This is a genomic window from Alteromonas sp. 4NH20-0104, from assembly GCF_057547795.1.
Genome location: NZ_BAAJLP010000023.1, coordinates 1 through 57671 on the forward strand (window position 1 = coordinate 1; position 57671 = coordinate 57671).

The window sequence follows — 57671 nt, forward strand, 5'->3', positions numbered from 1 at the left end:
GAACCTGCCGAAGCGGGATGCGTATAATACGCTTTTGGTTTTCTGCGTCAACACTTTTTTGAAAATTTATTTTCGAAGCATTGTCGCTGTATACCGCTTCACATAAGGCTTTCACCATATGCCGGGTTAGCCTGTTTGGGCGTTCCCTGTTGAAGTGGGGCGCATTTTAGAGATTTATAATTAAAGGTCAATACCCATACCTAACATTTCTTGTAATTTTGTGATCGAACGGATACTTTGTAACCAATGTGACAATTTTGTCAGCTATTATTGAACTAAATTGAAAAGTGCTGTTCAAAATTTAGCTAAAAAGTCTCTTTACTACTAAAAGTAGGGTTTGAACATGAATCGTAGTTGTTGTTATATCCTTGGTTCGCTGATGTTGCTCACCGGCCACTGCGCTTTTGCTATTACAGACAGTGCCATTAAAGAAAATGAAAATAAGGTGCTGCAGGTTTTTATTAAGCGCCAGGTTAGTCAGTCTATGTCGGTGGGTCGGGCAGTTGGATCGATTACCAGTAATTATCCTAATGAAGTTGAAACCATTGTGGCAACAGCACTGGATTTATATCCGGATAATTATCAGGAAATCATCCACGCGGCGATTTCTTCGCAACCTACCGCTACTTCTAAAATTGTTAAGATTGCTATAGATAAAGAAGTAAGCAGCTGCCCTAACATTGTAGAGCTCGCCATTCAGGCTGACCCCAGCTATGTGGATTTCGTTGTAGGTGCCGCTGCCCATTCGAATCCGGAACAACTGAAAGATATAGTGCGCGTTGCCGTGCTTACTGAGCCGGACTCTGCCGATACCATTGTACAAACGCTGACTACTGAACATCCCAATGAGCTAGTGGACATTTTATCGAGTGCTATTCGTGCTGTGCCTCTGGTTGGTGAATATGTAGTCGATGCGTTACTGGCTGTATTTCCGGGCGAAGCTGAAGCAGTAGTGACTACGGCTGTTCGTGAATCAGGAGAGCAACGGGAACAGGTACGGAAGATTATCGAAGCAGCTCACCAGGCCGGTGTAGATGAAGAGTCACTTAAGCGCTTTGCTATTAATGGTGGTGCCAGCGAAGAAGAGTACAGCGCAGCAATGCAGCAGGATAATTAATTATCCTGCCTGGCTATTAAGTCATTCCACTCTTTTTGATCTTTAATCGAAAAGTTTTCCCGGCGCAGCGTGAGGTTTGGATTGTATGCCGGATCATGCTCAATCACTTCTGACCAATTAGCCTTTAAGTAGTCCAGTTCAGCATTAAACCTTGCCATTTTCTCTTTACTGACATCCAACCCGCGGGATACCGATTCATGGTGGTATAACTCCGCTTCGGCACAATAGAGGTTTCTTACGCCTAATGCTCTCACTCGTAAGCAAAAGTCCACATCGTTAAACGCCACCGTCAGGTCGGTTTCGTTTAAACCGCCAACTTGTTCAAACAAAGATTTTTTAATCAATAAACACGCTGCGGTCACGGCACTGTAGTTGTGCGAGGCAATGAGTCGGTTCATGTATCCGGGATGATAGCGCGGGAAGTACTTGTGTGCATGCCCTGCGCCACCGCCATAACCCAGTACCACTCCGGCATGCTGAATGCGGTCGTCGCCATACATTAACTTTGCGCCCACACAACCTATATCTGCTCTTAACGCATGACCAACCATATATTCCAGCCAGTCCGGGGTGATCACTTCGATATCATTATTGATCAAACCGATCACTTCGCCCCTGGCATGCTTTACTGCAAAGTTGTTGATCGCCGAGTAGTTAAAAGGATGCGGGTATTTTAGAACCCGGATCTTCTCGTGCTGATTGAGTTCCTCGAAATAAGCCAGGGATTCAGGCTCATCTGAATTATTATCCACCAGCAGTATCTCATAGTGCTGATAGGTACTTTTATTCAGGATCGACTCGATGCAATCTTTGACTAACTCTTTGGCGTTTTTAGTGGGGATGATGAGCGACACCAGTGGCGTATTGAATATTGGCCATTGGATAACGTTGACGAGTTTATCCGACACAAGCCGGGACCGAGCGTCGATAGTGTGAATGAGTTGGGTAATCTCTTTAAGCTGAGCACGCTTTTTGGCGTTACTGTCGGGGCGATGAACTAAAGCATAAGGAAAATGGTCCACTTTAATATCCGGCTTACTGAGCCACCACTCACTAACGAGACCCGCTATGAACCTGGCTGTTGTGGTGCTAAGCGCTTTTCGCCATTCAGCAGGCACTACGACGCCAGTCTCAATATAACCATAGGTTAACTGATAATCCGGGTTCCAGTCTGGCAGCATACGTGCGTTTTCAAAAGAGTTGCCCGAGGTTCTTTCATCAGTATCAACAAATAATAAAGTGGTAATGTGCTGACGAGCCAAGATCGCTAGCGTTGATGCCTGAAGTTCATCACCACATTCTAGTAGTAATAAGGGCACATCCTCTGACGTTACAGTTTCATCAGTCAGATGGTTAAACGCAGTAATATTTAACGCTTTCGTATTACTTTGTTGTTTGAACAACGTGCCCTGTACAAGCACGGTCTCGATATAGGCTGACTGCTGAGCTAATGAAGCAAGGGTTTTCGATATTCCAAGGGCATCATTACCAATAATGGCGACTGAGAATTTAGCCTGTTGCACCGGCAAATCAGCCAGTATGTGGTTAATATCGTTGGTTTGCTTAGCTAATGACTGGTTATAAAGCGCTTTCAGTTTTTTCTTAGTCGGAATACCGTAAAACAAACCCGACTTTTGAAGTGAGCGGCTATAAAAAGACGTTAACGCCGGATTCTTCTTAGCAAAGTTACGCACCGGCTTTGGTACCAGACCAATTCCCGCCTTAATCGCCATCATTGAGTATTTTTTAACAGACATGCGCGAAGATTTCACAATCCATGATTAGTTTTTATCCAGTCGCTCTTTTGGACTAGCTTCTGGCGGGCAGTATCCCGCAAAAAGCAGAAAGGGGCAAACAGCCCCTTTACATTTATTAGTTCAATAAGAGCCTGGCCTACACTTTACCCAGGCGCTCACCCTGATAACTGCCATCTAATACGGCTTGCCACCAGGTGGTGTTATTGAGATACCATTCCACGGTTTTCTTTATACCACTTTCGAAGGTTTCCTGCGGAGACCAACCCAGTTCACGCTCGATCTTACTCGCATCAATGGCATAGCGCATATCATGGCCGGGACGATCAGCTACGCTGGTGATGAGGTCACGGTAACTGCCTTCGGTCTTAGGTTTCACTTCATCGAGGATGTCACAAATAGTATGGACTACTTCGATGTTTTGCTTTTCATTGTGACCACCAATATTATAGGTTTCGCCAATTTCGCCCTGTGTGGCCACCACCACCAGCGCCCTGGCGTGATCTTCTACAAACAACCAGTCGCGAATCTGGTTGCCTTTACCATATACGGGCAGAGGTTTACCAGCTAACGCATTTAGGATCATCAGCGGAATGAGCTTTTCCGGGAAATGATAAGGGCCATAGTTGTTAGAACAGTTAGTCACCACTGTTGGTAATTTAAAAGTTCTTAGCCACGCGCGAACCAGATGATCGGAAGCAGCTTTAGATGCCGAATAAGGAGAGCTTGGTTCATAAGACGTTTCCTCGGTGAACAGAGGTAATTCTGTTCCCGCAGCCACTTCATCCGGATGCGGCAAGTCGCCGTACACTTCATCGGTGGAAATATGGTGGAAAAGGAACCCGGATTTTTTCTCATCGCTTAACTGAGCATAGTAAGCACGAGCTTGCTCAAGCAGTACATAAGTACCCACGACGTTAGTTTGAATGAATTCACCCGGGCCGTCGATGGAACGGTCAACATGACTTTCCGCAGCCAAGTGCATAATGATATCCGGTTGATACGTATCCAGAACACGTTTTACTTCAGTGCCATCACAAATATCGACTTTTTCAAAATGATAACGCTCACTTGAGTCCACTTCTTTCAGAGACTCCAGATTTCCCGCATAAGTCAGCTTATCGAGGTTTACCACTTTATGGTTGGTATCATTTATTAAATGGCGCACAACTGCAGAACCGATAAAGCCTGCGCCACCTGTTACAATAATTGTTTTCGCTACTGTCATCTTTTTTAATTCTCTGCTGCGCTTACACTAACTCGTCCATCATAGCGCTTAGCTGTTCGCGCCAGTGGTTAAGTGGTGAGGTAAAAATGTCACGCGTTACGGTTTTATCCAGTACGCTGTAATGGGGGCGTGTTGCCGGCGTTGGGTAAGCCGAGCTGGGAATTGGCTTTACAGGCACCGCCTGTTCCAGCAAGCCTTTTTCCAGTCCTAATTGCTGGATGGCGATGGCAAAATCATACCAACTGCATACGCCTTCGTCAGACCAGTGGAAGATACCTACTGTGCGTTGAGAAGCGGCTTCCACACATGCACGCGCCAGGCCTTTCGCCCAGGTAGGGCTGCCAATTTGATCGTCAATGACGCCTAGCTGAGGCTTCTCAGCCATAAGGCGAAGCATGGTTTTCACAAAATTATTGCCGTGGCTGGAATACACCCAGGATGTACGCAGAATGGCACTTGCTTCTGGAAGAACCGAAGTCACTTCAGCCTCACCCGCCGCCTTGGTTTTACCGTACATGCCCTGAGGCTCAATGGCATCATCTACCGTGTAGGGTGAGCCTTTTTCGCCGTTGAATACATAGTCGGTAGATACATGCACAAAAAACACGTTATGGCTTTTGCAATATTGCGCCAGGTTGGCTACCGCAGTTTGATTAAGCAAGTAAGCATTTTTTTCATCGGACTCGGCTTTATCCACCGCGGTATAGGCTGAGGCATTAATCACTGCATCAGGTTTAATATCATCCAGCTTTGCGGCAATATCTTCCTTTGAACCTATATCCATATCTTCCCGACCAAGGCACACTGCCTGTGGTACCAGGCGAGCAATTTCCCAGGCTAGCTGACCGCTTTTACCTATAACCACGAGTTTAGTCATGATTCTTCCTTAAAACGCAGGCGCGTCGACAAATGCCGTGCCGGCCTCATCTTTGCCTGATAAAGACGGCGCTTCGCCATTTACCAGCGGCCATTGAATACCAATAGTCGGATCATCGTATTTCACCGAGACTTCAGACTCAGGGTGGTAATAATCGGTACACTTATAAACGAACTCTGCCGATTCACTGGTAACATAAAAACCATGGGCAAATCCTGCAGGTACCCAAAGCTGACGCTTGTTTTCTGCAGAAAGGAATACGCCTACCCATTTGCCGTATGTTTCAGAATCTTTGCGCATATCCACTGCGACATCGAATACTTCGCCAGACACCACCCGAACCAGTTTGCCCTGGGTTTGCTCTAACTGATAATGCAAGCCGCGCAGAATACCCTGTTTAGATTTCGAGTGATTATCTTGTACGAATTCTACGTCAGCACATTCGGCTTTAAACCAGTCTGTACGGAAGGTTTCCATAAAAAAACCACGCTCATCACCAAACACGCGCGGTTCAATGATTTTGACATCCGGGATGTCTGTTTTAACTACGTTCATTGTTTAATAACCCTTTGGGGTGTTTTTCTCTGTATACGGACTGCTCAATGTTGACTCAGTTGACAAGGAAGTTCGAAGTTGAACTGCAAATTAAGACTTCCTGAAATCAGCAATTATTCGAGATCAACAGCTTTTACAAAGCCTGTGAGCTAAATACACTTCCGGCGTTAACTTGAAAATTATCAAAGAAAATATAAGTGTCTTTTGAAGGACTCCAAGATTGATCATTTCCACCGTAAAAGGAGTTATACATAAAATAATCAATTTTTGAATTCATATTTCCAGTTAAATTCAAATCCTGAATCTCTATCAATTTCTTACCATCAATTAGCAAACCAGCAGCGCCATCAGAGCTACCGACCGAGGAATTGAGTCTTATACCAATTGCGATCTTGTACCAAACCCCTTTTTCAAAAGTAAAACCTGTTGAGTCCGTTACATCATCTCCACAGCGGCTTTTTCTATCTTGGTCATAAATATACAACACTGGTTTGCCCTCTTGACGCCACATCAAACGAACTGACCAACCATTTGGATCGATACTTTTACATCCTGTGGTGGCTGTGCCGCCTCCCAAACCATGAAGCTTTCCTCCTTTGACAAACTCAAACTCAGAATCAAACTTCATATCAAATATAAGTGTTGCTTCCTTTACACTTTCTTTTAACCTAAAACGTTTTCCTACAAAAGGTGTACCTGTAGAAGATGGCTCATACTTCTGACGTAATAATAACTCATTTCTTTTATGTTCTTGGTTTCGCTGTAATAACAAGCTAGGACTAAACCAATGCTTATCAAGCGAAAGACCTTCAAAGTCTTGTAAATATAATGAATCTGCTTTTTCTTGTTTTCCTGGGAATAAATCCTGCAAAAAAACGAGTGCGGTTAAGCACAAAGCTAAGAGAATTAACTTAGTTAGCCTGGAAAACACATTTTGCATCCTCGTTATTTCGTTTTCTAAGTGTTTTACCCATGAAACTTAATTAAGCCTTTTGTCACTGTTACTTAACTCTATCATTAAGAACTTTTAGCAGGTAAGTGCCATAGCCACTTTTCAATAATGGAGCTGCCAATTTTTCAAGCTGTTCAGCATTGATATATCCCATGCGGAAAGCCACTTCTTCGGGACAACAGATTTTCAAACCCTGGCGTTTCTCTATAGCCGCCACGAAATTTGCGGCATCAAGCAGGCTGTCCAGAGTACCAGTATCCAGCCAAGCTGAACCCCGGCCCATCAATTCGACTTTGAGTGAGCCATCTTGAAGGTACATATTATTAAGGTCAGTGATTTCAAGCTCACCACGACGGGAAGGTTTAACCTCTTTAGCAAAATCTACAACGCGTTTGTCATAATAGTACAAGCCGGTTACTGCATAATTTGATTTAGCAATGGCTGGTTTTTCTTCAATGGATAACGCATTCCAGTTATCATCGAATTCAACAACGCCGTAACGCTCAGGATCGTTTACGTGGTAACCAAAAACGGTGGCCCCATCTGTTTGTTCGTTGGCGTTTTTTAGGGAATGCCGCAAATCATGACCGTAATAGATATTGTCCCCGAGTACCAAAGAACAACTGCTGTTGTCTATAAACTCTTCACCGATAATAAAAGCCTGAGCGAGGCCATCTGGTGAAGGCTGAACCGCAAAGTTCAGATTCAGTCCCCATAAACTGCCGTCTCCCAAGAGCTCAACAAACCTTGCTTGTTCTTCTGGAGTTGTAATAATCAAGATATCTCTTATCCCAGACATCATTAATGTAGACAACGGGTAGTAGATCATTGGTTTGTCATAAACCGGCATAAGCTGCTTGCTAACGACTTTAGTCAGCGGATGAAGCCTTGTTCCTGAACCGCCCGCTAAAATTATTCCTTTTCTCATATTTATTCCAAACCAAAAACGTTTTTAAAGAATTCTCCGAAACACTCTACTTAAATCATAGGTAAGATTCGACTAAATCATAATCATTCTTCAATAAACTTTTATATTTGAGAAGATCCGCAGGTAGGGCCGGTTGCTCGAGGTCACAGTTTAAGCCTGCAAACTGAAGCTTTACCCTTAGGATATTTTCAAGCTTTTTTATGTCCCTATCATAATTTGTTATCGAGCCAACAAAATCAAAACTATGGATCTTTGGCCCCAAACATTTCGAATAAATATCTCTCAAATTGATGAAGGCAGGGTCTTCCAACATTGCAACAAAGAGATACTTATCATTGACAATTTTCTTTGTTGCAGAAAGATTCATCAGCTCTTTAAATAAATTCTCAGGGAATTCACTTTGTAAGATAGAATGATAATGAATCCATAGTCTTTCTAACGGATCTCTAACCCAGCAAATACTTATCGCTCCAGGGTATTGACGATATACTTTACTTACTAACGTGGCGTGACCATGTATTATTTTTACATCTTTTGGCGCACCTCTTTGCATCAGGATGTTGTAATTATCTTTTTTACAAACGCAGAGGCGGTGCTGACCATACGTATGATGTAAGCTACTGACGAATTTTTGGCTTCCGACGCACGGTATGTCAAAAGATAGAATAAGGGATTCGTCCGACTGTCCTAAGGAGTTCCGGCCCCCTGCAGAATCCATTTTTTTCTGTTTCCCAGCACGGCCGAGTGTATTTAAAACTAGCTGGTGTGTCAGCTCTGAGACCTTTTTAGTAGCAGATCTATAAAACCGAGCAAGCTCAAGCTTCTTCACGGCCTTCTTATCAGCGCCGATTGAAAGAAGATGCTCTATCTCACGTAAACGTCGATTGTCTTGAGATGAGTGAGACTGTCCTTCATTCTTCTCTAAAAATTGTTGCAGAGTTTCTCTATTACTTGCATCAAATTCTAAGAATTGTTTCGTCAAACTTCTAAAACTATTTAACCCTATGTGCTGCATTCGAACTGTACACTGCTCAAATGCTTCAGCGTTTTCTATTAATGCCTTCTTATTGTGAACATTATGGTCTTTACAGAAAATTTTCAGTTCTCTTAAAAGCGACTTTCTCAAGCGCCAAAAATCAGAGCCGGAAAGAATCGAATATTCTAAATCAGCATCTCGCGCTTCACTTTGTAAAAACTTATCGAGCTGATTTTGTAGAAAGGAGGCATTCAAATTATTGAACCAACGTTTGTATTCCAGCCCCTCTAAAGAATAACCAGTATTGATTTTTTGAGGCTTTGAAATATCCTCTTCGTTCTTTAAGGAAATCGATAAAGCCGACATTAAATCAGACACGATATTGCCACCGTCAAAAGTCTCCTGACCATAAGCTCTGAGGTTAAATCGTGCTTCTCCATAACATTTAACGTACTGGCTGATTAACGCCAAAGATTTAGACTTTATAGTGTCAGGTACTTTGAGAGTATCTCCCATACCATGTCTTTTTACTGACTGATTATAACCCGACTCAAGAAGACTTAACTCAAAACGGATATAAGCAACAAACATTGCATCAGGAATAGCATCAGCCAAAATCGGAATTTGTTTGAAAAAGAACTCAGAAGACAAAAAAATAGTTTCAACACCAAGTGTTTCGGCCTGACACTTCAATTCATCAAACTTTTTCCTGGAAAAGGTTAACTCAGCTGATTCGCTTCTTTCAAATAAACTCAATAGGTTACCTGAACTCACCCCATTTTCATCAACATCGTGCTCTGGATACAAAACACCATTGGCAAGTAAAATATCCCTATGCTCCAGGCACCAACGCTGTATAGCTGAAGTGCCGGTCTTAGGAGGACCGACATGAATTTTAAATTTCATTCGACAAGCCAGTAATGCAATACTTTAAGGTTAAAGGAATATTCAAAATCTATTTATCAAAAATTGATTTCATAATCAGTCGAAAATTTGATTCGAAAGCCTTACTCGAAAACAATAGTTTAGCTCTTTCCCGAGCAGATTCAGCAAGCTTAACCAAATTTCCCTTATCTGTAGAGAGCGCCATGATATGTGCAGCTATAAGTTCCTTATTCTTGTAAGGAACTAGAAGGCCACCAGAATCACCTACAACTTCCCCTATCGCTCCCCAGTCATAACCAATTATGACTCGTCCATTTATCATCGCTTCTGCAGCAGTTCGTCCAAACGACTCTTGGAACCATGATAAAGACAGCACGATATCATTCTCTTGAATTGCAGACTCCGGTGATTGAACATACCCGCGCTTACTCACTTTGGCTCTGGTAAATTTTTTCTCCATTGCCATTACATCCGTTGTAACAGGACCAAAAAGGTTGAACTCAATATTAGTATGAGCACATTGCTCGGCTATGGAATAAAAATCTTCTATCCCTTTTTTCAGAGTATTACTGCTCAACATACATACCTTTAAAGGTGATGTTTTATCTATTGGAGAAAGATACTCCGGCTCTTCAACCTGATTATAAAGAATAAAGGTATTCTCTTTTTCTCCTAACCATTTGGCAGTAAATAATGAATTAGCCACAAAAAAATCAGACCAGGTACAAAGGCGCAATAATGTTTCATCAGCAGATTCATTCAATAATCCTCGCAGATGCTCATCTTGCTCCGGCAACTCTCTAACATGGGTAAGTACCTGAACCGAAGCTTGCTGCGCTGCAATATAGGGTTCTAATAGCATAATGGTGTTTATGTAAACTAGATGAACCCCATACTCAGTGAAATAACGAGTCAGAAAACTTACGATACGTTCCGAATGAGGCTTATCCTTACAAAACCACGAGAGAGGTAAGAACACTATCTCATTTACATACTTTTTTACTTCACTTACGTAATCTTGATTTAAAGCATTAGGTAAAAAAACTGTTATTGAAGAACCTGACTTAAAAGCTGCAATAACTACGTTCAAAAAACTTAATTCAGCCCCAAATACTTCCTTGGAAAGACTATGGGCAAACAAAGCAATATGCCCTCCCAAATTGCTGGATTCCCCACTCACAGAAACAGGCGTGTCGAAGCTCCATCCAGATATCAGAGCTTTCCAGGTTGGAGACACATCTGATATTACACATGCTACATAGCGGTAAGCGCTCGGAACGAATAATGACGAAGGTGATAAATCTTCACGCTCTCCATTAATCCAAAAATGCTCATGGATAGATAATCCTAACCGGTTTACCTGTGTATAAGTTTGTAAATACCATTCATTATCGAAAGCACTTTGCCAACGCTTTAGTTCTTCTTCCTGAGCACTTCCACTGATGGCCGGACAAAGATCAATTGGAACCGGAAATGGACGGCATTTATCGTTGAACTTTAGAGGCTTCTCCGCGTTTAAATGCCACACTCTCGCATACGCTAAATGCTCCTGCCTCGAGCCGCCAAACTGGGTAACCAAATGCGTTGCTGATGACTGTGTGAGAGAGTTCTGATGAATCCTGCCGAAAGAGAGAGGGATGTCAGGACAAACTTCTAATACGCCCTCTTCACCAAACTGACTGATCAATCTCAGGTAGAATTCTGTATCAGCTCCGGCTCTCAGGGCATCCCAATATCCAATCTCAGTAAACACTGATCTGCGGACCATCAAGGAAGATATATTTCTGTATATCCATGAATGATCCAATCTCAATCTGGAAAATTCCAGGTCGCTATTACACCTTGCCCAGTGTGATACCGTAGCTACGAGGTCGGGACGCTTAAGTAATGGAAGTACTTGTTTTTCGATTTTCTGCGGATGTGCCCAGTCATCAGCATCCATTACTGTAATAAATTGACCACTGGCTAATTGTGCCCCACGATTTCGGGTAGGATATGCGCCAGAATTCATTACATTAGACACTACCTTAACATTTGAGTGACTCTTGAATTTTTCAACCACGTCAAGGGAGCCATCAGTAGAACAATCATCTACTATAATGATCTCAATAGCTTTCCAGGTTTGGGATAACAGAGACTCTATTGTTACCCCAATCGTATGTTCGGCATTGTAAAGAGGCACTATTATTGTAACTGTCGTCTGTTTTAAGTCTGTGGGCCGTAGAAAATTGTTTAAGAAAGAACGCAATGGCTTATCAATAGCAGAAAGACTTTGAAATTTATCCTCGTGATCTGCATATTCCAGAGTCTGAAGCCTGTTTCTTTTATATATTTTGTTAAGAAACTCCAATCCAGTTTCATTTTTTGCCAGCATTTGCTTAGCTAAAAGTTTAGCATTAGATGGCTTCCACCCTTTATGTCTTAGCAGTTGATTTGCCTTGTTCAGGTCACCACTATAGTAGGCACCTTCAAAAGCAACCAAAAAAAGGGCCGAGTGATTCTTTAGTAATGAAGCTATGTGTATTTGAGAGATGACTTTATCTGAATATTGTAAAGCTACTTCGTATTTGGTCTGAAATAGGAAGTAAGCTGCGAGCACACTCGCAGCATATATACTGTTTATATCATCTTGCTCAGCCTGTAAGCGCAATCCGTCCAAAAAACAACCGGGAGAAAAGGCATTCGCCCATAAATCCCTCTCCAGAGGTAAAGCAGGGATGGGGCATGGCAATCTGCCTTCGTAGCGACCATGGCGTTTAAAATGGACAACAGGATCAACTTTTGCAGCGGCTACATCCGGATAGGTAGCCAGATAAAAGTCTTTATCAACGATAATTCCAAAATCAGGCTTAGCCATTTTTAAACCAAATCGGTAAACAATATATCAGCCCCGCAGAGACCTGCGTCATACATAGCCTTCAACCTGTCCCGATAGTTTTTCAACGGACTGCTTCCATCCGGATGCCTGTAAGTTTTCAGGAACTTGTAATGGCCGAACTTCTCATTGATATCATCTTTTCTACTAAGAATATCTTGTATGACTGCTTCCGATTCTTTCACTTGATTATTGTCAAAGTATAGAACCGAAAGGACTATCAAATAAAAGAGGTTAGCCGGATCAAAGAACGCAGCATTTTTCAGCATAGCAATTGATGATTCTTTTGAGATAATATTTTTGAAGTTAAAAACATAATGCCAACAACTAAAAGCATTCTGCAACTCATCAAAGTTTCTGGTTTCTTCGGATTTTAAGAAAGCTTCGATGTGAGATGCCATTTTGCTTGCATTAAAAAACGTTGCAGGATTTCGAATTCTGGCATTACCAATTAACTCCGCAAGCTGCGAAAACCCGCTGTTTCCAGCGAATATGACGTTAGTTCGCGACATCAAAACCATATCAAACAAGGACAACTGCAGAGAGTCTAACGCCATGACAGCAGGAACATCCCCCATGTATAAAGCGTTATTATGTTTATTGGCTAGATATCTGCAAACTTCCGAGTTCTGACCAAAAATAACGACTGTAGTATCAGCCTTTTGTAGTTCAGATATCATGTAGTCAGCCTGAACATATGATATCACTTTATTTGTATAACGATCGTCGTGCCGGTATCTGCCATAAATGATGTCACCGCTTCTTAAATGTAAAGAAACAGAGTTATCTGGGATCTCAATGCTTTTAGCGTACTCAATGGTATCAGCAACATCTTGCGTAAATTGAATGGCATAAAATGCATCGCAAAACTCTGACCGCGGTATATGGTTTTTTAGCGACGGTATCTGTCTATAAAATATATTCTGAGTCACTTTGATCGCTTTTGCGCTTTCAAATACCTGCTCAAAATTCAAAGGTTTATTATCAAGCTCCAAAAGTTCCTCAGGAAGCTCTTCCACCAAGTGATTTTCCAGAAACTCCTCGGAAAAAGTAACTCTTGCATCATCAACTGAATGAGTCTCACCTAAATTCGGAGGGTTAGTCCAGGTAAACCTAAAGTCAGCCTTATAATATCTGGATAGTACCATGGCGTTTAATAAAGACTTTAAGCGCTCCCCAAGCCCATCGGTTCGAGCAGAGTAAAATGTTAATTCATTTGGATCTTGCGCCAATGCCGGTTTTTTACGCACCAAAATATTGACCCGCTTTAAATGAAGCGGCACTTTGACGTCGGAACTCAAACTCAGTTTAAGATAACGAAACTTAAGTTTACTTTGCAGCGGTAAAATTAATGGCACACCATTAGGTAAACTTTCAAAAAATATTTTCCCAGAATGCAGCACAGAGAATGACTGATTATCTTCTGAACATTCTACTTTAAGAGTGGCGGCTATCTCATCAAACGGCTTCCGTGCCCGATTCTGCACAATAATATATTCAGGATAGCGTTGCTGCTTTAAATCAATGGTCAACCAAGGTGTAAATTCAAAATCTGTATGATTAGCAAACTCTCTATCACAATCTGACAATACACCGTTCGCATCATTCTCCCGCGACCATTTAGAGTGAGAGCTTTGCTCCGCTGAGCACAGATTAGAAATCTCTTCCAAGTTTTCAGAATCGCACAACAATTCAATAAAATTACTTCCGAATAGCATTTACCTGTACTTTCCTTAGTTAAGCAAACTTTTGATTTTCTGTTCTACAACAGAGATACTGCAGTTCTTAGATACGAAGTCAAAGCCTTTCGCTGCTTGAGCGGAGTACATATCAGCATCATTCCAGTAAGCGAGAATAATAGACTCAACATCTTTAGGCTTAGCGTAAATTGCAGCCTCACCAAAAACGATCTCATAATTCTCAGGTAAAATAACGACTTTCCCAGCTGCCATTGCTTCCATAATATTGCGACCAAACTCTTCGATATAATCTTCGTTGGTAAAGTGCAGGAAAAAATCTAATTCATTTACAAAGTCCGAAACACTAACTGAATCGAACTTTAATACTTCCCAGTTTTTTGGAATCTCACCAAGCAATTCTTTCGGAGTTTTTGCGCCGCCAAGGATTTTCACATCAATAACAGTACTTTCAGCGCAATATGCTTTTTTCAGGTCTTTGGCTGTCTTCGGCCACTTGGTCCAATGGTCACGACTATGACGACCTAAAATAATCTTTCTGTTTTCACCAAAATCTAAAGGCATAGCCGGTATTGATTTAGGTAAGTGATGATTATAAGGCGGAAACCATGTTTCACTATGTAGGGGACGTGCTCCACCAGCAAGCTTCAAGGTTTCTGCCACAATGGAGGATATTGGTATCCATATTGGTGCGTGCTTAAATAATCGTACGCATAAACTATCAACATCCTTCTCGCAGTAATAATGAGGCGTTTCTGTCCATAACTGCATTGGTGATTGATTAACTAAAATAGCTACTTTTTTGCAATCAATTTGGGGGACTGCGTCAATTTCATATTTTAAAATTGGAGGATGATGGATAATAACAAGGTTTGCGGATATTTCATCTTCATGCACAAGGAAGTCAACGTTATCATCGTAACTTAGTTCTGTATATTCATTGGCAATCTCGGCGGTTTTCAGATCATACCGGGGCCAGTGAAATAATCCAACACGAAGGCCTGCATTGAGTGCAGCCATAATATATCCCTCATTACATCGTCTCGTGCCGCCGAGTAAACTCAAATCAGAGATAATAACCACATCATAATGCGTATTTATCGGCCAGTTATTTGGCGCTAACCCAGCAGGAATCGGAAACGGTTCCTTCAAGCTAGTTCTATTTGTAATCACATTTTCTGCAGATGTATCTACCTTGTGGTCTTTCCAATATTTTGCCTGTCTTGAATATTCCTGCCTGATACCAAATGTTAGACTATTCAAGCTTGTTTTCTTGTTTTGAGTTAATGAGTTTTCATGAACCAAAAAGAAAGATAAAGGAACGCCTGTTAATATATCCTTAACCGAGTCCTTACCCCACAATATACGTGCTCTTTGCACAAACTCGTCATCTGCATTAGCGGAAACACCATCCCATTCACCAAGATGTTTAAGATCGTTTCGACGAATAAGAACGGAAGGATAGCTACGATGAACGTAATCCAGGTTGTTACGCTGTGGCCGCAAAACAAAGCGCATATCATCATGCACCCTTGCCATCATTGAACAAGTCACTTTAAGCCGGGGATCACTCATCATCGCTCCGAGCTGGACTTCAAGCATTTGGGGATGCGACCAGTCATCACTATCGTGAACGGTAATGAATTCCCCTTGAGCCAAACTTAGCGCTTTATTACGAGTTCCATATGCCCCTAAATTTACGTCATTTCTAAACACTTTCAGACGGGAGTCCGACTCTGCTATTTGTTGCAGAATATTAAATGAATCATCAGGGCTACAATCATCTACTGCAACAATCTCAATATTACCCCAAGTTTGTGCCAACAATGAGTTTATCGCTACCTTAATAAAGGTTTCCGCTTTATAGACTGGCACCAGAATACTAACCTTTGGCCCACCACTGATTTTCAGAAGTGGAGCCTGAACATCAAGATTGCCAAACGTCATTCCTTTAGCAGGCTCAACAAAGCTTAGCTCGGCCAGGCCATAATGTGCATAAATTCGGTTTAGCGTCTGCAATCTCTCATCAGCTGTTAAAGGTTGATTGGAAAGTGCACAAACAAAATCACTATCAAACTTAGACTCAAGAGTAGGCGCAATAAAATCTGACGCTCTTTCATGCATTCCTTGTTGAAGATAACTTTCTACCAATAGCAATTTGACTCTTTTGGAACGATAAAACTGAAGGTTCAGAGGGCGAATCTTTTTAATACAGGCATTCACTTCCGCCCAGTCATTACTTGTACCGTACCAACGTGCCAGTGAATAAAGTGCCGCCGCCCTGTCTTTTCCGGAAATTGAATCATTATTTGCAATATCCTTTAATTCCTCAAGGGCTGGGCCACTGAAGCCTCCCCACAACTTCTTGCTCAACTCGGCAACCTTTGAAGGGCTAGGTTTAACAACAAAACTTGCGCTTCCCGATTTAGTCCCCCTTCCTTCAGACTTGCCGTGTTCAATAAAATGCAACAGTGGGTTAAGCCCAACAGTTCTTACATCAGGATAGCTATTGAGATACCAGTTCGTATCGAAGTCAGGGCCGGGGTTTCGGCCTTCCTGAGCGCCATTCAATAAATAATGTTCAATGGGATCTTGCTGGGATGCCTGAACGTCAGGATATTGTTTCAGGTACCATTCAGAATCAAAAAGCCCAGACCTTTTTATAAGCTCAACCTGACTTCGGGTTGACTTCTTTTTTGAAAAAGGACTTTTACGTAAGGATTTGAACATTGTTAAATTCCGTCATATGTTATATCAGTAACGTTACTACTATTGACACGAAAGCTATCTACAGCGGGCCCGCAAGCATAAACGTCAGGATCAATCTATGCAACCACAATAAGAACATCGCAGCTAAGCTGTCACATAAGAGTTTAGATTGAACGCGGTTTTGGCTGGCAACTTTACTTCACTGGAACGCAAGACATTTAATCGGTGTATTCAACGGACAGGTTTGCTACTTCAATTTGACAATCTGCCAGTATAAACAAAGGACTGATAGGATCCAATCTGCGCTTATCGGCTGGAGGCCATGTACCGTCAAACTTTGTACACTTTCGATAATCAGGGTCATCACCAGACATTTCAACCCTCACCATTCCATTTAACTGAGGCAGTTCAATATCGCATAAAATAACGAATGATGACCGCTGGTAATAACAATAACGATCCCAGACTGACACCTTTTTGGTACTTAACACAGCATTAGTTTTAGAGTCGATCGTCGATACGTCTAACACCGGAGAAAAGGGCCCGATATTTTGCCGCTGGATAACTTTCAGCCTAGACGTCTTGTCGCTGTTAAAAGTAAACTGTAATGAACGCCACGGGCTGTTTTGCTCTTTGTCGATTGCTTTAAATGTGAACGAGGATAAAGGCAGGGATTTTAAAGGCCGCAGTCTCTTCAGACCTTTTTTGATCTGTAGCGCCCCAATAAACTTGAACAGCACGTCAGCAACAAAAGAAGCACTTTCGCTTTTAGTATGAAGTCCTTCGAACACAATTCCTGATTCAATCGCGTCAGCCAAATCCACTGTCACTATGGGAATTTTATACTGACCACAAAGTTTTTTGCATACTCTGTATCTTTGCGTTTCCATTACTTCATCATTCAAAGGTAACGGAACGCAAAATACAATTGGAAGGATGTTGTTTGAAATTAGTTTCTTAAATACGTATAAATATTCCGCCTCTCCCGCTTCGCGGCCGCGGGAGACATCTTCAACAATTGGTTCAACAATACACACCGAGGGTTTAGCCTCGATAACTTCTTCTAGTCTAATGAGCCCTGCATCTGAAAGGCGGTTTCCTCCATACGCAAACTGAATGATATTTTCAGGCGGTAAAGCTAATTCAGCTTCACTCCTGCGTCTAAATGCTTCGACATAGCCGGTTAGTTCTCCGGTTTTATGATTAACGGTCTGAGCACTTAGAGAAGCCCCCAAAACGGCTATTTTTTCCTGCTTAGAGATGCCTTTATTGTTCCGAAAAACCTCAGCTACAGCTGATATTAATCGAAGTGTTTCTTTGTAAACCAAATGCTTAATTCTCAGATATCAGTCGTTACCAAACAAGTCCCGGGTATATACCTTTTCAACCACATCATTTAGCACTTCAGCCTGGCGATTAGCAATAATAACGTCAGACATTGACTTAAATTCAGTAAGGTCGTTTATCACTCTACTGTGGAAGAAATCTTCCTGTTGCAATTCAGGTTCATAAACAACCACCTCAATGCCCTTGGCTTTGATCCGTTTCATGATGCCCTGAATAGCAGATGCTCTGAAGTTATCAGAACCAGACTTCATGACCAAACGATAAACCCCTACCACTTTAGGGCTCCGCTTAATAATTGAATCGGCAATAAAGTCTTTCCGTGTCCGGTTTGCTTCAACGATAGCCTGAATCATATTGTTGGGAACATTTTTATAGTTCGCTAGCAATTGTTTGGTATCTTTTGGTAAGCAATATCCGCCATAGCCAAAGCTGGGGTTGTTATAGTGCGTACCAATACGAGGGTCAAGACCTACCCCTTCAATGATTTGGCGGCTATCAAGACCATGACTTTCGGCGTAGCTGTCTAATTCGTTGAAATAAGCGACTCGCATTGCCAGATAGGTATTGGAAAATAACTTAATGGCTTCCGCCTCTGTACTATCTGTGAACAGCACATCAACATTTGTTTTTTCCGCGCCCTCAACAAATAAACCAGCGATCTTATCTGCCCGCTCTGAACGCTCACCAATAACGATACGTGACGGATGCAAGTTATCATACAGCGCTTTACCTTCACGTAAGAATTCTGGCGTAAAGATAATATTTTTCGTATTAAACTGCTCTTTAACAGATTGAGTGTAGCCTACAGGTACCGTCGACTTGATGATCATTACCGCATTGGAGTTCGTTTCCAGAACCTGTTTAATCACACTTTCGACCGTACTGGTGTTAAAGTAATTTGTTTCCGGGTCATAATCCGTAGGTGTAGCAATCACAACAAGCTCTGCATCTTTTAGAGCTTCACTGGCATCACTGGTAGCAATGAGGTCTAAGTCCTTAGTCGAAAGAAAATGTGAAATTTCCTTATCTTCGATAGGCGACATCCTGTCATTTACCATTTTGACCTTTTCAGGCACTATTTCTAAGACTTTTACAGGATTATGTTGCGCAAGTAATACTGCATTTGATAACCCTACATATCCCATTCCGACTACAGCAATTTTCATTTTATTCTCTTCCCAAAGTATAACTGTTTCAACCTGATCCGTAGATACCGGAATCTAACCCCTGAAATCATTCTGATTCGCCAGGAACCAGTCAAACGCATGTTTTAACCCATCCTCAAGGCTATATGTGTGCTGCCAACCTAGGGCGTGAAGACGTGATACATCCATCAACTTACGTGGGGTTCCGTCAGGTTTTGTGGTGTCCCAGACGATATCTCCTTTAAACCCGGTGACTTTGGCTACCGTTTCAACCAGTTCCTTAATGGTACAATCAACCCCCGTACCAACGTTGATATGGCTTAACATTGGCTCGGTGTTTTCATCATAAGTGACTTCATCCAGTTCCATTACGTGCACACTGGCAGCAGCCATGTCATCTACATGCAGGAACTCACGCATGGGTTTACCACTACCCCAGGCTACCACTTCTGCATCACCTCTTTGCGCGGCTTCGTGGAAACGGCGTAACAGTGCTGGAATAACGTGAGAGTTTTCCGGATGGAAGTTATCATTCGGGCCATACAGGTTAGTAGGCATTACCGAGCGGTAATCACGACCATACTGGCGGTTATAGCTTTCGCACAGTTTAATACCAGCAATCTTGGCAATGGCATAAGGTTCGTTAGTTTCTTCCAGTGTACCGGTAAGCAACGCTTTTTCGGTCATGGGCTGCTCAGCCAACTTGGGGTAGATACAACTGGAGCCTAAGAACAACAGCTTTTGTACATCGTTAACGTGCGCCGCATGAATGATATTGGCTTCTATCATCAGATTTTCATAGATGAATTCTGCAGGATAGGTATTGTTAGCATGAATGCCTCCTACCTTGGCGGCCGCCAGGTAAACTTCATCAACCTTAGTGTCCGCAAAAAACTGTGAAACCGCAGCCTGATTAGTTAAATCCAGTTCGCTTCGGGTTTTCGTTACAATGTTAACGCCATCCCGCGTTTCTAATTTTCTTACTATTGCTGCACCTACCATGCCCCGGTGGCCGGCTACGAATACTGTTTTCATTTCTTTTTATCTACCTCTAACTTAATTTTTCTCAGATATACACGTCGACTTGAATAATTAATGGAGGAATACCTACGATTCGACATCCCATGTCCGAGAAACTTCAAGTGCTACAATACAATAGCAAGAACAAGCGGCTACAACTGTAGGACAACTAAACTGACTCCATGCTTCTTACCTTTGAGAGAGCATTTCATATTTTAAGCTTATCACGCTTTCAAACCATCAACAGCGCTCGACATAACAGTTTATTAATCCAACGCATTACAAGAGAATACTTCATTTACGAAGGCTACTTAAAAATTAAGACAACAAGCCTTCTTAAATGTTAATTGCCATTTCTTGCCTTTATAATACAATTTAATGGACTTTTCGGGTATAGCAAAGTGCCTAAATCAATCGACATGTCCGGCTTGGATGCTTTTGAAATATCAAATTGCAAGTACTTAATACATGTAACCAGAATTGAAATCATTTCAGACCATGCCACAGTCATTCCTGAGCAACCATAATCACCATTAGAAAACGGATAAAAACCTCGTTTTTTAGGCTCACCTCCTTTTAAGAGGCTTCGGCGAAAGCGCTCTGGATGAAATTCGTTAGGCTTCTCCCATAATGTATTATGCCTGTGCATAAAATAGAATGGGAGCATTATCAAGCTACCTTTAGGGATCTCTAAACTGGAAAACCTGTAGTCAGTTTTCGCATCACGCAACACTTCAGGCACTGGCGGAAATAATCTCATTGTTTCGTTAAGACAATTTCTAACCAGTTCCTTTGTATTAGCGCCACTCTCATCTGCCCTGATGCTCTGATAAAGTTCTTCCTGATACTGTGAGAACTGCGCGAGGAGACGAAAACACCAAGACAAGGTAACACCAGTTGTAATATGCGCTGAAGCAGCCATAAGTAATGCGTTAGCTCTCGTTTCACCGATACTTAAAGAATCTATTGCTTCAGCAGGCTTTCCCTCAACCACGCCCCTGAACGGATTATTTTTATCAAGTGTTAGCCAGCGTTTTTCCGCAATGAAATGTTCAATCAGCAACGATAGTACCTGTGCAGACCCTTTATAATCACTTTTATCTAGCGAATGCAATTTGTCTATCGTATCGATAACTATCGGTTCTCGTTTTAAATACTGATTACTGCCGAATAACGTAGCCCAGGTAATTTGCAGAGCTAACTCACCAAACTCTCGGCAAAGGTCAATTTCCCCCTCTTTTTGCCAACGTTTAATGGCATCAATTGTTGCGGCTTTGGCAACTTTTTTGACATTTTCAGCCTGTTTTCCGGTGAAAAAATACTTTAAACACTCCTTTTGTCTCTTATTTTGCTGTCCAAGGGTGCCATTAATACTTGGCCCAAAGACTTGACGGCCTAACCTTTGCTGAATAGCGGCTTTGGGGTAGTTCTGTCCACCGGATATTAAAATTTCATCTACTATTTCAGGGTCCGTAATAAAGAAAAACTTTTTATTTTGAGTTGGGCCAACAAAGTAAGGTAAATCAAGTAGCTCAGCTGGCCTGGTATTCTCACGAAAGCGAGTCAACTCAGACGGGGAGCTTTTCCAATCAATATTTTCTGCGCTCAAAAACTGTAATGAAGGAACATTGAAGCCATTCATTTTATTACTTCCTAGCCAGCAACATCATTCACGAGCCACTCAGGCAGTGGATATAAAAAGATTCGTCCCAGAGTATCTATTGTATTTAACCAGCCAGTAAAAGCATTAACACTAATAACATCTCGTTTAGACGGAACAAATCGAGAGGACCACCCCCCTGAATACATCCGACAGTCAGAACAATCAACATCAGGTGTACAGCATTTAACTGAATTAGAGTTAAAGTCGACAGTGTAATAACGCATGGGGTCAACTATTCTTGACTGGCAATCCGTTGCTATACCATCAGAATCTAATCTATAGCGACTTCCTGGCTTGCACATATAATCATTATATTCGTGACAATATCTAACCGTTTCAGGAAAGTCCTCGATAGCCTGACCCATTGCATCTCTCGCCTCAGCCAAGCTTGTCTGGTCAAATACCAGAGAGTTTCTCTCACTACTGAACCTAAAAAAACTTGTATCGTTCTTCGCAGAACTATCAATTTTTTTGAGGTAAGAATGTGTTGGTGAATACATATTAAACGTCAGTTCTACTCCATGCTCCCGACACAATCTCGCTACCTCTGCAACTTGCGATGTAGTTTCAGGGGTTACCGTAAATAACATTATCGCCCTGGGGTCACCCTGATAATTTTTTAACGCTTTTCGAAAAGAATTCGCTCCGCGTAGCTTGATATCTGCCTTCTCATCACCGGCCCAAACCGATACCCCTATTCGATAAGGTATTTCATCACTTAATCTTATAGTGCCGTTTGTTCCTATGTTGCCCCACTGGAAATACTCAGCAGCAGTGACTAAACGTTCTTGGGATAAAGCCGGCTCAGCACCAACGAAGTATGCCATAGTAACACCGCGACGATTCTCTTCTTCAAAAAAAGACTTCCATTCATTCAAAGGCTTTTCAATATCAATACGCCATGTATCACCACCTTCAAAGTAATAGCACCCCTCACATTTCAAATTACACTTCGTTTCAATTTCGTAAAATGCTGGTTTCCTAAATGCTCGGATTGTTTTCTTCGCCTTTTCGTACCGGGCTTTCAATACTAAATCTGATGAAGTAAAGAAATGAATTTGATTTACGATACTCCTGGCATCCTCGATGAGCTCGTTAGAATTTGTTGAGCGCTCCCCCATTACCCCTCCTTTTTTACAAAAATAAGTAACCTTGCAGCAGGCTTACCTGGTTAACATGGCTGAAATCTCAGCGAAATCAGACGCTGATTCTTTGAGGCATATTGCTTTAAGAGCATTAACTTCTGGCACAATATTGCGCATTGTATGGCTTAATTCCTGCCTAATAAATGTAGCGCATCTGTTTTGCCATTTCTGGTACCATTCATTTATCTTGTAATCTTCTTTTGAAGGCGTTGGCAGAGGGTAAAAGCTTAATACATTTCGCCCGTTCTCATATTTAGACTCCAACCAGAAAGATTTCGCTTTCTGAGACCAAATACCTTTTACAATTGCTAAATTTGGATTCAAACTGAATGATTCTCCGCTCATGTCAGCATCATAGGTTACAGTTTGGTCTACTGTACCAAAAACAGGAACTCCGGAGCGTAAGCTGGAAATTAATCTTTTAATTTCTGACTTTGAATTGCTTATGACTTTCCCATCCCCCAAAGAAATCCCTCTATTCCCAATAATCGAGGCGCTTTTGTCAAGAAGTTGCCACTGAATAATGTTCAGCTCAGGGAACAACGCCAATAAACTTGGCACTGTAAAAGACGATATGGAATGAGAGCTAACAATCGCAATGGGTTGACCTGTATTAATGACAGCTTGCACATCCTTCAATCCTTTTGTAACGACATACTTTGAGATCTCACTAGTATCGATTTCTGCAGACATAAAGACTTTATTATATAAAGAGCGGCTCGATTGCCCCCACAAATACTCTTTAAATTCATCCTCATTCAAGTCAGGTGAAGCAGCATATTTTGTTAAGTACGTATTTAATAGAGTCCAAGTGGCAAGGTGAATGTCATGCTCGAAATAAATAGAGCCACCAGAGAAAATCTTGTAGTACGCGTCAAGTACATTACTGCGATTTCTGATTCGAGAAATGCTATTAGTTGGTTCAACAAATGATTCTGGAAACATATTCTGAGATTCCAAAAACAGCCTATGTCGTAAATAGACGTCAGTTTGAGTATCTCTATTCTTCAGTAAGGGCTCTAAAAGTTTAATGGCAACTGTAGTTTGGCCCAGATAATGTAGAGCCCAGATAAAGTGAGGGGAATACTGTCTGCGTGCTTGAGACAATATATGCTCTTGAATCTGGTGATAAAGAACACAATCATTAGTGACAAGTTTTACAAATAACTTTTCCAATCTTGCATTAGAAACTTTATCTAACAACTGATTTTTTAATAAGAATTGTGCCAGCTCTTCAAATAATTCAAACTTAAAACAAAATTGAGAGAGCTCTGTTAGCACTTCACTGTTATTTTCCGTGGTCTGGATATATGAGATCATTAAACTAATTGCATGCCCGGTATTTCCAATTCGAGCGTAGAATTTTGCACACTCCAGGCACCACAGTTGCCCTTTGTATCTTTGAGTGTTTTTCTCTATAAAACTTAAAACTTCTGACCTTACGTTAACTGAAATTGCACATTTCAATATGAGTACAGCCAAATCTTCTTCAATCTCATTATGAGCTAAAGAACTGAGCATAAATTTGCCTGCCAGGGCAAGCTCACCGCAATTAAAGGATAATGCCAATATGAATTTAACATCAGCATGCGACTCCTCGCCAGCATCTAGAAGTAATATCGCTAACCTTCTGGCATTGATGAAGTCCTGCTTTCTAATTAAAGCTGAAAACACTTTAACACTTTGAGAAAAGGACACTTCAAACAACTCTGCTTTTACCAAAAAGTAATCTAAATACTTTTCCTGTTTATCAACAAAGAACTGGTCAACAATGAGATCAAGCCGCTCAGGCTCAGCAATATTACCTCTCAACATTTCAATTTCATTTGTAAATTCATTTACTGATTTGAATTCAAAAAGGACAGGAACAATAAATCTGACAAACTTCAAACTCCAAGCTTGTGATTGTGAGCTTGCACGTTGTTCGTATAATTCAAGAGCGTTATCGATATATCCAAGCTTTATATTTATATCTAATTGCTGAATAAATAATAATTCCCCCCGATGCGACTGATCCTGTGAAGCGTTTATTACTCTCAATGCACGGTGAAATTGGGATTGCTCCTTTAAAAAATCTACGTAGCGAAGTACATCCTCCGCGTTCCTATTTTTAACACTTAAAAGCTCCTCAAATGTGGATATGATGATCTCAGTATTTGCGTATTGCGTTTCAATCTCTAGTTTCAACCTCAACAAATCAGGCCTGCGAGGATACTTCACTGTTAGGTTATTGAGTATTAAGAGTGCATTTTCTGCTTGCCCTAAATCAATAAGGACCCTAATTTTGAACAGTAAGACCTGGTAATTTTGGGGCTTATGTTTTAGCTCATTTTCGACATAGCTTAAGCATTCCTCGAGCTTCCCAAGGCCTAAGAGGGTCCTTATGTAGAGTAAATTAAGACTGCCTTCTGGAAATCTGGCGCTGAGTAGATTTAATTTATCCAGTGCAATCTCGTAATGTTTGCATTTGACCAACTCTTCACAGTCTTTTAGCGTTACAGAAGATGCATTTTTATTATGCATTTGGAGACCTTATCGCAATGAATGATTGTGGCTAATTAGAATTTGTAATTACCAAGCTTAATTTCTCTCTGGTACTTATGAGCTACTAGCTCTCTTAATTCAGAATCATAATAATGCTTGTAATCATAGTGTACAGAGGCATTTCGTTTGACTAACCTTGCTTTCGAAATGTCTAACAGTGTGCAGACAGCATCATAATCACTATCTAAAGATTCAAATCGAATAATATAATCAAGTTGCTTATTGCTTTTTGTTCGATAGTAATCTTCAAAAGTATCCTCGTTTTCCACAAGTTTAATAAACTCCGATCGATCCCATATCCTTGATTTTTGGTGAGGAGAGAAAAATCGCGAGATCATTCGGTCCCAGGGATTCCGAATAGTAGAGAAAACGAAGTATTCATTAAGCTCATCGGCGCCAAGAGCACTCTCGTAATCGCCCAGTTTAGAGTGTTTTCTGGTCCCGAGGCTGCGGTTGATAACTTGAAATCGTTCATCACCATCCTGATGAGCCGCTTCACATACTTTTTCGTCACTTGAGAATTGAATCAGGTGATTTTGTAAGCTATTTCCTGCCGTTTTTGGATAGTGAAGAAAAATGAACTTTCGTTCGGTAGATATCATACAATTTTTTAATTTAGTTGCTCGAAGTTATAGTTAAACAGTATTAACTCTGCTTGATATTGCTCTTTCACTAAATCAACTGTGTCGTCATCGTAAAGTATCGAAGCGGTAAAAGTTGGATCTCTGAAGTTTGATTTAAATGTCGGTAAAAAAGACACATCCTCATTAACATCAAGTTTATCCATCACTGTACGAACGCCTTGATGTAAATCCTCATAACGAATTAGAAAATCCATTGCCTGCTTCCCTTCAATAAGCAAGTGATTAAGGATGGGGTATTGTCGTGCTCTAACGAACAATCTGAAGTCCTGTATTACAGTATACTTGTCGCGCGTCTCTAGATATTTCGAATCTTCTTTATTCATATTAAAAAAGAATCGAGATATTAGCCTGTCAAAAGGATTTCTAATTATTGAGAATTTAAAATAGCTATCCCATATTTCAGGTGTCAATAGAGATTTAACTTTCTCGGCTGTAAAATGGGAATGGAGTATGTCGCACTTTGCATTTGGCCCCCGGCCGCCGACCATTCCATAATCAGAAATCTCCTGATCCCGGTAATGCTCTCGTGACCACGTCCCTTCCTTAAAGCAATATTTTTCAAAAAACGACTCCACCGAAGTGCCAGCCGTTTTTTGAGTTTTAACAAAAATAAATCGCTTGCGGTGCGAAACCAGCAAAGTTATTCCTTTGCAACGGCTACTGAATAACCATGCTTCTTAAGTAAGGCGTGTTGCTTGGCCTTTTGTAAATCGCCTTCGACCATTTCTGCACACATCTCTTCAACGGTGATTTCTGGCACCCAGCCCAGTTTTTCTTTGGCTTTAGAAGGATCACCCAGCAACGTTTCCACTTCTGCTGGACGGAAATAACGTGGGTCTACTTTTATAACCACATCCCCAATATTTACGCCTGGCGCATTATCCCCTTCAACAGCCGTGACGGTCGCGATTTCATCTACGCCTTCACCACTAAACTCAACAGTAATGCCCGCTTCTTTACAGCTCATACGCACAAATTCACGTACCGAGATCTGTTTGCCAGTAGCAATAACAAAATCTTCTGCACTTTCTTGTTGAAGCATCATCCATTGCATGCGCACGTAATCTTTGGCGTGCCCCCAGTCTCGCAGGGCATCCATATTGCCGAGGTACAAACATTTTTCGAGTCCTTGAGCAATATTAGCAATACCCCGGGTAATTTTACGGGTTACGAAGGTTTCGCCACGACGTGGAGACTCATGGTTAAAAAGAATACCGTTACAAGCGTACATGCCATAAGATTCACGATAGTTTACGGTGATCCAATATGCATACATTTTTGCTACAGCATAAGGCGAGCGCGGATAAAATGGCGTAGTTTCTTTCTGTGGAATTTCCTGTACTAAGCCATACAGCTCAGAAGTTGAAGCCTGGTAAAAACGGGTTTTCTTTTCCAAGCCTAAGAAACGTATCGCTTCTAACAGACGCAAGGTACCGATGGCATCGACATCTGCGGTATACTCGGGCGCTTCGAAGGACACGGCCACGTGAGATTGTGCACCCAAGTTATAAACTTCATCCGGCTGCACTTCCTGCAAGATACGGGTTAAGTTAGACGTGTCCGTTAAATCCCCATAATGAAGGTGAAATTTTGGATTTTCGTTGTGCGGATCTTCATAAATGTGATCTACCCGCTCTGTGTTAAATAAAGAGGCACGGCGCTTTATACCGTGTACTTCGTATCCTTTTTCTAATAAAAATTCGGCTAAATAGGAGCCGTCCTGGCCGGTTACACCGGTAATAAGTGCTTTTTTCATAATCTATCTTTCATCTACAGGATTAAAATATATGTCGTGTTTTATAGTATCGTAGTCTGGTACAGGGCAGTTATATTTTTTCAAATCTTCTATGCCATTAATGGTTAGCAGTCCTTTCTTAAGAGGCTCTTTAAACCAAACGACTGAGGTAGAAGGAACATGCACGTGTTCTAAATAATCCAGGGAGTGTTGCTTATGAAGTCGGTTATTTAGCAATCTAATGTCATTGTGATACTCTTCACAATCAACAAATACCTTTCGCAGGATCTTAGCTTTGACAAATTGGTGATGCCAAAAACCAGTCATCCCACATTCATCTTGAGCCTGAAATGATACCCCACTGAACTCCAAAACATCAGCATTTACAGGCTCGACCCACTTAGTAAGTTTAAACCCATTAGTATATGAGTTTACATTGCCCTTTGACAAATTGTCGGCCATTGCCATGAACTTATCTTTATCGACTTTTACGGGATATCTGTCATCAATACACCAAAGCACCCATTCATCGTCGTCGATATCAGTGAGGAGTGCGTTGACAGACTCTTTTATGCCACTAGTCGAATGAATGAATCTAACATTGTCAGATTTAAAGTCCTTATATGTGTCAATTGACTGGTAGGGAATCAAAAACTCAATCGCTAGATCACTTCCTACAAGCGCTTCGTAAGATTTTACTACTAGCTCAGCAAGCCCGCTCTGCTTATCGTAGGTTAAAAGTATAGCTTTCATTTATCTGTTACTTATCAACTGACTTAAGGAAGGTATATGTGAACATTAAAATAAAGATACCACGTTTACTCAAATTTACTTAAAAATAGTTCTCTCAACTCCGGCATCGCCATGTTGTTGCTCAGCACTTCGTCCTGATGCCTTAACGCGAAATTATAGTAATCTCTTACTGTAATGTTTTTATTGAAAAATATTACAGAATCATCATCGAAGCTCAACCCCAGCTCTGCTTTTACATTATCGTTAATGATTCGGTAACGATTTGAATTGACGCCATTGAGCCTCATTGGTTGAACATCATATTCGTAACCCAGGCCCTTGAGAATTCTTTCCACTACAAACGCGAACACGGGCGTAGTTGGATGCCAGTCATCTGAGAACATTCGTATCTGTTTATGATTTTCCAAAAAGAAATCCAATACTTTGATATCAGACAATTCATCAATCGCAGCAAGCTTAGATACGCCCTCCTCAAAACACTGCTGTATATCGAGAGCATTGAGCGGTTGAGCTATATATTGCTCAAAAGACAAGCCACTATCAAATTCGTCTACTGGATACCAGAACGCGTTAGATACTCGGGCATTTTCAGAAGAATATGGCCAATAGCCATTGAAGCGCCAAAACTCGGTTACAACTAATGTTGCTCCCGGCTTCAAATTCCTATTGATAAACTCTGGCGTATATTCAGGAATACTCTTCACGTTTTGTGTAATCACTAAATCAGCATTCTTTACCATTGTGAGGAAGTTGGCATCAGGAGTGCGCGTGTAAGTGGTGACAAACTCCAGTTCAAAATCACTCTTGAACTCTGGGCACTGTAGAAGGTGCCTACGGTACTCCATAGAAAAGCAGTTCATCAGAATTAAACATTTTTTCATTACTGTAAACTAACCTTACAAACTTCGCTAAACTTAACTTCGTTGTCTTTGACTTTCATAGCATCAAAACCATTAATACATGGCTTAGAAGCTATCCTAGCCAAAACTATGGCGAATCCACTAGACGTAATTATCAGATCAGCGTTTGAAATTATTCCTAACGATAAAATTGTCTTCTCTTTTTCTCTACCGATACAGACCTCACTTAGCGTACTATTACTCAGAGATAACTTCGGATTTAAGAGGTCATATTCAAGCTGATTAAGATAATTAAAAAACGACGGTTCAACTTCCAGCCCATTGAAAAAGCATAACTTCTCATACCTTTCAAAAAGCCCTAAATACCCATCTGAAATAATACTAACTTCAATGTTTTCAGCGTTGAGATTATTTTGTTCCAAGTAACATCGAGTTATCTTTTCACACAATTCTAAAGTTAGTAGAGGTCTGTCTACCCCCATTCTGTTAGCAATGCTACTGTGGACCTTATCCTGGATCATTGATAGTGCAGTATCGTGTCGCCTTAAATGAAATACCACGCGAAATGATTCCGAGCGACTTTGTTGTATTTTAACTTTGTTGCTAAAGCGTACTTTTGAATAAAATGAATCTACAGACGCGGCTTCGAATACATAATTTAATGTGCGGTAGGCTTTATGTAGGTATAACTGATACCCTGCTTCAGAGTTATCATCCAGCATTCCATTAGCCATTAAATAAAAGAACTCTTCAAATTCTAACGTACGGCTTTCTGAAAACGATTCCAACTCATAGACGGGCATATCAATAGTTACATATTCAGAAAAATTTAAATCTTTAACATGTGGATTTACATAGTTTGTCTGATTGAAGCCAAGATCTTCACCTATATTCAAAAGAAGGTTATACATCCTCTCCATACGTTGTAGGTAATCTCCATAACCCATGGGGCTATTAGCAAAAATAACTTTAATTTTTTGCTTTATTTTTTCTCGGAAATATAACTGACAGCCTTTATCAAACTCATTTCTTAATAAGCGATATCTACCTTCATCAAACCGTCGGCTTCTAGTAGCCAAAAAATCATTGACCGTTTGGTAGATGAACTCAAATAAATCGGTAGTCTTTTCAGGAGCGACTTTACAAACATCAGTTGAGAAAAAATGATGGCCATGAACTTGTGTATACTGCTTCCAGGAGGCAATATGTTCACATGAAGTTAAACTCAAATCAGCACAATGTTCATCGCACCAAACGTTGAATTCAGACTTTAAAAGAGATTTTCTTGCTCCGAGCTTTGCTTGGTATTCAGGAATAGATTTTAATTCATCAGTAGTCATCAAACTCGCGACTAATGAATCGTATTTACTCTGTAGATATTGATGGGTCGAAGAAAAATAGGAAATGATATTTTCATAATTTATATCTATATTTCTCTTTTCCTTATCATTCTTAACATAAAAAATCACAACGTCTTCAGTAAGTTCTAACTCTTTGGCGAATGGACCAAAGGGATCATCAAATAAAACATTAGTCAGCGGTAAACCTAAGTCCGATGATAAATCAGGCGCTAGCGATATCGTTTGAAGGAAAGATAAGTCATTAAATGCCTCTCGACAAAACTTGTATGCTGCGTCAACCGTTTGCGCACAATACCCAACTATCAGGATATTCTTGACCTTTTTACTACCATCCATTTGCAACTACTTTTTTCAAATTTTCTACCAAAATTTCTGAATACGCGAATTTACAATAATGGTGGTCTGCTCTGTCTTTATTTCGAAGCTTTTCACATACAAGACCATCATTGCCTAAACTAACGCTATCCAAATCCAGGTAAAGTACTTCTTCTTTATCACAATAAGCCTTCAACAAATTATTAAAATTTAATGTGAGCTCGGTCCGTTCAGCCTGAGTTGCCTTAATATTACTGCGCTGATTCGCGACCTTGCCAAGCATTTCACCATCCCTGATGGTTGGTAGTGGCACGCTCACAACTATTATGTTTTCACAATAACATTTAACTTTTTCGATAAACTCTTGATATTTAGTGACAGTCAAATCGAAGTACTCTTTGACTGGAATGGCATCTCTTTGGGCCTTAAACCACATCACAAAACCAATATCAACCTCACCTAACTGAAGAATTATTCTCGAAAAATCCCTTCTTTCTAAACGTTCATTAAAAATCTGCATAGCGTTTGTTTTAGAGTTCGGGTTATCAATGCCAGAAATGGTCGCGCCTATTACAGTCAGCACATCCCAGTTAAACTGAGGAAAATTATGCGGAAACTTTCCACTCCTGAACACTTGAGTGTGAGAGTCGCCTAATACCAGCAGATTTTCTTTATCAAGATTATTCAAAATTCATATCCTAGCAGCTCTACGTCTTTGGAATAGCATTCTGAAATAACAGCCTTCATTTCAGCGGTATATAAATCTCGATAATTCTTAGAATTACTTTGATTAGAATGAGGAATTTCTTTACTTCTATTCACATTCAGAACATGACATAACTTCTCAATGTCATCTTCTAAACTTTCCATTTTTCCAACAAAATCGACTATATTTTGGTCGCCAATATACATATATTTAGTTTGAGGATAAAAATGGAAATTTTTAATATTCAACTTCGGGAATGCCAAACAAAACGCTTCAAACGTTTCATATCGCCTGACTACTTTAATAATTGACGGATTATATTTATAGAACATATGATCTTCTGTCATGTTATAGAAGTAATGGTATAGTGAACTAAAACGGTCCCACGGGTTACGAGTAAAACAAAACTTAAAGTAGTCTTGCGTTTCGGTCTTCTCGATTTGTTCCTCAATTGTCCCAACAAATGAGTGGATCCTTTTGTTTATCTTTGGCCCTAATTCAGAACTCAACAAACTAGAACCAGCTGTTTTCGGTATATGTAAAAAAAGAGTTTTCATATTAATTTATTAAATTTTTTAATTCTTCAATATCAATTTCAATATTAAAATCGCTATCCGCGGGTTTTAATATATGATTATAATCCTGAGCGGCTTTAGTCTTGTTCCTAAAAGAATAATCTCGTCGATTGTCCGGACAGAACTCTATAATTTTCGCATTCTCTCTACAAAAAATAGTATTTACAAAAATAGAACCATGAGGACCAACAATATTTTTTGCTCTGGCAAAAAGAGATATTATCTCTAACAACCCTTCCTCACCTGTTAAGCATTTAAACCCGCGTTCATTAGTCAAAAAGTCTTGAACTTCTTCGTTATTTGTTACGCCTCGACGCCCAACGTGATTCCGACTCAGGTATAAACCCTCTATCGGGGTTTCAGTTCTGGGATCTATATCAAAAAGACTAAAGTAGCCCTGGATTAACCAGTCATACTGCTCTTGAGTCATCGTTGTCCAAAACTTCGCTTCATTTACACCAAAAAATAACTTTGATGCTTTAATTAGGCGATATTTTGGCGCAGTTCTAAATATTGTATCTTCACTAAAACCACATGCTTTTAAGTGCAGGGGAAAATCAACAACCCGATTATACTTGCTGCAAAGCACACGCGGGTTATTGAAGTGTTGGTCCCGCCATGGAAATAACCTAAGCAAACTGTCATGCAAATGGCCATACGGATACCAACCATGAGCAGACATAGCATAAATGGCCTCAACATCTGTAGGTAGCACTTTAGCTCCAGCGATGTCGTCGGGCGTAATGGTTGCCGTTTCAGCAAGAATTTCCTCATACCTGCGCTGAACTTCAATTTTTCTTAACTCAGGATCAATGAGTGTCTGTCCGTGCAATGTCCCTTTCCACCAAAAAATGATTTCGTATAACGTTTCATATATTGGCTTTAGATTACTATCCAACACAGCTGATGTTTTAGTATCTATATACACATCTTCATAAATATTTTTATATGATTTGATGTTAGTAAAATTAATTGCAGCATCTAAAAACATATTATTTTTTACTCCTGTTTATAGATAGCTCGAAATCATCAGCGGTTACAGAAATTCGTTTTACGCTGATATATCTTTCATCTTCGTCCCAATGTTCTTCCACTGGTTTACGGGTATCACTTTCAGCGAAGGGGTTCCCTTCGCCTTTTTTAATAACAAGCTTGTAGCTTCCCGCTGGGATTCTTTTTCTAAGTGTCTCGATGATCATTGAACGGTTGTAGTAACACCAAGGGTCAACTTTATTGAATATCTGATGATCAAATACTTCACCATCTCTAATTAAGGTGAAATCTAAAAAGCAAATATGAGGGCCTATATTCGTATCGAAATAAACCTCAAAGAACCCGCCTTCATATTGGAAATCGATTTCCACGCTTTGAGAAGAGTCGATGGTGAATTCGCTTTGTTTTATAAGAGGGATAGAGTAGTTCTTTTCAGCAGTCAGCTTGTAGCCATCGCTTTGTTTAGCAAGAGCAAGACGTTTATCAAACTCTCTTATCAATTTCTCCAGTTCACTATTTATTGCCATCGCGTAGCATTGCGCGCCATCGAGCGTGGTATGTACAGCATCTCTCAAGTACTTTTTTGGATCGTCCTGAAAATCAGGCATTTGGCTTCTGAGATCTAAAAAGTCCAAAGAGAACTGTTGGGTGCTTTCGCTGACTTGATTAAATGAATTTGGTAAATTATTGAAATTGTTAACTCTAGGAAAAAATACCCATAAAGGTAAGCAGTTGATACTGAGTAGTGCGTAATTCAATAAATCTATCTTAAAAGCGTTGAAGCCAGGCATACTTGGTGTTAGCCAATCAATAATGCAAATATCAGGTTTTTTATCTAATACATCTTGCATAAAAGAGTAGCCTGCATATTCAAATTGACTAGCTCCAAAGGCTACTTTTTCAATAGATTCAAATTGAGTAGCACACGGCATTTCCTGTAACTGCTGAAAGTACCCGGTTTCATTTTTCTGTGCAGTTACACTTGCGCCATAACAAACTAATTTCATTTATCATTACCTAAAATCTGCAAATCTTGAATTGTTAAATTCTTCCCCATAATACAAGAAAACTTTAACTCACGCTCAGCATCGTGATCTTTATGTGGTTGCTTGACCTTTTCGAAATCTAAATCCTTATCGATTAACTGGATCGTTAATTCGACGTCCTCTTCGAAGTTTCGCATGAATTGTCTGGGCTGAATGCGTTCATAGTAACAGTGAGCATCCAACTGACAGAATTCTTGTATTGTCGTACCATTCGCTTTTACGTTAACCCACCCAGAAGTTGGTCCTACAACTGAAATCAGCCCCCAAATTTCGCCTTTGAGCTTCATTGAAATTATTTCATTTGGTTTTAACCTAAAGAACCTAAATTCCTGCCCGGAACTTGGGTAGGTATAGATTTCAGTATCCTTACCGTTGATTTGTGGAAAATAAAACCCTGCTTTGAGGATTTCAGAATCACCACGTTCAAACGGAGACTCTAATACAGTCAAATTTAAGTTTTCAAAAATGTGGTCAGATACCAACTTGCTGCCTTTAGGCGACGTATGAACATTATCCCTGTAAATCTCTTTCCAATCAGGATCGCTCAGCTCTTTTCTCATATCTTCAAAAACCGGATACGTATCTATAACAGGTACGTTCGCTAATTTAGCAGCATTACGATGCTTTTCTCTAACAAATTCACCTTCACCATTTTCATAGTCGCTTCTAAAATTATTCACAAGTACTACTTTTTTGGAGATTCCTTTGAGGAAAGTTAACGATTCAAAAACAACGTCTTCCATCACATCCAAGGGCGTTAAACCAATGTTAAGGTCACCTGTTGAGTATTCATAAACTGTTAGATCAAATACTTCATTTTCTGGAATGTCTAAGGTTGAAAGATTACATAAACCAAAAATGGACCCTGTTGCACCCGTTGCCAGTATGGTTTGATTAACGATATACCCTGCATCTTCAAGCTTTTTATTTAGCTCAGGTCTATAACCATTCTTTTGGGCGGTTACACTTGCTCCAATGTACAAAACGTTAATAGTTTTTTTAGAGTTATCAATTGAAACGGCGTTCGCAGCAACCTCATTCAACTTGGCATTTGCCTCGAAGTTGTCGAAAGTCTTCAATTTGACTACCTGCGAGTAAATAGAAGTTAAACTGTGACACATTTCGTTGAGTTTGCTTTGGGGAATATTCTCTAAGAAAGTAAATAATTCAGGGCCAATGTCCTTTTCCCAAAAAATTACGCTTTTCATCAGTTTGTCACTAAAAGGGAATTCTTCAAAAACAGCTAAATCGTTAGAAAATAAAACAGGTATACTGCCAACCGCTATAGACTCCCAAAAACGCAAGGTATTGGGGCCTGCACCTTCTGGGCATAACGAGAATTTCGAATCTGATAAAATGGCATTGTATCGAAAAGTACGCTTATGGTGCTCGTCGATATGGTGAGATTCAATTTCTTTGTTAAGTACCTGCTCCTCATAAACGACTTTGTTGAAATGCCATTCGTTTCCAAGGTCCACAAAAATATCATCCCTGCCGCAAGCTTTAGCTGCTTCAAACATTTTGATTCTGCTGTCATCCCGATAATGCTTCATATGCGCGCCAATGAATGAAGCAAGAAGGTTACGTTCGGCCATTGGCTTCCTCTCCATTCCTTCATTTCTTTCCGGTGCTTCATAATTCACAGCAATCAGTGACCACCCGTGTAATCTTAAATTTGTACCGATCTCTTTTTGTATCAGTTCGCTTTTAGAATCTTTGTGAGATAGATAGAAATCTGTAATACCCAGCCATTCGGCCTTTTCAAGCATTCTAATCCAATGAATATGCTGACAAACACTGTGAACTAACAGCTTAAACCCATTGGTTTCGGCAATCTCTTTGTATTGGTTAATCAAACTTTTAAGGCGTAGTAAGTAAGACTCTGGGAACAGCTTCTTGTCTACATAAGTTGCCCAAGGTAAGGGTATATATAAATGAACTAATTTGTTAGTAATATCTATGTGGTCGCCAGGGTTGAGCATTAAATGATTTTCGAATGCTTGCTTTTCGGTAGCACAAGGATATTGCCAAAAATTGATATCGGTAGGTGAATTTGGTTTTAACGCAATTTCATTGACATAAGAATTAACTACAGGAGGGATCAGGCCGATCACGTTGTAATAACCGGTATCGTCTCGATAAGCTCGAGAGTCAACAGATAACCGATATTGAAACTCAAACAGATTGTTAAAATAAACCCTGTTATTGAACTCTACTGTTCTAAAATTCGGTGATTTGATATCGGTTATAATACCGTTTTTTATTGCATAGAGTAATTCCGTAGCCTTTGCGTGTTTTACCGGCTCAAGCGCTAACGTTTTTAGCGTATGTGGCTGGGCAGCTTCCTCAGCTTCTTTTCTCCATCGCTCAAGAGTTTTATTGATCTTGATCGAATTAATATTACTGTTCGAATGCTTAACCCATACATCAAAGTCCATACTTGCCGGGGAATCGAGTTTTTCGCCAGGGTAAACATAAGCTACCCCGCCAAGAATTCGCTCATCTATTTTTTTATTATAAGTACGCACTTGAGTTTCGTGGGCATGAATACTTTTAACGAAATTTACCGGGTTATGAACAGACCATCCGTTTACTGCAAATAAATACGCTATCTTGTTATCGCAACGGGGTACCCCCATTGGAAAGTCTAATAAGTGCATAAAACTATCGGATAGTTTCTCTCCAACATTCATCGCCCAAGTATCTTGAGACCAGTGAGGATTAGGATGCTTTTCGGTTTTGCCGCTGAGCAACTCCCATCTTGAAAGTGCAAGGAATGATTTTGGTTCGGATAGCACTTCGGTTAGCTTTGCAACGGAATTGTCAAAATAGATATCAGAATTACAAAGCACAGAGATACCAAAAGAACAATATTGTTGAGTCAGCTCAATCCAGTATTTGTAAGTCATTCTTTTATCTACATGAAGAACTTCCATGTTATCTGTGATAAAAGGTGCAACACAACCATCATCAATAACGACAATTAATTTATCAATATGAGGGTTATCAGCATTTTGCCGGAGGCATAAGTCTATTTCATTCTGCCTCCCCTCATCTCCGCACTGATAATAGGGAAAAAAAACACTAATCACTCTTAATACTCTCCATTGAGTTATAGTTAAACCGGTCCGCTATTAATTTATAGAAATCTGAACTCTCAAATTCATTATATTCTTCTTTAGTAAGCTCTCGTCTCGCTCTCGGCCCAATTATGTCACCAGAACGCCCACTGTCTCCAGTAACTTGGAAGATATTAAACGTGGTGATAAAGCTATCGTCAAACGGTAGCTCAAGAGCCTCAGTCACTTTCAACATAACGTCTTTTGGATTTAGGACAAAGTCTTCATAGCGATATATCTGTGAGTCATCATATTCGGCAAGGAATACCCAAACTCTTTTACAATATTCATCGAATGTTTTAGGTGAAAAATGCAACCAGTTATTTTTAACCAGTGAAATATACGCGTCTATAGGATCTCTTAATGTGACGACTCTCAGCAATTCAAATTCGTCTGATAATTCCTTGGCAATCGTCGACTGAGTGCTGAACTTCTCTCCAACACAAAAATCGGAATGTGTATGATCTCTTATGACTAAACAACCTGAGTATTTATCTATGTGCTTAGATGTCTGTATGATACTTAATCGAAATATATTCCACGCCAGATGTTTAATATCAGGAACATTTGCATACCTAGCCTGTGTAGTCACATCGGCAGGAAGAAACTTCGGTTTACCCCCACCTTGATGCAAGGTAGTGGTTGGGTGCAGCTCACTTAACAGAAAAACATTTGGTAACGCTGCTAAACACTTAGATATTAGTGTCCCCCCGCTACACGCAAAGTGGTGTATGATCCTTAACCTAGGCTTATTGTTGCCTTGAGCTACGACTTGCTTGCATCGTTCTAATAAGCTCTGTGTTTCGTTTACCTTAAGCTCATTCAGGTTTGTCTTCGGGGGTTTGATACCACCATTAGTCTTTATTAGCTCTAAAGCCTCTGCTAATTCGTTATGGAGGATTTCTAAATCAGCTTGAATCCTACTCACTATTGCCGCCTAGAAGTTCGGGATTACTACTTTCTAATTTCCGATAGAAGTTGGCAGCTTGTTGCAATTTCTCGTGTAACTCTGCGATCAATTCTTTTAGCGATGTTTCGCTTTCTACCTTTTCAGCGTACTTCGTTCTTAAATTATCAAGATCGATGTGTAACTTCATATTTTGTTTAGTCGTCAGTTCCAACGTTGCGCTATGCTGCATACTCAGTTTATTACTTTCATCCGCCTTTCTTTTTAACGCTTCATTATATTGTTCAAGGGCTTTGTATTTCTCTTTATGTAACTTGAAGCTCTCTTCAATATCCTGCTGTTCTTGTTTAAATTGAGCAATGTCTTCCTCTAGCTGTCTACGAACAGCCTCATCCGCCTGTTTGTCTTGCCGTAAACGTTCTAACTCTTCCTGGGCACTCGTAAGGCTTTGCTTAGTTTCTTGTAAAGTTTGCGACCACTGCTCTGCAGACGTTTGGCTTTTGGCCTTTATTTGAGCCAGGTTTTCTTCTAACTCGCTACGTGCAGCTTCTTCCGCCTGTTTGTTTTGCCGTAAATGTTCTAACTCATCCTGGGCACTCGTCAGGCTTTCCTGCGTTTCTTGTAATGTTTGCGACCACTGCTGTGCAGACGCTTCGCTTTTGGCCTTTATTTGAGCCAGGCTTTCTTCTAACTGGCTACGAGCAGCTTCTTCCGCTTGTTTGTCTTGCCGTAAACGTTCTAACTCTTCCTGGGCACTCGTCAGGCTTTCCTGCGTTTCTTGTAATGTTTGCGACCACTGCTGTGCAGACGCTTCGCTTTTGGCCTTTATTTGAGCCAGGCTTTGTTGTAACTTGCTATTAGCCTCTTCACTGCACCTATTAGCTTCGCTAGCTTGTTGGAGTTCTTCTATATAATCTTCAATTTCTCTCTGCTTAGCCGAAACTAACTCTTCTAACTTCGCTTTCTCCAGAGCATGTCGCTCCACAGACTCTTCCAGTGTCTGAATCCTTACTTCGTTTGCTCGGATGTGCAGTGTTTTAGCCTCTACTTCTTCATTCCGTTCCTGATAACTATCCCGGAATGCATTAATTGTAGACTGAAGCTCATCTAAATTTGACTTAAGCTCTGCCACTTCAACATGCAATTGTTGATTTAATTCAGTTTTGTTCGATAGATCCAAAGTTAAAGCATCAACTTGTGCAGTAACGGCTTCAATAGTTTCGGCTGCTTTTTTTAATTCATCTTCCTTTGCGGAAACCTGTTGAGTTATTTCACCATGCTGCTGAGTGAGTGATTCACATTGTGTTGTTAATCGTTCATTTTCTTCCTTAAGAGTTTCTGACTTACTCTTAAGAGTATCACGCTCGTCCGCTAATACCTGATTGATGTGCCGTTCTTCGTCCAACCTTTGCTTGAGCCTTTCTGCCTGCATTTCGAGCGTGGCCAACAATTTGGTTTTGCGATCAAAAATAGCACTTACTACCAGAATATCTGGATCAGAATCATCGACCGAGGACTCTTCAAAGTATTGTTTTTCCAGCGCACACATTATCTGTGCGTAATTATACGCACCTTCATACAATGATGTTGTACCACAGGTAACCGTGATTTTTTTGAAACGCTGCAGGAGCTCTTGCGAAGTTAATTCTTCTATAATCTGGCCGGCAATATCAGGTAAATCTATTATTAACTCATAAGCTACTTCAGGTTCAAAATTTCCCAAAATTGATCGAAGCCCGCTTACCTCTAATTCAAGTGTTTTAGTAACTTGCAAGCCAGGAAAAAGCGCTTTAAGGCCCGTAGGAGATTTAAAAGAAGAAAACTCACTAACATTAAAGACATTAAACTGCCTGGTATTTTCTGAACCATCTATGTCCAAGCATACATTTATGATTTCTACATGCTCTTCTGACTGAAACTTTTCTCTCAGTTTTTCGCACAGCCCATGCTGCGCTTCGACCAAGATAACCTTCTCATAGTCTCGGGGATTTAATATGATCGATGACGCCTTTCCTGCGCCGAGCCAGAATAAAGTTGGTTTCATTTCACACTAATCCTTAATCTTTATTCAGCAGCTTAGGAGAGACCATACGGCCCTCTGCCAATCCATATTTTATGTAATGAATCAACGGATTCATGCCTGATTCAGCAACATCAGGATTTTGACGTAAATACCAATCCCCATCAAATGACGCACATGGCAAGCGGCCTTCTTTTGCACCATAAACAAGGTAATGTTCAGCGGGGTCTATCCCTGCATCCTTAATGTCTGGATAGGAATTAAGATACCAGTCAACATCGAATAATTCACTGGTATATAACAGGCCGATATTCTGCTTAAGAATCTCGTTGTCTTTATCTTCTTTCCTTAGCTTTTTAGATACTGCTCTTGCTGGCGCTCCTAGCTTCCATGTCGCCGAAGTTTTGATTTTATTGAGCTCATATTCAGCGTACTGCAACTTGTCAGTAGTACTAAGTAATTCTCTCATTATCTTTTCGTACTTACTTTCCAAGTGAGAAATTTCGCGTTTTAAACGTTTTGTGTCGCGAAGTCCTTTCGTTTTAAGCTTCGCTTTTTCATCTTTTAACTTGTTGAGTTCTTCATTTAAGCTATTTAGTTTTTTGTTCAAATTACTCAGCTCAGCACTGTAGCTCTCTACAACGGACAGTAACTCTTTGACTTTATCTTCGTTAAATTTTTTCGCAGAGTGAGTTTCTTCGAGTTCAGATTTCAGGTGCTTAATATCTTCTATCGCGCTTTCTAATTTTACCGATTCGCCCACAAGTATATTAATCCTAGACTCAATTAATTCCTTCTCTGCATAACTTTCTGACAGCTGCTGTTCACATGTTTGCTTAATTTTGGACTCGTTCACTTTTGCATTTCGAAAGGCTTGGTCTAAATCTGCAACTAGCGATTGTTTTAACTGTAGCTCATCTTGCAAAGATGAAACGGTCCTTGTAAGCAATTCTCTTTCCGCATGCAACTCTGCATTATCTGAGGATAGCAATTCAAGTTGATGTTGCAGTGCAGTAATTTGTTCATCCTGCTCAACCAATCTTTGTTGTTTAGATTCCAATTCTACTTGAAACGTGATCAGGTTGTTTTGCAGAATTTGTCTCTCAGCTAACAGATCTGCATTTTGTAATTTTGCCTTCCCAGCTTCATCCTGAACCTGTAGTAACTGTTTCTGAAGCTCACCAAAACGCTGTTTGTCAGATTCCAGCCTATCTTGTAAGTTAACAATTGAATTACTGAGCAGTTCCTGCTCTTTGGTTAAATCATCTATCGTCACCTTGCAGGTTGAATATTCAAGCTCAAGTGACTCATTCAATTTTTCAAGGCTTTCCTTATATTGATTTTGCGAAAGTTCCTGCATTACAAGTTGGGATATATCGAATTTCGTTTTATCGATGGCTCCGGATATACTGCTGGCCTGCAATGATTGGCAAAGTGCATCCAATTCTTCGTGTTGTTCTATGGCCTTCTGCGCTATTAACCTAACAACCTCTGTTGCATCTGATCGTTCAGTTATTACGATCTCAGTATTGCATCCCAGCTTCTCTCTTTGTAACGAGTTATCAAGTCCATTAGCTACTACCTTTTTCAAGTTGACCAATGACAGATTGCGACGTGACTTGCGATGAATATTTAATAATTCAGAATAGAGAGAAACATAATAGTCTATTGTTTCTACAACACTTTGATTGTTTGAGAACGCCTCAGCGAGACTTTCCTCAGGGGCTTCATAACAAAGAACGATATCTGTGGTTAGAGCCACCAACTCTTTGAGGTCAGCAATATTAACAGAGTTTTCGACACAAACTTTTTGTTCACCAATTTCGATATCAGAAACTTGCTTGATTTTAAAAAAAGAACAATTGGCAACTACCAATTGCCAAACTGGCGTATTTGAAAGTGTTAAAAGAACTGTCATTAGTTACTCTACAAAACCATTAATGCGGAATTAATACTGAAATCTCAATACCTATCAAGATAGTTTAGCTTCTTTTGTCTGTTTTATTAGTAAGAGCTCAGAGAAAACAATAACTTTGCTCAGTTGTTGTTTAAAAAATTATTTGTGAATTGGATATTGTAGAAACTCGATTTATTTGCATAGCGGATTCATCCTGAACGACACTCGTAATTTTTACTTACTCTACCATCATACTTCTTTCATTGCATTTCTTCAGAGTAATGACGACAGCATTAACTTACAAATTTATCATCTATTGTAAGTATTTACCTGAATCCACTACTTTCTCTTTTTTTCTGAAATAATACAATAGACTAAGACTCTAATGAAGTGTATTGAATGCTGCGTGGCGGATAAGAAAGCTGGTGATAATACATCCGAGAAACAACCTGATGTTAATTATCATTGAGGACTGATAAAACAGAAAATGATAACCACCTGCTAAAGTAGGTGGTTTAGGGCTAAAAACAAAAAACCCGCCAGCGGCGGGTTTTTTAATCGAATCGGTTAAGCGTGAGCTTAGCCGTTATCGAGTAATTGCTTACTCTTCAGTTGCTTCTACTGCTTCTTCTTCAGCTTCTACAACCGGGCGGTCAACTAACTCAACGTATGCCATAGGCGCGTTGTCGCCAGCACGGAAACCGCATTTTAAAATGCGAAGATAACCGCCTGGGCGAGTTTCGTAACGAGGACCAAGCTCGTTGAACAGTTTACCTACTACTTCTTTATCACCGGTGCGAGCCATAGCCAGACGACGATTTGCAACGCTGTCTTGCTTAGCCAGAGTGATAAGAGGCTCAATTACGCGACGTAATTCTTTCGCTTTTGGTAACGTCGTTTTGATCACTTCGTGCTTGACCAAAGAACCGGCCATGTTTTTAAACATAGCTTGACGATGGCTGCTGTTGCGATTCAACTGACGACCACTCTTACGATGGCGCATAGTTTTATCCTTCTAAAAAATCAGTTTCTTTTAAACCTGATTAATCTTTTTCAGCGATGCTCTCAGGCGGCCAGTTTTCCAGGCGCATGCCCAGAGAAAGTCCACGTGAAGCGAGAACATCTTTGATCTCAGTTAGCGATTTCTTACCTAAGTTAGGAGTTTTAAGTAACTCAACTTCGGTACGCTGAACCAGGTCACCAATATACTGGATAGCTTCTGCTTTCAGACAGTTAGCAGAACGTACTGTTAATTCCAGGTCATCGACAGGACGCAGCAGAATAGGATCGAACTCTGGTTTCTCTTCTTTCTGCACTGGCTCAGAGATATCACGCAGTTCTACAAACGCATCCAGTTGTTCAGCCAGGATGGTTGCACTACGACGGATGGCTTCTTCAGGATCTAAAGTACCATTCGTTTCCATATCAATGATCAGTTTGTCCAGGTCGGTACGCTGTTCAACACGCGCAGATTCTACGGTGTAAGCAATACGCTCAACTGGGCTGTATGATGCATCTACTAATAAACGACCAATTGGACGATCATCTTCTTCAGAGGAACGACGAGTTGACGCTGGAACGTAACCACGGCCCATTTCTACTTTAATACGCATGCTGATTTCAGCTTCGCCGGTTAAAGTACAAACAACATGCTCAGGATTTACGATTTCTACGTCACCATCATGCTGGATATCACCAGCTACAACAGGGCCAGCGCCAGATTTCACCAGAGTCAGAGTCGCTTCGTTTTTGCCTTCTAAGCGAACCGCCAAACCTTTAAGGTTCAACAAGATTTCGATTACATCTTCTTGAACACCTTCTTTGGTGCTGTACTCGTGAAGGACGCCGTCGATCTCAACTTCAGTTACCGCACATCCAGGCATGGATGACAGTAAGATGCGACGTAAGGCGTTACCCAAAGTGTGGCCAAAACCACGCTCCAGGGGTTCCAAAGTTACTTTGGCACGAGTAGGAGAAACGTTTTCGATCTCAACTAATCTCGGTTTAAGGAATTCAGTCACAGAACCCACAATGCTTCCTCTTTAGTTAGCTTTACTTAGAGTAAAGTTCGACGATCAACTGTTCGTTAATTTCGGCAGACAAGTCAGTTCTTTCAGGAACACGCTTGAACGTACCTTCCATTTTGTTGCTGTCTACTTCAATCCAGGTTGGCTTCTCACGTTGTTCAGCCAGTTCCAAAGCAGCCGCGATACGCGCTTGCTTTTTAGCTTTTTCACGAACAGAAACCACGTCTTCGGCAGTAACGTTAAACGATGGAATGTTTACCACTTTGCCATTAACTAAAATAGCTTTGTGGCTAACCAGCTGACGTGCTTCTGCACGAGTGCTGGCAAATCCCATACGATAAACTACGTTATCAAGACGCTGCTCAAGCAGTTGCAACAGGTTTTCACCGGTGTTGCCTTTCAGACGAGCCGCTTCTTTATAGTAGTTACGGAATTGCTTTTCTAAAATACCGTACATACGACGGACTTTTTGCTTTTCACGCAGCTGCACACCGTAGTCAGACAGACGACCACGACGGGCACCGTGCTGACCAGGCGCAGTTTCGATTTTACATTTAGAATCGATTGCGCGAACGCCGCTTTTCAGGAACAGGTCAGTTCCTTCACGACGGCTAAGCTTGAGTTTTGGACCCAAATATCTTGCCATGTTCTTTCTCCAACTGTCCGTCGATTAAACGCGACGTTTTTTCGGTGGACGACAACCGTTGTGAGGGATAGGCGTCACATCGGTAATGTTTGTGATCTTGTAACCTGTAGCGTTCAGGGCACGGATCGCAGACTCACGGCCTGGACCTGGACCTTTAACGAAAACTTCAAGGTTTTTCAGACCGTATTCTTGCGCGGCTACGCCGGCACGCTCAGCAGCTACCTGTGCAGCAAATGGGGTTGATTTACGTGAACCACGGAAACCTGAACCACCAGATGTTGCCCACGCAAGTGCGTTGCCTGAACGATCTGTGATAGTCACAATTGTGTTATTGAAAGACGCATGGATATGAGCCATACCGTCTGCAACCTGACGTTTAGCGCGCTTACGCGTGCTACGAGCTGGTGCTTTTGCCATAACTTATTCTCCCCGTTTACTTCTTAATTGGCTTACGAGGACCTTTACGGGTACGCGCATTAGTTTTAGTGCGCTGACCACGTAGAGGCAAGCTACGACGGTGGCGAATACCACGGAAGCAACCCAGGTCCATCAAACGTTTGATGCTCATTGAAACTTCACGACGTAAGTCACCTTCTACAGTGAATAACGCCACTTGTTCACGAAGCTTCTCGATAGTTGCTTCATCAAGCTCTTTGATTTTTGTATCTTCTGCAACACCAGCGCCTGCACAAATGCTTTTTGCACGTGTAGGACCAACGCCGAAGATTGCCTGAAGGGCGATCACAGCGTGCTTGTGCTCAGGAATGTTAATGCCAGCGATACGGGCCATTAACAGCACTCCTCTTAATTATAGTCGACGGCCTAAAAAGCCCGATAGGATACTTACCCGTCGAACAAATTGCAAATAAAAGGTGATTAATTCATCTGCGCCGAAAGCAGAACCTGATGTCAGGTTCTGCTTACAGCTTTAACAAATCATTCACCGCGTTGATTAGCCTTGACGCTGCTTATGCTTAGGGTCAGAGCTACAAATCACGCGCACAACACCGTTGCGCTTGATGATTTTGCAGTTACGGCAAATCGTTTTTACTGATGCACGAACTTTCATTACATCACTCCGTAGTAGGCTTATCTTAGCGGCCGTAGCCTTTAAGATTCGCTTTCTTCAGAACAGACTCATACTGACTTGACATCAAATGGGTCTGCACCTGTGCCATAAAGTCCATGATAACAACTACGATAATCAGAAGTGACGTTCCACCGAAGTAGAAAGGCACGTTCCACGCAATCAACATGAACTCGGGCACTAAACAAATAAAGGTTATATACAAAGCGCCAGCAAGTGTCAGGCGAGTCATTACCTTATCGATATAACGCGAGGTTTGTTCACCCGGGCGGATGCCTGGGATAAATGCACCGGATTTCTTCAGGTTATCTGCTGTATCACGCGGGTTAAACACCAGCGCAGTATAGAAGAAGCAGAAGAAGATAATCGCAACTGCATATAACATCACGTACAACGGCTGACCAGGCGATAGCAGTAATGCTACATCCTGTAACCAGGCCATTGATTCATTTTGTCCGAACCAGCCCGCAATGGTACCAGGGAACAGAATGATACTGGAAGCAAAGATTGGTGGGATTACCCCGGCCATGTTCACTTTAAGTGGTAAGTGCGTGCTTTGCGCAGCATAAACCTTACGGCCCTGCTGACGTTTCGCGTAGTTTACCACAATACGACGCTGGGCGCGTTCAACAAACACAACCAGGTACGTTAAGCCTACTACAATGGCGCCAATCAACAGCAGCAACAACATATTGATGTCACCCTGTCTTGCTTGTTCCGCAGTCTGACCTATCGCTGTTGGCAGACCGGCAACAATACCAGCAAATATCAATATAGAGATACCGTTACCGATACCTCGTTCGGTAATTTGCTCACCCAGCCACATCAGGAACATTGTCCCGGTGACCAGGCTAACTACCGCTGTAAAGTAAAATCCGAAGCCAGGATTAATCACCAAACCACTAATCAGGTTAGGCAGGCCGGTAGCAATACCGATAGACTGGAATGTAGCCAGAACCAACGTTAAATAACGCGTGTACTGACTAATTTTACGTCTGCCTGCTTCACCTTCTTTTTTCAACTCAACCATTGGCGGATGCACAACAGAGAGCAGCTGCATAATAATCGATGCAGTAATGTAAGGCATAATCCCCAAAGCCAGAACTGATGCACGCTCAAGCGCACCACCGGAGAACATGTTGAACATCTCTACGATGGTACCTTTTTGTTGCTCGAACAGTTGCGACAGCACTGCAGCATCAATACCAGGAATAGGTACATATGAACCTAACCGGAATACTACAATCGCACCAAGTACGAACAACAACCTTGCTTTAAGCTCACTCAAGCCGCTTTTTGCGCCCGAATCCAATCCTGGTTTCGCCATTTAGCTTATTCCTCTACTTTACCGCCAGCAGCTTCAATCGCTTCTTTGGCACCTTTAGTAACCTTCAACCCGCTAACAGTAACAGCGCGTGATACTTCACCGCTCTTCATTACTTTAACGAACAGAACGTCTTTCTTGATAAGACCCGCTGCTTTCAAAGTATCTAAAGTTACTGTTTCGCCTTCAACCTTAGCGATTTCAGTCAATGTTACCTGATCGGAAACAAAGCTCTTACGAGAGGTGAAACCGAACTTAGGCAGACGGCGCTGGATAGGCATCTGACCACCTTCGAAGCCAGGCTTGATAGAACCACCTGAACGGCTGGTTTGGCCTTTATGACCACGACCACCAGTTTTACCAAGACCAGAACCGATACCGCGACCTACACGCTTAGCGCTTGGCTTTGATCCTTCGGCAGGAGAAATTGTGTTTAAACGCATGTCTTACTCCTCCACGATCTCAACCATGTAATATACACGGTTGATCATGCCACGAACGGCTGGGGTATCTTCGAGTTCACGAACATGGTTGATTTTACGCAGGCCTAAACCTTTAAGCGTCGCTTTGTGCTTTGGCAGACGGCCAATTGCACTTTTAGTTTGCTTTACTTTAATCGTTGCCATGTCTGATTACCCCAAAATTTCTTCTACAGACAATCCACGTTTCGCTGCGATACCGGCTGGCGAGTTCATCTCGGTCAGCGCGTTAACGGTTGCACGAACAACGTTGATTGGGTTTGTAGAGCCGTAACATTTTGAAAGTACGTTCTGCACACCAGCTACTTCAAGTACTGCACGCATTGCACCACCGGCGATAATACCAGTACCTTCTGATGCAGGCTGCATGTAAACTTTAGAGCCAGAGTGACGACCTTTAATAGGGTGCTGCAGTGTGTGACCGTTAAGGTCTACACTAACCATGTTACGACGGGCTTTTTCCATCGCTTTTTGGATAGCGGCTGGCACTTCACGTGCTTTACCGTAACCAAAACCAACACGGCCATTGCCGTCACCAACTACTGTCAATGCAGTGAAACTGAAGATACGACCACCTTTAACCACTTTAGATACGCGGTTAACAGCAATCAATTTCTCTAACAGTTCACCTGTTTGAACTTCTTGTTTAGCCATTATTAACTCCTAGAACTGAAGGCCAGCTTCGCGAGCTGCATCAGCTAATGCTTTAACGCGACCGTGGTATTTGAAACCGCTGCGATCAAAAGCAACATCTTTGATGCCTTTTTCGATAGCGCGTTCTGCGATTAATTTACCGACTAATGCCGCTGCTTCAGCGTTGCCAGTTGATTTCAGATCTTTAGCCAGATCTTTTTCAACCGTAGAAGCCGCCGCCAATACTTCAGAACCGCTAGGAGCGATTAACTGAGCATAGATGTGGCGAGGTGTACGGTTAATCACCAGGCGATGCGCGGCCAGTTCACGAATTTTAGCGCGTGCGCGAGTTGCGCGACGCAAGCGTGCTGCTTTCTTATCCATCGTATCACCCACCTACTTTTTCTTAGCTTCTTTACGACGTACATGTTCGTCTGCATAACGAACACCTTTGCCTTTGTAAGGCTCTGGTGGACGGTAAGCGCGAATGTTCGCCGCAACCTGACCAACTACCTGCTTATCGGCGCCTTTAACGACGATTTCAGTTTGGGTCGGAGTTTCAACTGTAATACCTGCTGGCATTTCGTATGCTACAGGGTGAGAGAAACCCAGAGTCAGGTTCAGTTTATTACCCTGTGCTTGCGCACGGTAACCAACACCTAACAGCTGCAGTTTTTTCTCAAAACCTTGCGATACACCTTGTACCATCGAGTTTATCAGCGCACGAACAGTACCAGCCTGAGCCCATGCATCCGGGTAACCTTCGCGAGGTAACGCCTTAACCTGGTTCTCTTCTTGTACTACTTCAACTGCGTTGTTAAATACGCGGCTTAATGTACCGTTTTTACCTTTGATTGTGACTTCTTGACCTGAGATTGTAATCTCTACGCCAGAGGCGAGGTCAACAGGGGCCTTTGCTACACGTGACATTTCAACTCCTCCGTTACGCTACATAACCGATGATCTCACCGCCCATGCCTGCTTTACGCGCAGCACGGTCAGTCATCACACCTTTAGAAGTTGACACGATAGCAACACCTAAACCACCCATTACTTTTGGAAGCTCATCTTTTTTCTTATAGATGCGCAGACCAGGACGGCTTACACGTTCAATTGTGTCGATTACTTGCTTGCCTTCGAAGTACTTAAGAGTTACTTCTAAAACAGGCTTAACGTCACCAGATACAGCGTATTCAGTTACGTAACCTTCAGCTTTCAGTACTTCAGCTACCGCTACGCGAAGCTTAGACGAAGGCATAGTTACAGAAACTTTCTGTGCCATCTGGCCGTTACGGATGCGGGTAAACATATCCGCGATAGGATCTTGCATGCTCATATCAGCTACTCCTTACCAGCTGGCTTTTTTAAGGCCAGGGACTTCACCGCGCATCGCCGCTTCACGCAGCTTGATACGGCTCAGACCGAACTTACGTAGGAAACCATGTGGACGTCCAGTTACACGGCAGCGGTTTTGCTGACGAGATTTGGCGCTATCACGTGGTAATTGTTGCAGCTTCAATACAGCATCCCAACGCTCTTCTTCAGAAACGTTAACATCGCTGATAATCGCTTTAAGCGCAGCACGTTTTTCAGCATACTTAGCAACAAGCTTTGCACGCTTTACTTCACGAGCCTTCATTGATTCTTTTGCCATAACCCTACACCTTATTTTCTGAATGGGAAGTTGAACGCACTTAGTAATGCGCGCGCTTCTTCGTCATTGCCAGCACTGGTAGTGATGGTGATATCCATACCACGAACTTTATCTACCTTATCGAAATCGATTTCAGGGAAGATAATTTGTTCGCGTACACCCATGCTGTAGTTACCACGTCCGTCGAACGACTTAGCGTTCAGACCACGGAAGTCACGGATACGTGGAATTGCAATCGAAATTAAGCGCTCTAAGAATTCCCACATGCGCTCGCCGCGCAGGGTTACTTTACAGCCAATCGGATAACCTTCACGGATTTTAAAACCCGCTACTGATTTACGTGCAACTGTAACAATTGGCTTTTGACCAGCGATAGCAGCCATATCGGCTGTCGCGTGCTCAAGAACCTTCTTGTCAGCAACTGCTTCACCTAAACCCATGTTCAGAGTGATTTTTTCAATCCGAGGGACTTGCATGACGCTTTTGTATCCGAACTGCTTCGCAAGTTCAGCTACTACTGTTTCTTTATAGAAATCATGCAGTTTCGCCATCGTACTCTCCAATAAATTAAACGAGTTCGCCGTTAGACTTAAAGAAACGAACTTTCTTACCGTCTTCCGTACGGAAACCAACGCGATCAGCTTTACCCGTTGCCGGGTTAACTACCGCAACATTAGAAACGTGAATGGATGCTTCTTTTTCAATAATACCGCCAGCTTCACCCAGTTGTGGGTTAGGCTTTTGGTGTTTCTTGGCAAGATTTACACCTTCAACGACTACACGGTCTTCAGAGGTCAGAACACGCACGACTTTGCCTTGCTTGCCTTTGTCTTTACCCGCTAATACGACTACTTCATCATCACGACGAATTTTTCTAGCCATTATCGTGACTCCTTATAGTACCTCTGGGGCCAGTGAGATGATCTTCATGAAGTTATCACTTCTCAGCTCACGGGTTACCGGTCCAAAGATACGCGTACCAATTGGTTGCTTGTTTGCATTAAGCAAAACAGCCGCATTACTATCGAAACGGATGGTTGAACCATCTGCACGACGAATGCCTTTTCTAGTACGCACCACCACTGCGTTCAGAACGTCACCTTTTTTTACTTTACCGCGAGGAATTGCTTCCTTGACAGTAACTTTGATGATGTCACCGATACCTGCATAACGGCGATGCGAGCCACCAAGAACCTTAATACACTGAACCCTGCGAGCGCCGCTATTGTCAGCAACGTCCAGGTTAGTTTGCATTTGGATCATGATTAATGCTCCGCTGTTAATTATGACTCTTCCGAGTCTCCGATTGTGCTAAAAACGACCATTTTGGCCATTTTTAAACCATACCCCGCTAAAAAGGGCGCGAAATAATAACAGAAAAGAACGGGGGAGTGTAGCCGGAATTTGAATTATTTTTAGCTAATAGCTGAATAAGTGCATTTAACTGTTAAAATATGTTTCCAATTGGCGTGGATGCCAGGAAGTACCGGCCGGATGCCTTGTGGAACATCCGGCTCAGATAGAGAAATATACGCGTTTTTGGGTTAATTGACGATATTTATTTCATAGCCCGAACTGGTTTCGGCTGGTTCAACGGTTATAAAATAATTTTTTGTTTCGTTAAACCCATAAAGCGGGTAGCGGAATAACAGGTATTGTTCTTCAGCACTGTCTTCATGCACTGCGATAACTTCATAGTAATCCGCCGGCACCACGTCTGAATTGGTCTCGGCAAATCCAATGTGCTGGGTGCTATATTCGGCGGTATCAATAGTTTCATCGTGTCTGACCATATAGAAGTCTACATCGGCATAATCATCGACCAGATTGACAAAATTAATGGTTTTATCGTAGGCCTGAGATGCCGAACTCTCAACGAAACTCAGCGATGCCAATGATGCTTCGTTTTGGTAGATAACAATGGCCTTACTTTCACTTTGATTGAGCGTAATCAGCTTATTGTTCATGGTGGTCAGACTGCCATCTGCGATAGTGGCGGTAATTCGATAATCACCGTATTCCACTTCGGTAAAGTCACTCACTTCGCCTGGGGTAAGTTCTACGCTAATGGCTTCATCTTCGTTATCGCCGGTAAAGGTCACTGTAATCGGTGAATCGGTATTTAAGCTGTTATAAATGCGGTACTGAGAGGTCGCGTCGACATCGGTAACTTCATACACCGTGGTAGAATTTAACACCACATCAAGGGCCATACCGTTCTGGATAGCGCCGGACAGGTCACGGGTAACCAGCACGTATTCCGTATTGTAAGCCAGGCTTAAAGTAGGCGTTTCAAATATCACTACATCTGAGCCCGGCTCGGTAAGATAAAGGGTGTATTCATCTTCATTAAAATCGTCACTGTCATCATCGCCATCCCAGTAGGTATACTCGGTTAATTCACCACTGTTGATGGTGCCCAGATAATTAGCCGCCTCGAATGGGTCGCCTGAATCGCTCATGTACAGGTCGAAGGTAGTGGTGGTGTCAAACATGGTGGAGGTGGCCATCAGCCGGAAATGGTCTTCCAGCGATTCGCGGTAATATTCGAAGGTATCAAATACCGGCGCTTCAAAGTCACCACTTAACACCACCAGCGTTTTGTAAGAAGTTTTAAGAGTAACGGTAATAGTATCGATCACCACTTCCTGATCGTCACTGTCGATACGGTAAAATTCCAGTTCCAAATCGCCTTTATCACCGGATATCAACGCACTGGCATCACCAAACTGGGCATAACCGAGGTCCGAGCCGTCCACCTCACGCATATAAACCGTGGCTCCATTAGGTGAGCCGTTGTAAAAGTGCAGGTACGCGGCATCATAATCGCTGTTGGTAGAATCGCTGGATCCGCCGCAGGCTGTTAACAATAACGTTAACAGCGCAGCCATCGCCAGGCGCATTATTATTTTAGAGTGAGTAAACATGTAGTATTGCTTCCTTGAGATAATCAAAAATCATCTCAACAGACGCCTGTACCCGCTCTTGGTTCGCCAACCTCGCGCAGCTTTGCATTCCTTAACACTTCTTTGCGTTGGCCTTTGAGTATTGGCTTGTCAGGGCAAAAAAAAGCGGCCAGGTGGCCGCTAAAATGGGAATGAAGTGAAATGCACCGGGTGCGTTTAGGTTAAAAACTAAAACGCGTGCCCAGTGTTAAATTACGACCGGGCAATGGCGCCTGATCTTTCAAAAATGAAGTATGCACCCGCGCTTCTTCATCAAACAGATTGTTGGCTCTTACGTATACGGTCCAGTCCTGCTGATCAGACAAGGAGTAATCCACCGACGCATTCACCAGGGTATAACCGTCTGTGGACGTCTCATACGCGGTGGTGTTAGTCTGATCGTCATACCAGACTACCGATAACTCTGAGCTTAACGCTTCGCCTTCATAGCTGAGGGTGGAACCTAACCGTAATGGCGGAATACGGGGCAGGTTATCGGAGTCGATTTTGGCGCGAATGTAATCACCAAACACGCTCACACGCCAGTTGACGTTGAGATCAACAAAGCCTTCCGCTTCCACACCGTAGATGGTGGCATCATCCTGGTTGAAGTAGTACACCGGTGTGCCTTCTTCTGCGTGTTCCTCATGTTCTTCATGTTCTTCATGGCCTTCTTCCTCTTCTTCCTCGTGGCCGTGGGCCAGCGCAGTCAGGTCGGTGGCACTCTGATAAATATAATCATCTGCCTGATTGTAGAAGAACGAAAGCGTATAACCGCTGTCACCGCTGAACTTGCGGAACGTCAGGTCGATGTTGTTACTGACCTCTTCTTTTACGCTGCGCAGGTTTTCAGACACTTCGCCATCTTCGTCCATGTCATAAACCAGGCCAACCTCGAAGGTTTGTGTTGCCAGATGCTGGCCGGCAGAGAATAACTCCTGCTGGCTGGGCGCGCGTTCGTTACGGGATAAGGTAAATGCTACCGAGTACCCGGGCGTATACTCCCAGTTTAAACCTGCTGACAGCGAGCTACTGGTAAAAGCATATTCATCAAAATCGAACACCAGCTCATGCTCTTCGTGTTCGTCTTCATGGTGTTCTTCCTCATGACCTTCCTCGTCGTGATGCTCTGCTACCTCGAGCTCAAAATCTACTGTGTCAGCATTATAGGTGGTGCGCTCCAGGCGTCCGCCAAGCTCAAGGATCAGAGAACCAAATTTCTTTTGCTCCACCAGAAACAGCGCCATGCTTTCGGTTTCAGTGGGTGGTGTATAGGCTTCTTCGCCGTCGGCGGCGTAATCACTGTTGTGATATTGCAATCCAAACACGCCGTGCCAGGCATCAATGTCTGCATGAGTTGCTGACAGGCGGATATCACTGCCCTGATTCGTAAAGCGGGTGCCAACTTCGCCGTCTTCAATTTCAACGTGCTCATAATCGGTGTAAGCGGCGCCGAATTTGAGCGAGCTGATGCCTTTAAACGGCGAATACCACTCACCGGCAGCCTGATAACGCGTCATGTCTACATCCAGGTTTGTTCCCTCCTCTTCGGCATGTTCCTCTTCGGTTTCACCTTCATGCTCTTCTTCATGATGATGACTGTGACCGGGCACGCCGTAAAAGTTGTCGAGCTTTTCCACCGAGAAGCCAAAGTAGCCTTCTTCATCTACCAGAGACAGACCAGCCGTTATGTTAGAGGTATCCATTGCACTGCTTTCTAACGTACCAGGCTGTTCATCTTCATCAGGCGTAACGGAGGCGTACCCCGGAATATCAGCGTTGTCGGTTTTGCGTTTAAAGCCATCTACATGAAAAGCAATATTGTTTTGCCCGCCGGTTAGGTTAAACCGGCCGAATTTGCCGTCGTTCACCGTGGCATAGTTTGCTTCCACATCCCCTTCAATACTTGCCGGCACCTCGCGCGAGATACGCTTATCCACTACGTTTACTACACCGCCGATTGCACCACTACCATACTGCAGAGTTGCCGGGCCTCGCAGTACTTCAACCTGAGTAGCACTGGTGCTGTTTGCTGCCACGTTATGGTCGGGACCAATGCGCGATACGTCAGAAACATCCAGACCATTCTGAACGATTTTAACTCGCGGGCCATCGTTTCCACGGATCACCGGGCTACTGGCTACCGGACCAAAGTAAGTGCTGTGTACTCCGGGGGTATTTTTCAGTGTTTCCCCCAGGGTTTCGGCCTGAATTTTTCGTAGCTTGTATTCATCAATCACCGATACCGGGGTGACTGATTCGAGCACAGAGGAGCCCAGTACGCTGGCGGTGACCACAATATTTTCCACCGATACAGGTGTTAGCACAAAGTCAGCTACCTGATCGCTGTCGACATCGCCCAGGTCATTATCGCCATGCACGTAATCCGGCGAATACACATGCAGATGAACATGGGGAACCTGCACGCCTTTAAACTCATAGTTTCCTTTTGCGTCGGTAAAAGTAACCTGTTTGGAGCCTTCTATACGCACTTCAGCGCCAGCGACAGCCTCACCGGCTTCGTTAGTCACTTTACCCTTTACTGTGGTGGCCGAGGCAACCTGGGCAGTTAATGCCATAAAAACTGCAGCACCAATTATGGTTCGTCTGTTCATTTGTTGTTTGACCTTGAATCTGACTATGATAGCAAATGTTATAGTATAACATTACCCTCATCAGCCCGTTATCGTCAAGCGCCAGTGGCCGACGAAAATCACCCGGTGGTCGCTGCCGGTGTTAATCGGCGACCAAGTACGTAAGCACACACTATCAACATTCGTCCCAATTAACGGTTATTTAAGCAGTCTAATTCAAGAGGTAACGTGAACTGGAACGAGCGTCAAAGCTGTTTACCAAAACAGACTAAATGCTGTATAGAGCCCTGCTATTCGGCTATGGTGTGAACAATTCAATGCTAAAACTTCAACCCAAGTATGCAAGGAGGGGCCATGAGGAACCGTCAGTCAGCGAAATATTATCTGTTTAGTTTGTTAACCATCTGCGTGTTATTCAGCAATACCAGCACAGCTGCGGAATTTACCGCCGGGCCGGTATTTCACGACTATGGCAAAAAAGTGCAGGTTGAGGGCGTTAAATTTAACGCTAAGGCGCAGTTTAAAGTGGCTTTTGATGTGGCTAAAGGGGCTGAACCAGGTAAATTAAACCGTCAGTTCGACAGTCTCGCCCGGTTCATCAATATGCATGTGGCCAGCGGTGTGCCCGTTGAAAATATACAACTGGCGCTGGTCGTGCACGGCAGTGCCACGCTGGACCTGCTCACCAACTCCCACTATCAGCAAAAACAGGGCGCCGATAATGCCAATATCGCCTTATTAAATGCCCTGATGGCGCAGCAGGTAAGCGTAATAGTGTGTGGCCAGTCGGCTGCGGGCCACGGTTACGCCAATGAGGCTTTTCTGCCTGGCGTGGACGTCGCGCTGTCGGCAATGAGTGCCCATGCTTTATTGCAACAACAAGGTTACACGCTTAACCCTTTCTGAACCTGTCAGGCGCGGTTCACCGGGAAGGCAATTACCTGATCAATGTGGGTGTAACCATGCTTGAGCATTAGAATGCGATCAATCCCCATGGCCACGCCTGCACAGGCAGGTATACCCGCCTCTAATGCCGCCAGAAAACGTTCGTCGAGGGGCTTTTCCTCAAACCGGAAAGTGCGGCGTAAACGGTTGTCGTGCTCAAAGCGTTTGCGCTGCTCGGCGGCATCCTGCAACTCATGAAACCCGTTGGCCAGCTCGGTGCCCTTAAAATAAAGCTCAAAGCGGTCGGCTACCCGCGGATCGTTGGCATTAATTTTCGCCAGAGATGACTGTGACGCCGGGTAATCATATATAAAGCAAGGAAATTGCTGACCGATTTTCGGTTCAATTTCATAGCTGAATAACAGCTGTAGCATGCCATCATGGTCGATGGGATACTCATCACTCAAATCAATCTTACAATCATTAAAGACTTCAGCAATGCGCTGGGTACTGTCGCTTAACGGGTCGAGGTCGAGATACTTCTGAAATGCCTGCTGATAGGTCATTCGCTCGGTGTGCTGCGCGCCAAGCAGGATTTTAAGCAAGTCACTGATTTCATCCATCAGGTCGTGATGATCCCGCCCTACCCGATACCATTCCAGCATGGTGAATTCAGGGTTATGTAAGCGTCCGAAACCTTCGTGACGAAACACTTTGGACAACTGATAAATGGAAGTCTGGTAGCTGGCCAGCAGGCGTTTTAAACCAAATTCCGGCGAGGTCTGCAGAAACAGCGTTTCGTTATGTCCGCTATCGCTGTGCGCAAAATTGGTTGAAAAGCCATCAATAAACACATCGGTCACAGTGCCATGAGACAATACCGGCGTATCCACTTCCAACACATCATGTTCGGCAAAAAAACGGCGGATATCAGCGTAAAGTTGTGCGCGTTCGCGCAGGGCTTGCAATGAGGCGGTTGGCCGCCAGTTGTCTGGAATTGTCATAGGGTAAGTGTGTTAGTCTGCGTACCTTTCCGCTAGGAAGGTACG

General features: G+C 42.2%; 52 protein-coding genes. 2 read left to right on the forward strand and 50 right to left on the reverse strand.

Annotation, left to right across the window (positions count from 1 at the left end; genetic code table 11):
• Window positions 1-379: 379 nt before the first annotated feature.
• Window positions 380-1117: a hypothetical protein gene (locus tag AC27IB_RS15875; protein ID WP_487122229.1), complete on the forward strand. Its 738-nt coding sequence runs from the start codon at window positions 380-382 to the stop codon at window positions 1115-1117.
• Here the strand turns inward: AC27IB_RS15875 and AC27IB_RS15880 are convergent.
• The 49 genes from AC27IB_RS15880 to AC27IB_RS16120 form a co-directional block, all read right to left on the reverse strand.
• Complete coding sequence (locus tag AC27IB_RS15880) at window positions 1114-2874, reverse strand: glycosyltransferase family 2 protein (RefSeq protein WP_487122106.1); 1761 nt, start codon at window positions 2872-2874, stop codon at window positions 1114-1116. The two genes, AC27IB_RS15875 and AC27IB_RS15880, sit on opposite strands and share 4 nt — an antisense overlap.
• A 136-nt stretch (window positions 2875-3010) precedes the next feature.
• On the reverse strand, window positions 3011-4099 hold the full coding sequence (rfbB, locus tag AC27IB_RS15885; protein ID WP_487122108.1) for a dTDP-glucose 4,6-dehydratase: 1089 nt from the start codon (window positions 4097-4099) through the stop codon (window positions 3011-3013).
• A 22-nt stretch (window positions 4100-4121) separates the two neighbouring features.
• Window positions 4122-4976, reverse strand: coding sequence for a dTDP-4-dehydrorhamnose reductase (gene rfbD / locus AC27IB_RS15890; RefSeq protein ID WP_487122110.1), 855 nt, complete (start codon window positions 4974-4976; stop codon window positions 4122-4124).
• A 9-nt stretch (window positions 4977-4985) separates the two neighbouring features.
• Window positions 4986-5531, reverse strand: a complete 546-nt coding sequence (rfbC, locus tag AC27IB_RS15895; RefSeq protein ID WP_487122112.1) for a dTDP-4-dehydrorhamnose 3,5-epimerase — start codon at window positions 5529-5531, stop codon at window positions 4986-4988.
• Window positions 5532-5664: 133 nt separating this feature from the next.
• Complete coding sequence (locus tag AC27IB_RS15900; protein ID WP_487122114.1) at window positions 5665-6462, reverse strand: polysaccharide lyase; 798 nt, start codon at window positions 6460-6462, stop codon at window positions 5665-5667.
• Between the two features lie 70 nt (window positions 6463-6532).
• Window positions 6533-7411 carry a glucose-1-phosphate thymidylyltransferase RfbA gene (rfbA, locus tag AC27IB_RS15905; RefSeq protein WP_487122116.1) on the reverse strand — a complete coding sequence of 293 codons (879 nt, stop codon included), beginning with the start codon at window positions 7409-7411 and terminating at the stop codon, window positions 6533-6535.
• A 55-nt stretch (window positions 7412-7466) separates the two neighbouring features.
• On the reverse strand, window positions 7467-9293 hold the full coding sequence (locus AC27IB_RS15910; protein ID WP_487122118.1) for a hypothetical protein: 1827 nt from the start codon (window positions 9291-9293) through the stop codon (window positions 7467-7469).
• 49 nt (window positions 9294-9342) lie between these two features.
• Window positions 9343-12129, reverse strand: a complete 2787-nt coding sequence (locus AC27IB_RS15915; protein ID WP_487122120.1) for a glycosyltransferase — start codon at window positions 12127-12129, stop codon at window positions 9343-9345.
• A 2-nt stretch (window positions 12130-12131) separates the two neighbouring features.
• Complete coding sequence (locus AC27IB_RS15920) at window positions 12132-13865, reverse strand: O-fucosyltransferase family protein (RefSeq protein ID WP_487122122.1); 1734 nt, start codon at window positions 13863-13865, stop codon at window positions 12132-12134.
• A 15-nt stretch (window positions 13866-13880) separates the two neighbouring features.
• Complete coding sequence (locus AC27IB_RS15925; RefSeq protein ID WP_487122124.1) at window positions 13881-16574, reverse strand: glycosyltransferase; 2694 nt, start codon at window positions 16572-16574, stop codon at window positions 13881-13883.
• Window positions 16575-16771: 197 nt separating this feature from the next.
• Entirely contained in the window at window positions 16772-17881 is a 1110-nt protein-coding gene (locus AC27IB_RS15930) for a hypothetical protein (protein WP_487122126.1), read from the reverse strand.
• Window positions 17882-17899: 18 nt separating this feature from the next.
• Window positions 17900-19066: a nucleotide sugar dehydrogenase gene (locus AC27IB_RS15935; RefSeq protein ID WP_487122128.1), complete on the reverse strand. Its 1167-nt coding sequence runs from the start codon at window positions 19064-19066 to the stop codon at window positions 17900-17902.
• Between the two features lie 54 nt (window positions 19067-19120).
• Window positions 19121-20080: a GDP-L-fucose synthase gene (gene fcl, locus AC27IB_RS15940; RefSeq protein WP_487122130.1), complete on the reverse strand. Its 960-nt coding sequence runs from the start codon at window positions 20078-20080 to the stop codon at window positions 19121-19123.
• Between the two features lie 328 nt (window positions 20081-20408).
• A complete protein-coding gene (locus AC27IB_RS15945) occupies window positions 20409-21707 on the reverse strand; it encodes a cytochrome P450 (RefSeq protein WP_487122132.1) in 1299 nt (432 codons plus the stop codon).
• A gap of 11 nt (window positions 21708-21718) precedes the next feature.
• Window positions 21719-22849, reverse strand: a complete 1131-nt coding sequence (locus AC27IB_RS15950; RefSeq protein ID WP_487122134.1) for a hypothetical protein — start codon at window positions 22847-22849, stop codon at window positions 21719-21721.
• A gap of 42 nt (window positions 22850-22891) precedes the next feature.
• Window positions 22892-25396, reverse strand: a complete 2505-nt coding sequence (locus AC27IB_RS15955) for a tetratricopeptide repeat protein (protein WP_487122136.1) — start codon at window positions 25394-25396, stop codon at window positions 22892-22894.
• 35 nt (window positions 25397-25431) lie between these two features.
• Window positions 25432-26019 carry a sulfotransferase family 2 domain-containing protein gene (locus AC27IB_RS15960; RefSeq protein ID WP_487122138.1) on the reverse strand — a complete coding sequence of 196 codons (588 nt, stop codon included), beginning with the start codon at window positions 26017-26019 and terminating at the stop codon, window positions 25432-25434.
• 8 nt (window positions 26020-26027) lie between these two features.
• Window positions 26028-26699, reverse strand: coding sequence for a sulfotransferase family 2 domain-containing protein (locus AC27IB_RS15965; RefSeq protein ID WP_487122140.1), 672 nt, complete (start codon window positions 26697-26699; stop codon window positions 26028-26030).
• Window positions 26700-26701: 2 nt separating this feature from the next.
• A complete protein-coding gene (gene gmd, locus AC27IB_RS15970) occupies window positions 26702-27817 on the reverse strand; it encodes a GDP-mannose 4,6-dehydratase (protein WP_487122142.1) in 1116 nt (371 codons plus the stop codon).
• A gap of 3 nt (window positions 27818-27820) precedes the next feature.
• Window positions 27821-28549, reverse strand: coding sequence for a hypothetical protein (locus AC27IB_RS15975; RefSeq protein WP_487122144.1), 729 nt, complete (start codon window positions 28547-28549; stop codon window positions 27821-27823).
• A 65-nt stretch (window positions 28550-28614) separates the two neighbouring features.
• Window positions 28615-29430, reverse strand: coding sequence for a WcbI family polysaccharide biosynthesis putative acetyltransferase (locus AC27IB_RS15980; RefSeq protein ID WP_487122146.1), 816 nt, complete (start codon window positions 29428-29430; stop codon window positions 28615-28617).
• Window positions 29430-31106 carry a hypothetical protein gene (locus tag AC27IB_RS15985; protein ID WP_487122148.1) on the reverse strand — a complete coding sequence of 559 codons (1677 nt, stop codon included), beginning with the start codon at window positions 31104-31106 and terminating at the stop codon, window positions 29430-29432. The genes AC27IB_RS15980 and AC27IB_RS15985 overlap by 1 nt, the downstream gene beginning before the upstream one ends.
• Window positions 31096-31773 (reverse strand): SGNH/GDSL hydrolase family protein, encoded by a 678-nt coding sequence (locus AC27IB_RS15990; RefSeq protein WP_487122150.1) that lies wholly within the window; start codon window positions 31771-31773, stop codon window positions 31096-31098. Before AC27IB_RS15990 ends, AC27IB_RS15985 begins: the two co-directional genes overlap by 11 nt.
• The gene (locus AC27IB_RS15995) at window positions 31770-32348 is read right to left on the reverse strand and encodes a sulfotransferase family 2 domain-containing protein (protein ID WP_487122152.1); all 579 of its coding nucleotides are present in this window, start codon (window positions 32346-32348) and stop codon (window positions 31770-31772) included. The genes AC27IB_RS15990 and AC27IB_RS15995 overlap by 4 nt, the downstream gene beginning before the upstream one ends.
• A gap of 1 nt (window position 32349) precedes the next feature.
• A complete protein-coding gene (locus AC27IB_RS16000; RefSeq protein WP_487122154.1) occupies window positions 32350-33357 on the reverse strand; it encodes a glycosyltransferase family 61 protein in 1008 nt (335 codons plus the stop codon).
• 1 nt (window position 33358) lies between these two features.
• A complete protein-coding gene (locus tag AC27IB_RS16005; RefSeq protein WP_487122156.1) occupies window positions 33359-34366 on the reverse strand; it encodes an SGNH/GDSL hydrolase family protein in 1008 nt (335 codons plus the stop codon).
• On the reverse strand, window positions 34363-37497 hold the full coding sequence (locus AC27IB_RS16010; RefSeq protein WP_487122158.1) for an exostosin domain-containing protein: 3135 nt from the start codon (window positions 37495-37497) through the stop codon (window positions 34363-34365). The genes AC27IB_RS16005 and AC27IB_RS16010 overlap by 4 nt, the downstream gene beginning before the upstream one ends.
• Window positions 37490-38452 carry a hypothetical protein gene (locus AC27IB_RS16015; protein WP_487122160.1) on the reverse strand — a complete coding sequence of 321 codons (963 nt, stop codon included), beginning with the start codon at window positions 38450-38452 and terminating at the stop codon, window positions 37490-37492. Before AC27IB_RS16015 ends, AC27IB_RS16010 begins: the two co-directional genes overlap by 8 nt.
• Window positions 38445-40475 (reverse strand): hypothetical protein, encoded by a 2031-nt coding sequence (locus tag AC27IB_RS16020; RefSeq protein WP_487122162.1) that lies wholly within the window; start codon window positions 40473-40475, stop codon window positions 38445-38447. Before AC27IB_RS16020 ends, AC27IB_RS16015 begins: the two co-directional genes overlap by 8 nt.
• A 13-nt stretch (window positions 40476-40488) precedes the next feature.
• On the reverse strand, window positions 40489-42369 hold the full coding sequence (locus AC27IB_RS16025; protein ID WP_487122164.1) for a hypothetical protein: 1881 nt from the start codon (window positions 42367-42369) through the stop codon (window positions 40489-40491).
• Between the two features lie 580 nt (window positions 42370-42949).
• Window positions 42950-43351: a 50S ribosomal protein L17 gene (rplQ, locus tag AC27IB_RS16030; RefSeq protein WP_070176332.1), complete on the reverse strand. Its 402-nt coding sequence runs from the start codon at window positions 43349-43351 to the stop codon at window positions 42950-42952.
• Between the two features lie 40 nt (window positions 43352-43391).
• Window positions 43392-44381 (reverse strand): DNA-directed RNA polymerase subunit alpha, encoded by a 990-nt coding sequence (locus AC27IB_RS16035; protein ID WP_123324765.1) that lies wholly within the window; start codon window positions 44379-44381, stop codon window positions 43392-43394.
• Between the two features lie 19 nt (window positions 44382-44400).
• A complete protein-coding gene (gene rpsD, locus AC27IB_RS16040) occupies window positions 44401-45021 on the reverse strand; it encodes a 30S ribosomal protein S4 (RefSeq protein ID WP_070176334.1) in 621 nt (206 codons plus the stop codon).
• Between the two features lie 24 nt (window positions 45022-45045).
• Window positions 45046-45438, reverse strand: a complete 393-nt coding sequence (gene rpsK / locus AC27IB_RS16045; protein ID WP_012519215.1) for a 30S ribosomal protein S11 — start codon at window positions 45436-45438, stop codon at window positions 45046-45048.
• A 16-nt stretch (window positions 45439-45454) separates the two neighbouring features.
• On the reverse strand, window positions 45455-45811 hold the full coding sequence (gene rpsM, locus AC27IB_RS16050) for a 30S ribosomal protein S13 (protein ID WP_070176335.1): 357 nt from the start codon (window positions 45809-45811) through the stop codon (window positions 45455-45457).
• Window positions 45812-45973: 162 nt separating this feature from the next.
• A complete protein-coding gene (rpmJ, locus tag AC27IB_RS16055; protein ID WP_070176336.1) occupies window positions 45974-46090 on the reverse strand; it encodes a 50S ribosomal protein L36 in 117 nt (38 codons plus the stop codon).
• Window positions 46091-46115: 25 nt separating this feature from the next.
• Window positions 46116-47435, reverse strand: a complete 1320-nt coding sequence (gene secY, locus AC27IB_RS16060; RefSeq protein ID WP_487122170.1) for a preprotein translocase subunit SecY — start codon at window positions 47433-47435, stop codon at window positions 46116-46118.
• 5 nt (window positions 47436-47440) lie between these two features.
• A complete protein-coding gene (gene rplO, locus AC27IB_RS16065; protein WP_487122172.1) occupies window positions 47441-47875 on the reverse strand; it encodes a 50S ribosomal protein L15 in 435 nt (144 codons plus the stop codon).
• 3 nt (window positions 47876-47878) lie between these two features.
• Window positions 47879-48058: a 50S ribosomal protein L30 gene (gene rpmD, locus AC27IB_RS16070; protein WP_014950907.1), complete on the reverse strand. Its 180-nt coding sequence runs from the start codon at window positions 48056-48058 to the stop codon at window positions 47879-47881.
• Window positions 48059-48064: 6 nt separating this feature from the next.
• Complete coding sequence (gene rpsE / locus AC27IB_RS16075) at window positions 48065-48565, reverse strand: 30S ribosomal protein S5 (protein ID WP_487122174.1); 501 nt, start codon at window positions 48563-48565, stop codon at window positions 48065-48067.
• A gap of 9 nt (window positions 48566-48574) precedes the next feature.
• Window positions 48575-48928, reverse strand: a complete 354-nt coding sequence (rplR, locus tag AC27IB_RS16080; protein ID WP_487122176.1) for a 50S ribosomal protein L18 — start codon at window positions 48926-48928, stop codon at window positions 48575-48577.
• Between the two features lie 12 nt (window positions 48929-48940).
• Window positions 48941-49474 carry a 50S ribosomal protein L6 gene (gene rplF, locus AC27IB_RS16085; RefSeq protein ID WP_487122178.1) on the reverse strand — a complete coding sequence of 178 codons (534 nt, stop codon included), beginning with the start codon at window positions 49472-49474 and terminating at the stop codon, window positions 48941-48943.
• A 13-nt stretch (window positions 49475-49487) separates the two neighbouring features.
• Window positions 49488-49880: a 30S ribosomal protein S8 gene (gene rpsH / locus AC27IB_RS16090; protein WP_487122180.1), complete on the reverse strand. Its 393-nt coding sequence runs from the start codon at window positions 49878-49880 to the stop codon at window positions 49488-49490.
• Between the two features lie 12 nt (window positions 49881-49892).
• The gene (gene rpsN / locus AC27IB_RS16095; RefSeq protein ID WP_487122182.1) at window positions 49893-50198 is read right to left on the reverse strand and encodes a 30S ribosomal protein S14; all 306 of its coding nucleotides are present in this window, start codon (window positions 50196-50198) and stop codon (window positions 49893-49895) included.
• Between the two features lie 11 nt (window positions 50199-50209).
• Window positions 50210-50749: a 50S ribosomal protein L5 gene (gene rplE / locus AC27IB_RS16100; protein ID WP_487122184.1), complete on the reverse strand. Its 540-nt coding sequence runs from the start codon at window positions 50747-50749 to the stop codon at window positions 50210-50212.
• A 16-nt stretch (window positions 50750-50765) separates the two neighbouring features.
• Window positions 50766-51080, reverse strand: coding sequence for a 50S ribosomal protein L24 (gene rplX, locus AC27IB_RS16105; protein WP_296051096.1), 315 nt, complete (start codon window positions 51078-51080; stop codon window positions 50766-50768).
• A 12-nt stretch (window positions 51081-51092) separates the two neighbouring features.
• Entirely contained in the window at window positions 51093-51461 is a 369-nt protein-coding gene (gene rplN, locus AC27IB_RS16110) for a 50S ribosomal protein L14 (protein WP_105934286.1), read from the reverse strand.
• A gap of 281 nt (window positions 51462-51742) precedes the next feature.
• A complete protein-coding gene (locus tag AC27IB_RS16115; RefSeq protein ID WP_487122187.1) occupies window positions 51743-53125 on the reverse strand; it encodes a DUF4397 domain-containing protein in 1383 nt (460 codons plus the stop codon).
• A gap of 200 nt (window positions 53126-53325) precedes the next feature.
• Window positions 53326-55758, reverse strand: a complete 2433-nt coding sequence (locus AC27IB_RS16120) for a TonB-dependent receptor (RefSeq protein ID WP_487122189.1) — start codon at window positions 55756-55758, stop codon at window positions 53326-53328.
• A gap of 333 nt (window positions 55759-56091) precedes the next feature.
• Between AC27IB_RS16120 and AC27IB_RS16125 the strand changes: the two genes are divergently transcribed.
• On the forward strand, window positions 56092-56643 hold the full coding sequence (locus AC27IB_RS16125; protein WP_296051105.1) for a DsrE family protein: 552 nt from the start codon (window positions 56092-56094) through the stop codon (window positions 56641-56643).
• Between the two features lie 5 nt (window positions 56644-56648).
• On the opposite strand, the gene epmA is transcribed toward AC27IB_RS16125, so the two are convergent.
• Window positions 56649-57626, reverse strand: coding sequence for an elongation factor P--(R)-beta-lysine ligase (epmA, locus tag AC27IB_RS16130; RefSeq protein ID WP_296051107.1), 978 nt, complete (start codon window positions 57624-57626; stop codon window positions 56649-56651).
• Between the last annotated feature and the right edge of the window lie 45 nt (window positions 57627-57671).

Bases quoted from the DNA above. Each gene is read 5' to 3' on its own strand.
- AC27IB_RS15875 (WP_487122229.1), top strand. From the start codon at position 380: ATGTTGCTCACCGGCCACTGCGCTTTTGCTATTACAGACAGTGCCATT.
- AC27IB_RS15880 (WP_487122106.1), bottom strand. From the start codon at position 2,874: ATGTCTGTTAAAAAATACTCAATGATGGCGATTAAGGCGGGAATTGGT.
- rfbB (WP_487122108.1), bottom strand. From the start codon at position 4,099: ATGACAGTAGCGAAAACAATTATTGTAACAGGTGGCGCAGGCTTTATC.
- rfbD (WP_487122110.1), bottom strand. From the start codon at position 4,976: ATGACTAAACTCGTGGTTATAGGTAAAAGCGGTCAGCTAGCCTGGGAA.
- rfbC (WP_487122112.1), bottom strand. From the start codon at position 5,531: ATGAACGTAGTTAAAACAGACATCCCGGATGTCAAAATCATTGAACCG.
- rfbA (WP_487122116.1), bottom strand. From the start codon at position 7,411: ATGAGAAAAGGAATAATTTTAGCGGGCGGTTCAGGAACAAGGCTTCAT.
- AC27IB_RS15910 (WP_487122118.1), bottom strand. From the start codon at position 9,293: ATGAAATTTAAAATTCATGTCGGTCCTCCTAAGACCGGCACTTCAGCT.
- AC27IB_RS15915 (WP_487122120.1), bottom strand. From the start codon at position 12,129: ATGGCTAAGCCTGATTTTGGAATTATCGTTGATAAAGACTTTTATCTG.
- AC27IB_RS15920 (WP_487122122.1), bottom strand. From the start codon at position 13,865: ATGCTATTCGGAAGTAATTTTATTGAATTGTTGTGCGATTCTGAAAAC.
- AC27IB_RS15925 (WP_487122124.1), bottom strand. From the start codon at position 16,574: ATGTTCAAATCCTTACGTAAAAGTCCTTTTTCAAAAAAGAAGTCAACC.
- AC27IB_RS15935 (WP_487122128.1), bottom strand. From the start codon at position 19,066: ATGAAAATTGCTGTAGTCGGAATGGGATATGTAGGGTTATCAAATGCA.
- fcl (WP_487122130.1), bottom strand. From the start codon at position 20,080: ATGAAAACAGTATTCGTAGCCGGCCACCGGGGCATGGTAGGTGCAGCA.
- AC27IB_RS15945 (WP_487122132.1), bottom strand. From the start codon at position 21,707: ATGAATGGCTTCAATGTTCCTTCATTACAGTTTTTGAGCGCAGAAAAT.
- AC27IB_RS15950 (WP_487122134.1), bottom strand. From the start codon at position 22,849: ATGGGGGAGCGCTCAACAAATTCTAACGAGCTCATCGAGGATGCCAGG.
- AC27IB_RS15955 (WP_487122136.1), bottom strand. From the start codon at position 25,396: ATGCATAATAAAAATGCATCTTCTGTAACGCTAAAAGACTGTGAAGAG.
- AC27IB_RS15960 (WP_487122138.1), bottom strand. From the start codon at position 26,019: ATGATATCTACCGAACGAAAGTTCATTTTTCTTCACTATCCAAAAACG.
- gmd (WP_487122142.1), bottom strand. From the start codon at position 27,817: ATGAAAAAAGCACTTATTACCGGTGTAACCGGCCAGGACGGCTCCTAT.
- AC27IB_RS15975 (WP_487122144.1), bottom strand. From the start codon at position 28,549: ATGAAAGCTATACTTTTAACCTACGATAAGCAGAGCGGGCTTGCTGAG.
- AC27IB_RS15980 (WP_487122146.1), bottom strand. From the start codon at position 29,430: ATGAAAAAATGTTTAATTCTGATGAACTGCTTTTCTATGGAGTACCGT.
- AC27IB_RS15985 (WP_487122148.1), bottom strand. From the start codon at position 31,106: ATGGATGGTAGTAAAAAGGTCAAGAATATCCTGATAGTTGGGTATTGT.
- AC27IB_RS15995 (WP_487122152.1), bottom strand. From the start codon at position 32,348: ATGAAAACTCTTTTTTTACATATACCGAAAACAGCTGGTTCTAGTTTG.
- AC27IB_RS16000 (WP_487122154.1), bottom strand. From the start codon at position 33,357: ATGTTTTTAGATGCTGCAATTAATTTTACTAACATCAAATCATATAAA.
- AC27IB_RS16005 (WP_487122156.1), bottom strand. From the start codon at position 34,366: ATGAAATTAGTTTGTTATGGCGCAAGTGTAACTGCACAGAAAAATGAA.
- AC27IB_RS16020 (WP_487122162.1), bottom strand. From the start codon at position 40,475: ATGAAACCAACTTTATTCTGGCTCGGCGCAGGAAAGGCGTCATCGATC.
- AC27IB_RS16025 (WP_487122164.1), bottom strand. From the start codon at position 42,369: ATGACAGTTCTTTTAACACTTTCAAATACGCCAGTTTGGCAATTGGTA.
- rplQ (WP_070176332.1), bottom strand. From the start codon at position 43,351: ATGCGCCATCGTAAGAGTGGTCGTCAGTTGAATCGCAACAGCAGCCAT.
- rpsD (WP_070176334.1), bottom strand. From the start codon at position 45,021: ATGGCAAGATATTTGGGTCCAAAACTCAAGCTTAGCCGTCGTGAAGGA.
- rpsK (WP_012519215.1), bottom strand. From the start codon at position 45,438: ATGGCAAAAGCACCAGCTCGTAGCACGCGTAAGCGCGCTAAACGTCAG.
- rpsM (WP_070176335.1), bottom strand. From the start codon at position 45,811: ATGGCCCGTATCGCTGGCATTAACATTCCTGAGCACAAGCACGCTGTG.
- rpmJ (WP_070176336.1), bottom strand. From the start codon at position 46,090: ATGAAAGTTCGTGCATCAGTAAAAACGATTTGCCGTAACTGCAAAATC.
- secY (WP_487122170.1), bottom strand. From the start codon at position 47,435: ATGGCGAAACCAGGATTGGATTCGGGCGCAAAAAGCGGCTTGAGTGAG.
- rplO (WP_487122172.1), bottom strand. From the start codon at position 47,875: ATGCGTTTAAACACAATTTCTCCTGCCGAAGGATCAAAGCCAAGCGCT.
- rpmD (WP_014950907.1), bottom strand. From the start codon at position 48,058: ATGGCAACGATTAAAGTAAAGCAAACTAAAAGTGCAATTGGCCGTCTG.
- rpsE (WP_487122174.1), bottom strand. From the start codon at position 48,565: ATGGCTAAACAAGAAGTTCAAACAGGTGAACTGTTAGAGAAATTGATT.
- rplR (WP_487122176.1), bottom strand. From the start codon at position 48,928: ATGGATAAGAAAGCAGCACGCTTGCGTCGCGCAACTCGCGCACGCGCT.
- rplF (WP_487122178.1), bottom strand. From the start codon at position 49,474: ATGTCACGTGTAGCAAAGGCCCCTGTTGACCTCGCCTCTGGCGTAGAG.
- rpsH (WP_487122180.1), bottom strand. From the start codon at position 49,880: ATGAGCATGCAAGATCCTATCGCGGATATGTTTACCCGCATCCGTAAC.
- rpsN (WP_487122182.1), bottom strand. From the start codon at position 50,198: ATGGCAAAAGAATCAATGAAGGCTCGTGAAGTAAAGCGTGCAAAGCTT.
- rplE (WP_487122184.1), bottom strand. From the start codon at position 50,749: ATGGCGAAACTGCATGATTTCTATAAAGAAACAGTAGTAGCTGAACTT.
- rplX (WP_296051096.1), bottom strand. From the start codon at position 51,080: ATGGCTAGAAAAATTCGTCGTGATGATGAAGTAGTCGTATTAGCGGGT.
- rplN (WP_105934286.1), bottom strand. From the start codon at position 51,461: ATGATCCAAATGCAAACTAACCTGGACGTTGCTGACAATAGCGGCGCT.
- AC27IB_RS16115 (WP_487122187.1), bottom strand. From the start codon at position 53,125: ATGTTTACTCACTCTAAAATAATAATGCGCCTGGCGATGGCTGCGCTG.
- AC27IB_RS16120 (WP_487122189.1), bottom strand. From the start codon at position 55,758: ATGAACAGACGAACCATAATTGGTGCTGCAGTTTTTATGGCATTAACT.
- AC27IB_RS16125 (WP_296051105.1), top strand. From the start codon at position 56,092: ATGAGGAACCGTCAGTCAGCGAAATATTATCTGTTTAGTTTGTTAACC.
- epmA (WP_296051107.1), bottom strand. From the start codon at position 57,626: ATGACAATTCCAGACAACTGGCGGCCAACCGCCTCATTGCAAGCCCTG.